The organism is Acinetobacter bohemicus ANC 3994 (assembly GCF_000367925.1).
Lineage (GTDB): Bacteria > Pseudomonadota > Gammaproteobacteria > Pseudomonadales > Moraxellaceae > Acinetobacter > Acinetobacter bohemicus.
Genome location: NZ_KB849164.1, coordinates 261850 through 319520 on the forward strand (window position 1 = coordinate 261850; position 57671 = coordinate 319520).

At 38.6% G+C, this 57671-nt stretch carries 47 protein-coding genes and 1 pseudogene (1 of these 48 running past the window's edge); 24 read left to right on the plus strand and 24 right to left on the minus strand.

The annotated features are described in order from the left end of the window. Positions 1-25: 25 nt before the first annotated feature. The 4 genes from def (at position 26) to F994_RS16935 (ending at position 3380) form a co-directional block, all read left to right on the plus strand. Entirely contained in the window at positions 26-541 is a 516-nt protein-coding gene (gene def / locus F994_RS01260) for a peptide deformylase (RefSeq protein WP_004648186.1), read from the plus strand. Between the two features lie 120 nt (positions 542-661). Then, entirely contained in the window at positions 662-1012 is a 351-nt protein-coding gene (locus F994_RS01265) for an endonuclease domain-containing protein (protein WP_004648188.1), read from the plus strand. Between the two features lie 50 nt (positions 1013-1062). Then, positions 1063-1983 (plus strand): AAA family ATPase, encoded by a 921-nt coding sequence (locus F994_RS16930; RefSeq protein WP_004648189.1) that lies wholly within the window; start codon positions 1063-1065, stop codon positions 1981-1983. 47 nt (positions 1984-2030) lie between these two features. Beyond that, positions 2031-3380, plus strand: a complete 1350-nt coding sequence (locus F994_RS16935) for an AAA family ATPase (RefSeq protein ID WP_004648190.1) — start codon at positions 2031-2033, stop codon at positions 3378-3380. A 152-nt stretch (positions 3381-3532) separates the two neighbouring features. On the opposite strand, the gene metH is transcribed toward F994_RS16935, so the two are convergent. Continuing rightward, positions 3533-7219 carry a methionine synthase gene (gene metH / locus F994_RS01275; RefSeq protein ID WP_004648191.1) on the minus strand — a complete coding sequence of 1229 codons (3687 nt, stop codon included), beginning with the start codon at positions 7217-7219 and terminating at the stop codon, positions 3533-3535. Between the two features lie 434 nt (positions 7220-7653). Here metH and F994_RS01280 point away from each other — a divergent pair, with 434 nt between their 5' ends. Then, positions 7654-9273, plus strand: a complete 1620-nt coding sequence (locus F994_RS01280; RefSeq protein ID WP_004648193.1) for an inorganic phosphate transporter — start codon at positions 7654-7656, stop codon at positions 9271-9273. Between the two features lie 172 nt (positions 9274-9445). On the opposite strand, the gene F994_RS01285 is transcribed toward F994_RS01280, so the two are convergent. Together F994_RS01285 and F994_RS01290 are read right to left on the minus strand one after the other, a co-directional pair. Then, complete coding sequence (locus F994_RS01285) at positions 9446-10996, minus strand: hypothetical protein (RefSeq protein WP_004648194.1); 1551 nt, start codon at positions 10994-10996, stop codon at positions 9446-9448. A gap of 331 nt (positions 10997-11327) precedes the next feature. Next, positions 11328-11945 (minus strand): rhomboid family intramembrane serine protease, encoded by a 618-nt coding sequence (locus tag F994_RS01290; protein ID WP_004648195.1) that lies wholly within the window; start codon positions 11943-11945, stop codon positions 11328-11330. 158 nt (positions 11946-12103) lie between these two features. Between F994_RS01290 and nfuA the strand changes: the two genes are divergently transcribed. Both nfuA and F994_RS01300 read left to right on the plus strand, forming a co-directional pair. Further along, positions 12104-12742 carry a Fe-S biogenesis protein NfuA gene (gene nfuA / locus F994_RS01295; RefSeq protein ID WP_004648196.1) on the plus strand — a complete coding sequence of 213 codons (639 nt, stop codon included), beginning with the start codon at positions 12104-12106 and terminating at the stop codon, positions 12740-12742. 596 nt (positions 12743-13338) lie between these two features. Further along, on the plus strand, positions 13339-15351 hold the full coding sequence (locus tag F994_RS01300) for a ligand-gated channel protein (protein WP_004648197.1): 2013 nt from the start codon (positions 13339-13341) through the stop codon (positions 15349-15351). A gap of 38 nt (positions 15352-15389) precedes the next feature. Here F994_RS01300 and F994_RS01305 read toward each other — a convergent pair whose 3' ends face one another. Together F994_RS01305 and F994_RS01310 are read right to left on the minus strand one after the other, a co-directional pair. Beyond that, complete coding sequence (locus tag F994_RS01305) at positions 15390-16397, minus strand: hypothetical protein (RefSeq protein WP_004648199.1); 1008 nt, start codon at positions 16395-16397, stop codon at positions 15390-15392. Between the two features lie 14 nt (positions 16398-16411). After that, positions 16412-17440 carry an alpha/beta fold hydrolase gene (locus F994_RS01310; RefSeq protein WP_004648200.1) on the minus strand — a complete coding sequence of 343 codons (1029 nt, stop codon included), beginning with the start codon at positions 17438-17440 and terminating at the stop codon, positions 16412-16414. Between the two features lie 315 nt (positions 17441-17755). Between F994_RS01310 and F994_RS01315 the strand changes: the two genes are divergently transcribed. Beyond that, positions 17756-18370 carry a carbonic anhydrase gene (locus F994_RS01315; protein ID WP_004648201.1) on the plus strand — a complete coding sequence of 205 codons (615 nt, stop codon included), beginning with the start codon at positions 17756-17758 and terminating at the stop codon, positions 18368-18370. A gap of 34 nt (positions 18371-18404) precedes the next feature. Here F994_RS01315 and F994_RS01320 read toward each other — a convergent pair whose 3' ends face one another. Then, positions 18405-18989, minus strand: coding sequence for an arylesterase (locus F994_RS01320; RefSeq protein ID WP_407636531.1), 585 nt, complete (start codon positions 18987-18989; stop codon positions 18405-18407). 56 nt (positions 18990-19045) lie between these two features. On the opposite strand from F994_RS01320, the gene F994_RS01325 reads away from it, so the two are divergent. Both F994_RS01325 and F994_RS01330 read left to right on the plus strand, forming a co-directional pair. After that, positions 19046-19774, plus strand: a complete 729-nt coding sequence (locus F994_RS01325; protein ID WP_004648203.1) for an ABC transporter ATP-binding protein — start codon at positions 19046-19048, stop codon at positions 19772-19774. Position 19775: 1 nt separating this feature from the next. Further along, the gene (locus tag F994_RS01330) at positions 19776-22235 is read left to right on the plus strand and encodes an ABC transporter permease (protein WP_004648204.1); all 2460 of its coding nucleotides are present in this window, start codon (positions 19776-19778) and stop codon (positions 22233-22235) included. 33 nt (positions 22236-22268) lie between these two features. On the opposite strand, the gene F994_RS01335 is transcribed toward F994_RS01330, so the two are convergent. Continuing rightward, a complete protein-coding gene (locus F994_RS01335) occupies positions 22269-23081 on the minus strand; it encodes a rhomboid family intramembrane serine protease (RefSeq protein WP_004648205.1) in 813 nt (270 codons plus the stop codon). A 79-nt stretch (positions 23082-23160) separates the two neighbouring features. On the opposite strand from F994_RS01335, the gene mtgA reads away from it, so the two are divergent. Together mtgA and ppk1 are read left to right on the plus strand one after the other, a co-directional pair. Next, positions 23161-23835, plus strand: coding sequence for a monofunctional biosynthetic peptidoglycan transglycosylase (mtgA, locus tag F994_RS01340; protein WP_004648206.1), 675 nt, complete (start codon positions 23161-23163; stop codon positions 23833-23835). A 420-nt stretch (positions 23836-24255) separates the two neighbouring features. After that, a complete protein-coding gene (ppk1, locus tag F994_RS01345) occupies positions 24256-26337 on the plus strand; it encodes a polyphosphate kinase 1 (RefSeq protein WP_004648208.1) in 2082 nt (693 codons plus the stop codon). Between the two features lie 91 nt (positions 26338-26428). Here ppk1 and F994_RS01350 read toward each other — a convergent pair whose 3' ends face one another. The 5 genes from F994_RS01350 to rubA form a co-directional block, all read right to left on the minus strand. Beyond that, positions 26429-27022 carry a response regulator gene (locus F994_RS01350; RefSeq protein ID WP_212749463.1) on the minus strand — a complete coding sequence of 198 codons (594 nt, stop codon included), beginning with the start codon at positions 27020-27022 and terminating at the stop codon, positions 26429-26431. A gap of 546 nt (positions 27023-27568) precedes the next feature. Next, a complete protein-coding gene (gene oxyR, locus F994_RS01355; RefSeq protein ID WP_004648210.1) occupies positions 27569-28474 on the minus strand; it encodes a LysR family transcriptional regulator OxyR in 906 nt (301 codons plus the stop codon). A 6-nt stretch (positions 28475-28480) separates the two neighbouring features. Continuing rightward, a complete protein-coding gene (estB, locus tag F994_RS01360; protein WP_004648211.1) occupies positions 28481-29425 on the minus strand; it encodes an esterase EstB in 945 nt (314 codons plus the stop codon). A gap of 55 nt (positions 29426-29480) precedes the next feature. Continuing rightward, on the minus strand, positions 29481-30659 hold the full coding sequence (gene rubB / locus F994_RS01365; RefSeq protein WP_004648212.1) for a rubredoxin reductase RubB: 1179 nt from the start codon (positions 30657-30659) through the stop codon (positions 29481-29483). Positions 30660-30728: 69 nt separating this feature from the next. Next, positions 30729-30893, minus strand: coding sequence for a rubredoxin RubA (gene rubA, locus F994_RS01370; protein ID WP_004648213.1), 165 nt, complete (start codon positions 30891-30893; stop codon positions 30729-30731). A gap of 532 nt (positions 30894-31425) precedes the next feature. Between rubA and F994_RS01375 the strand changes: the two genes are divergently transcribed. Continuing rightward, positions 31426-31968, plus strand: a complete 543-nt coding sequence (locus tag F994_RS01375) for an adenine phosphoribosyltransferase (protein WP_004648215.1) — start codon at positions 31426-31428, stop codon at positions 31966-31968. Between the two features lie 42 nt (positions 31969-32010). Here F994_RS01375 and F994_RS01380 read toward each other — a convergent pair whose 3' ends face one another. Then, the gene (locus tag F994_RS01380; protein ID WP_004648216.1) at positions 32011-32514 is read right to left on the minus strand and encodes a YqiA/YcfP family alpha/beta fold hydrolase; all 504 of its coding nucleotides are present in this window, start codon (positions 32512-32514) and stop codon (positions 32011-32013) included. A gap of 444 nt (positions 32515-32958) precedes the next feature. On the opposite strand from F994_RS01380, the gene lysS reads away from it, so the two are divergent. Continuing rightward, positions 32959-34485 carry a lysine--tRNA ligase gene (gene lysS, locus F994_RS01385; RefSeq protein WP_004648217.1) on the plus strand — a complete coding sequence of 509 codons (1527 nt, stop codon included), beginning with the start codon at positions 32959-32961 and terminating at the stop codon, positions 34483-34485. A 294-nt stretch (positions 34486-34779) separates the two neighbouring features. On the opposite strand, the gene F994_RS01390 is transcribed toward lysS, so the two are convergent. The 3 genes from F994_RS01390 to trpS form a co-directional block, all read right to left on the minus strand. Beyond that, positions 34780-35883, minus strand: a complete 1104-nt coding sequence (locus F994_RS01390; RefSeq protein WP_051061088.1) for a hypothetical protein — start codon at positions 35881-35883, stop codon at positions 34780-34782. A gap of 68 nt (positions 35884-35951) precedes the next feature. Next, positions 35952-37484, minus strand: a complete 1533-nt coding sequence (locus F994_RS01395; RefSeq protein ID WP_004648219.1) for a hypothetical protein — start codon at positions 37482-37484, stop codon at positions 35952-35954. A 437-nt stretch (positions 37485-37921) separates the two neighbouring features. Next, complete coding sequence (gene trpS / locus F994_RS01400; RefSeq protein WP_004648221.1) at positions 37922-38935, minus strand: tryptophan--tRNA ligase; 1014 nt, start codon at positions 38933-38935, stop codon at positions 37922-37924. Positions 38936-39130: 195 nt separating this feature from the next. On the opposite strand from trpS, the gene F994_RS01405 reads away from it, so the two are divergent. Both F994_RS01405 and ypfJ read left to right on the plus strand, forming a co-directional pair. Next, the gene (locus tag F994_RS01405) at positions 39131-40057 is read left to right on the plus strand and encodes a DUF808 domain-containing protein (RefSeq protein ID WP_004648222.1); all 927 of its coding nucleotides are present in this window, start codon (positions 39131-39133) and stop codon (positions 40055-40057) included. Positions 40058-40107: 50 nt separating this feature from the next. Beyond that, positions 40108-41013, plus strand: a complete 906-nt coding sequence (gene ypfJ, locus F994_RS01410) for a KPN_02809 family neutral zinc metallopeptidase (protein WP_004648223.1) — start codon at positions 40108-40110, stop codon at positions 41011-41013. Positions 41014-41056: 43 nt separating this feature from the next. Here ypfJ and F994_RS01415 read toward each other — a convergent pair whose 3' ends face one another. Beyond that, entirely contained in the window at positions 41057-41614 is a 558-nt protein-coding gene (locus F994_RS01415; RefSeq protein WP_004648224.1) for a hypothetical protein, read from the minus strand. 283 nt (positions 41615-41897) lie between these two features. Here F994_RS01415 and F994_RS01420 point away from each other — a divergent pair, with 283 nt between their 5' ends. Then, positions 41898-42236: an MGMT family protein gene (locus tag F994_RS01420; protein WP_004648225.1), complete on the plus strand. Its 339-nt coding sequence runs from the start codon at positions 41898-41900 to the stop codon at positions 42234-42236. 70 nt (positions 42237-42306) lie between these two features. Here the strand turns inward: F994_RS01420 and F994_RS01425 are convergent, their stop codons facing one another. Then, complete coding sequence (locus tag F994_RS01425; RefSeq protein WP_004648226.1) at positions 42307-42750, minus strand: universal stress protein; 444 nt, start codon at positions 42748-42750, stop codon at positions 42307-42309. Positions 42751-43063: 313 nt separating this feature from the next. Here F994_RS01425 and F994_RS17050 point away from each other — a divergent pair. Next, positions 43064-43269 (plus strand): annotated as a pseudogene (locus F994_RS17050) (P-loop ATPase); the annotation flags it as partial. A gap of 78 nt (positions 43270-43347) precedes the next feature. After that, the gene (locus F994_RS01430) at positions 43348-44235 is read left to right on the plus strand and encodes a hypothetical protein (RefSeq protein ID WP_004648227.1); all 888 of its coding nucleotides are present in this window, start codon (positions 43348-43350) and stop codon (positions 44233-44235) included. Here the strand turns inward: F994_RS01430 and F994_RS01435 are convergent. The 4 genes from F994_RS01435 to carA form a co-directional block, all read right to left on the minus strand. After that, positions 44230-44853, minus strand: coding sequence for a CatB-related O-acetyltransferase (locus tag F994_RS01435; RefSeq protein WP_004648228.1), 624 nt, complete (start codon positions 44851-44853; stop codon positions 44230-44232). The genes F994_RS01430 and F994_RS01435 overlap by 6 nt on opposite strands. A 507-nt stretch (positions 44854-45360) precedes the next feature. Continuing rightward, on the minus strand, positions 45361-45837 hold the full coding sequence (gene greA, locus F994_RS01440; RefSeq protein ID WP_004648229.1) for a transcription elongation factor GreA: 477 nt from the start codon (positions 45835-45837) through the stop codon (positions 45361-45363). Positions 45838-45932: 95 nt separating this feature from the next. Further along, positions 45933-49163 carry a carbamoyl-phosphate synthase large subunit gene (gene carB / locus F994_RS01445; RefSeq protein WP_004648230.1) on the minus strand — a complete coding sequence of 1077 codons (3231 nt, stop codon included), beginning with the start codon at positions 49161-49163 and terminating at the stop codon, positions 45933-45935. 14 nt (positions 49164-49177) lie between these two features. Further along, positions 49178-50317, minus strand: coding sequence for a glutamine-hydrolyzing carbamoyl-phosphate synthase small subunit (gene carA, locus F994_RS01450; RefSeq protein WP_004648232.1), 1140 nt, complete (start codon positions 50315-50317; stop codon positions 49178-49180). Between the two features lie 310 nt (positions 50318-50627). Here carA and F994_RS01455 point away from each other — a divergent pair, with 310 nt between their 5' ends. Then, entirely contained in the window at positions 50628-51194 is a 567-nt protein-coding gene (locus tag F994_RS01455) for a hypothetical protein (RefSeq protein ID WP_004648233.1), read from the plus strand. 211 nt (positions 51195-51405) lie between these two features. Here F994_RS01455 and F994_RS01460 read toward each other — a convergent pair whose 3' ends face one another. Both F994_RS01460 and yhbY read right to left on the minus strand, forming a co-directional pair. Next, a complete protein-coding gene (locus F994_RS01460; RefSeq protein ID WP_004648234.1) occupies positions 51406-51945 on the minus strand; it encodes a DOMON-like domain-containing protein in 540 nt (179 codons plus the stop codon). 5 nt (positions 51946-51950) lie between these two features. Continuing rightward, positions 51951-52274, minus strand: a complete 324-nt coding sequence (gene yhbY, locus F994_RS01465; RefSeq protein WP_004648235.1) for a ribosome assembly RNA-binding protein YhbY — start codon at positions 52272-52274, stop codon at positions 51951-51953. A 196-nt stretch (positions 52275-52470) separates the two neighbouring features. Between yhbY and rlmE the strand changes: the two genes are divergently transcribed. The 4 genes from rlmE to F994_RS01485 all read left to right on the plus strand — a co-directional run. After that, complete coding sequence (gene rlmE, locus F994_RS01470) at positions 52471-53121, plus strand: 23S rRNA (uridine(2552)-2'-O)-methyltransferase RlmE (RefSeq protein ID WP_034696440.1); 651 nt, start codon at positions 52471-52473, stop codon at positions 53119-53121. Positions 53122-53253: 132 nt separating this feature from the next. Next, positions 53254-55143, plus strand: coding sequence for an ATP-dependent zinc metalloprotease FtsH (gene ftsH, locus F994_RS01475; RefSeq protein WP_004648238.1), 1890 nt, complete (start codon positions 53254-53256; stop codon positions 55141-55143). A gap of 137 nt (positions 55144-55280) precedes the next feature. Then, entirely contained in the window at positions 55281-56132 is an 852-nt protein-coding gene (gene folP / locus F994_RS01480) for a dihydropteroate synthase (RefSeq protein ID WP_004648239.1), read from the plus strand. A gap of 154 nt (positions 56133-56286) precedes the next feature. Next, positions 56287-57671: the 5' portion of a vWA domain-containing protein gene (locus tag F994_RS01485; protein ID WP_004648240.1), read on the plus strand. It continues 208 nt past the right edge of the window; only the first 1385 of its 1593 coding nucleotides appear in the window; it begins with the start codon at positions 56287-56289; the stop codon falls past the right edge of the window.

Consider the following 57671-nt stretch of genomic DNA (forward strand, 5'->3'; position numbering starts at 1 on the left):
TAAATTGAAATATAGGAAAGAAAATATGAGTGTCATTTTACCTGTAGCACAGCGTGGAGACGTCATTTTAACTTTGAAGGCTGCTTCTGTTGCAGAATCGGAATTTAACAGTGCATGGTTAAATGAACTAGCCGCAGCCATGCAAGCCACCATGCTTGAACGTAATGGTGTTGGGATTGCAGCTCCGCAAATATATGTATCTAAACGGGTCATTATTGTGGCTTCACGTCCAAACCCTCGCTATCCCGATGCACCTGAAATGGATGCAGTGGTGATGGTTAATCCTGAAATTTTAGAGTTTTCTCAGGCAACGTCCTTGGGTGAAGAAGGCTGTCTAAGCGTGCCAAATGAACGTGGTCAGGTACAGCGTGCGCAAAGTATTAAGGTGCTGTATCACACTTTGACTGGTGAGGTAATGGAAAGCACTTTTGAAGGTTTTCCTGCGCGGATCGTGCAACATGAAGTTGATCATTTGAATGGGGTGTTGTTTGTGGAAAAAATGGATCTTTCATTAATAGAATCCCTCCCAACCTCCTTTTAAAAAAGGGAGGAGTTGTCATGTGAGTAAATATCTACGTGAGACTCTCTTCTTTAGCAAAGTAGGATCGGGGGGATTAATTTCTGGCTTATAATTTAAAAAAATAATAAGAGCTTATAAATTATGCAACCTTATAACAAGAAATTAAAACTTCCATCGCGTGATTTGCGTAACAATATGACCGATGCTGAACAAATGTTATGGCAAAGATTACGCCGTAAGCAAATTTTAGGATTACAGTTTTATCGGCAGAAACCAATTCTAAATTTCATTGTTGATTTTTATTGTCCTTCTGTAAATTTAGTCATTGAGTGCGATGGCAGTCAGCACTATACATACGAAGGTTTGGAGGCAGATCGAGTGCGGGATGAGGCATTGGCTCAGTTGGGGTTGAGAGTGTTAAGGTTTGATAATGGACAGGTGGTGAGGCATTTAAATAATGTAATTGATGAAATAGTAAGTCATTGTGAATAAATAAATTATGAATATAATTTGTATAAAATAAAAGCGTTCTAGGGGGATTCATGTTTACGAAAATTATTAAATTAGAGAATGTAAAACAATGGCAACATACTGGTAGTAAAGGCGGTTCAGAAAATGATTTTGGTAAGTTAAATTTAATTTACGGAAGGAATGGAGCTGGAAAATCGACACTAACAAAAATTCTAGATTTAATTAATAAAAGAGATATAGCAAAGATCAAGAAATTAGCTCCCTTGGAGACGGAAAAAGAACCATTGTTTAATTTTATGATTAAAGGTAACAGTATTACTTTGGCTACCTTAGATCAAGCCCCTGAATTTCATATTTTCAATCAAGATTTTGTAGATGAAAACTTATATTCTTCAAATGGGGTGGAAAGCTCTCAGTTAGTAAACTATTATGATTTTTGTTTAGGAAAAGTATCAGTTGATAAACAAAAACAGATTGATAAGTTAAAAAGTGAAATAACTAATTTAACAAATTCAATGCAACCATTGGAAGCAAAGCTAAAGTCACAATTCAATAAAACAATTGAGCAAATAAAAAGGATTCCTAGAAATGATAATGTGGATACAGAAATTGCTAAATTGAATGAAAAATTGATCGATCAAAAGTCAGTTAATCTGTATCGTCAAAGAAAAAAGCTTTCTCTTTTAAGTTTAGTTAATCCTACATTTGATAAAAGTATTTTTGAGACTAGTTTAGATAAGATTTCAAAAGAAGCCCAAGAAAAAGTAACTCAGCATATAAAAGTACACTTTGCAAAAGATGACGAAGATTGGATTAAAGATGGTTTAGAGCTAGTAACAGATACAAATAATTGCCCGTTTTGTGCTCAAAGTTTAAATGACTCACCAATTTTTAGTTTTTACAGTGAGTTTATAACGGATTCCTATAAACAAGCTTGTGATGATTTTGAATTAAAAAATACTCAAATTTTGAATCAAAAGCTTATGAAATAGGTATACGTCTTGATGATTTAGTTGAAATAATCGCCTCTAATATTGATTTGATTCAAATATGGTCTGATCGGATCGAAAAATTAGATCTGATCATCGAATTAAAGGATTTAAATAATGCATACAAACTTTTCTTTCATGAAGTTAGCGAGTTAATAACGAAGAAAGAAAAAGACATTTTAGCATTTGTTAATTTTAATAAGTTTGATGAACTTTTAAAATCAGTCTATGAAAAAGCTAACTTTACTAATTATAACGATAAAATTTCAGTTTTTAATCAAAGAGTTGATGCGTATTTAATTACTTTATCTAAAGATGAAAGCCAAGTTATTAATCAAAAAATAGCAGAACTTAAATTATCAAAGTTACGCTTTTCAAACGAGGTAATTTTTGACTTAGATTGCTTTAGTCAAGATAAGAAAACTAAAGAAGCTAAAACAAAATCTATGAATGAATTGCGAGATTTAATCCTAGAAGAACAACAGATTCTTATTGAAAAGCATAAAGACGGAATCAATGAATTATTAAAGAAATTTAATTCAATGATTAGGCTTAGTAAGTTCGAGAAAGATAATAAAGGACACAGAGGTGCAAGCCGTATATCTTACGGTATTACATTTTTGGATCAAGAATTATCAATTTTGAATCATAATGAGATAATCTTCGATAGAGTTTTAAGTTCTGGAGATAAATCAACCTTAGCCCTAGCTTTTTTTCTATCTAAGTTTAAGGATGAGAATTTTGAGCCATCAATAATATTCTTTGATGATCCAATGAGTTCATTAGATGAGCATAGAAGAAAGGCTACGATTCAAGAAATTCAGTACTTGGTGGAAAGAGAGTTTCAAGCCTTTGTTTTAAGTCATGATCCATTTTTTCTTTCAGATATAAGCAAATTAAGTGCTATTTCCAAATGGGCGAAGTGTTATGAAGTTGAAACTAAATTAATAGACTTTGATCCTTTAGATCCAAATAGTAATAAAGTCTGTAATAGTAAATTAATTGTGCGCCAAAATTTTGATTCTTATGTTTTACATTCTTATTATCAGGAATATTACAAGCTTTGGGATTTTGTTCATGCTGGAAAAGAGGAACAAAAAACTGAAATAGCAAGATCTTTACGGCCAATTCTTGAAGCATATTTAAGATTTCTATTTCCAAAGACTTTTACTGAGGATCTCTGGTTAGGAAATATGATTACAATGATCAGAGAAGAAAAAAATGTAAAAAGTCCTTTATTTGATAAAAATCAAAGGTTGGCTGAAATTCAGTCAATTAATGAGTTTTCGAAAATTTATCATCATGCTGATGGCTTTGATACTTGTATTCAAGGTATAGATTTTTCGACTTTACATGGTTATGCAAAAGATACCTTGAGGTTTATAACAGGAATTAATTAACAATCCCTCCCAACCTCCCTTTTAAAAAGGGAGGAGTTGTCACGTAATTCGTTGGATACGCGAAAGTCCCCCTTTAGAAAAGGGGGATTTAGGGGGATTCAAAAATTTTGCAATAAAAAAGAGGGGTTAGGGGAGATTAAAAGGCTTCTAAATTAAGAAACCGAATCATCCAAATTCGGTGCTAACCAACGTTTACCTTCATCCAATGTCCAACCTTTACGCTGAACATAATCCTCTAACTGGTCGCCAGAAATTTTGCCCACGTTAAAATATTCCGACTGTGGATTGCTGTAGTAAAAACCACTCACCGATGAAGGCGGCCACATCGCAAAACTTGTGGTTAATTGGGTGCCAATCTTATCGGTAGAACCCAACCAGTCGAACAACACCGCTTTTTCAGAGTGTTCAGGACAAGCAGGGTAACCCGGTGCAGGTCGAATCCCGACATATTTTTCTTTAATCAATTCTTCATTCGACAGTTGTTCAGAAGCCTGATAACCCCAGAACTCTTTACGAATACGCTCATGTAAATGCTCCGCAAACGCTTCGGCAAAACGATCACCTAAAGACTGGGCAAGAATTGCAGAATAGTCATCACCTTTTTCTTTGAATTCATGCGCCATTTCTTCGGCACCAAAAATAGAAACGGTGAAACCACCCAAGTAGTCCTGATTCTGATCAGAACTGCTAATAAAATCGGCCAAGGATAAGTTGGGTTTACCTGTAACTTTGTCCGACTGCTGACGAATATGTTCAAACTGATGAGTTGCCGTTTGATTTTCATCATAAATAGAAACTGTGTCTGCACCCGTGCGTTTAGCCGAAGCAATATTAAAGACAGCACGTGCATCAAAACGCTTATTCTCTACAATATCTTTCAACATCAGTTGGGCTTGTTCATACAAATCTGTTGCCGCTTCACCGACAATTTCATCGGTCAAGATAGCCGGGAACTTGCCAGCCAAACTCCAAGAAATAAAGAATGGTGTCCAGTCAAAATAGGGCACTAAGGTTTCAAGTGGATAATTCTTCAGGACTTGGCTGCCGATAAAATTCGGTTTAGGCGGAACATAGTTGTCCCAATCAATGCTTAAACCATTTTTAATCGACTCTGCATAAGACAATTTCGCAGCTTTAGGCTGTTTGTTGGCAATACGTTCACGGACTTTTTCATATTCAGCGCGATGCTCTGCAACAAAAGCAGGTTTCATTTCTTTCGATAGCAATGTTGTGGCAACACCGACTGCACGTGAAGCATCGGCAACATAAATCACCGCATCATTAGAATATTGCGGATCAATTTTTACCGCAGTATGCGCTTTAGACGTTGTTGCACCACCAATCAACAGCGGGATGTTAAAGCCTTTACGTTGCATCTCTTTGGCAACAAACACCATTTCATCCAACGATGGCGTGATCAAACCCGACAAGCCAATGATGTCACATTTTTCATCAATCGCTGTTTGTAAGATTTTTTCCGCAGGCACCATTACGCCAAGGTCAACAATGTCATAGCCATTACAACCCAGTACAACACCTACAATGTTTTTACCAATGTCATGCACGTCACCTTTTACGGTCGCCATCAGGATTTTACCTTTTGATTGGCTACCTGATTTTTCAGCTTCGATGTAGGGGTTCAACCATGCCACGGCTTGCTTCATCACACGGGCCGATTTCACCACTTGTGGTAAAAACATTTTACCCGAACCAAATAAGTCACCGACCACGTTCATGCCATCCATAAGCGGGCCTTCAATCACATCCAATGGACGTTTAGATTTCAGACGCGCTTCTTCGGTATCTTCATCAATAAATGCAGTAATACCTTTAACCAGCGCATGTTCAAGGCGTTTTTCTACCGGTTGATCACGCCATTCTAAGTTTTCAACTTGTTTTTGCGCAGCACTCTGACCACGGTATTGTTCTGCAACTTCAAGGAGTTTTTCAGTCGCATCTTGACCGCTTTCACCTTGGTTTTGGTTCAGTACAACATCTTCAACGGCATCTTTGAGTTCCTTTGGAATATCATCGTAAATGGCCATTTGGCCTGCATTTACAATGCCCATGGTCATGCCTTGTTTGATGGCATAATACAAGAACACCGAGTGAATCGCCTCACGTACTGGTTCATTGCCACGGAATGAGAACGATACATTGGAAACACCGCCTGAAATCATGGCATGAGGAAGATTTTGTTTAATCCAGCCTGTCGCTTCAATGAAATCAACCGCGTAGTTATTGTGTTCTTCAATACCCGTTGCCACAGCAAACACGTTCGGGTCAAAAATGATGTCTTCAGCAGGGAAGCCCACATCATTCACCAATACATCATACGAGCGTTTACAGATTTCACGCTTACGTGCGGCAGTATCCGCTTGTCCGGCTTCATCAAAGGCCATGACAATAATCGCAGCACCATATTGACGGCATAAACGTGCTTTATGTACAAACTCGTCATAACCTTCTTTTAAGGAAATCGAGTTAACAATCGGCTTGCCTTGTACACATTTTAAACCTGCTTCAATAATTTCCCATTTTGATGAGTCAATCATGATCGGTACTTTGGAAATTTCAGGCTCAGACGCAACTAAATTCAGGAAATGCACCATCGCACCTTGCGAATCGAGCATGCCTTCATCCATGTTAATGTCGATAACTTGTGCGCCTGCAACCACTTGCTGTAGTGCAACATCGAGTGCTTCAGCAAAATTTTCTTCACGAATTAAACGTAAGAATTTTTTTGACCCTGTGACGTTGGTTCGTTCACCGACATTTACAAAGAGTGAATCGTCATAAATATTAAAAGGCTCTAAACCACTTAAACGGCACGCTGGCTTAATTTCAGGGATTTGACGTGGTTTAATATCTTTAACTGCATTGTAAATGGCACGAATATGGTCAGGTGTCGTACCACAGCAGCCGCCGGTAATATTAATCAAACCACTTTCCGCAAATTCTTTTAAAAATGCTGCGGTTTCTTCTGGTGTTTCGTCATAACCACCAAAGGCATTGGGTAAGCCTGCATTCGGATGGGCTGAAACGAAAGTATCTGCAATATCCGCGACAGTTTTCACATGCGGGCGCATGGCATCTGCACCTAGCGCGCAGTTAAAACCAATGGAAAGTAAATCGCCATGGCGTACCGAGTTCCAGAAGGCTTCAGCAGTTTGACCGGTTAAGGTACGACCTGAAGCATCGGTAATGGTGCCTGAAATCATCAGGGGTAATTCACGACCAATTTGATTGAACACTTCTTTCACTGCAAAAATTGCAGCTTTACAGTTCAGTGTATCGAAAACAGTTTCAATCAGAATGATGTCAGAGCCGCCCTCAATTAAGGCATGTGCGGCTTGAATATAGTTATCGACCAATTCATCAAAGGTAATATTACGAAAAGCAGGGTCATTTACATTCGGTGAAATGGAACAGGTACGTGAAGTTGGGCCAAGGACACCGGCTACAAAACGAGGTTTATCAGGCGTTGAATATTTTTTACAAGCGGCTTTGGCAATCCGCGCTGCTTCAAAGTTAATCTCATGAACCAAATCCTCCATGTGGTAATCCGACATGGAAACGCGCGTACCATTGAAACTGTTGGTTTCAATAATGTCCGCACCGGCATCCAGATAGTCTTCGTGAATCCCTTGAATGATCTGCGGTTGCGTCAGCACCAAAAGGTCATTATTGCCTTTGAGGTCAGATGCCCAGTCAGCAAAACGCTCACCCCGATAATCTGCTTCTTCGAGTTTGTGGCGCTGAATCATGGTGCCCATAGCACCATCAATAATCAGGATGCGTTGGGTGAGAAGCTCTTTTAGGGTGGCAAGCGTGGACATAAATAACCCCAATCCGATGGAATACAAAATGGGCATGATTTTAGCAGAATTACACTACAGTTGAGGAATATTCAGCCGACTTAGTGAGACACAGTTTTTAAATAAGGTTATTTGTGCTGAATTTTTCATCGAATTGAAATATGGCTCGGCTATGATCTGAGTCTAGATAAGAAAAAATTGAGTGCTGAACGGAATTAGAAAGATTTTTTATGCAGTTATCCAAATATTTTGAAATATTGAGGCACAAACTATTTTGAGCTTCAACGATTGCAAAATGATGGATTTAAAAGAATTTAGCTCCCTAAAATGCAGCGGGAGTGATTTAAATTAGCTCAATTGTTAAAATTTGGCTTTATATGGCAGCTGTTTGTCATATAATTGTCACAATTAAATTGAACAATAAGGGGATTTTATTATCCCCTTGAACCGTCTGCATGAATTCTAATATTCCTCCCGTCCAAGATCAGGTGCAATCCGTGCCACAGAAATCGACGAATGTGCATGTTGCCACACCGAAGTTTTTTATGCCGGTGTTTTTAACGGTTATTATTTCTACTTTGGTGTACATCGGCTTTCAACTTGCAGCTGATTTGTCACATGTTCCAACTTTAAGCTTATATTCCGTTATTCTTTTAGCCACTGCGCTTTTAATTGCCTTAGGCTTTGAATTTGTTAATGGTTTTCATGACACTGCCAATGCGGTCGCTACAGTCATTTATACCAATGCTTTATCTGCACCTGTTGCTGTGATGTGGGCAGGCTTTTGTAATTTTCTTGGTGTAATGGTTGCAAGTGGTGCTGTTGCTTACGGCATCATTGCTTTATTGCCTGTCGAGTTGATTATGAATGTCAGCTCTGGGGCCGGTTTTGCCATGGTTTTCGCCATGCTAATCGCCGCTATTCTTTGGAACTTAGGGACTTGGTTCTTGGGTATTCCAGCGTCAAGTTCACATACTTTAATCGGTTCGATTTTAGGTGTGGGAATTATGAACTACATCTTGCATGCCGGTAGTGGTGCCAGCGGTGTAGATATGGACCAAGTGATGAAAGTCGGCAAAGCCTTGCTGTTTTCACCTTTAATTGGTTTTGCTTTTGCTGCGGTCGTATTCTTGTTAGTGAAAAAAGTTTTCAAAAAACAAGTCGAACTTTTTCAACCGCCTGAAGGTAATAAGCCACCACCACCTTTAATTCGTGCCATCTTAATTTTTACCTGTACAGGCGTTAGTTTTGCACATGGTTCAAACGATGGTCAAAAAGGTATGGGCTTAATTATGCTCATTCTGATTGGTGTTGTACCGCTCGCGTATTCGTTGAATAAGAACTTAGATACGCAACATATTCAGTCATTTGATCAATTATCAAATCAAACTGCGGCTGTTATGTACGCCAATCACAGCAATATTTCGGATACTCACGCACGTGAAGTGTTGACGTCATACATTCAAACCAAAGAAATGAATAAAGACGTTATTCCTGCTTTGGCAAGCTTAACGGATCATTTGGGTGATCGTGTAGCTAAGTATGGTGATTTAAAAGATATTCCTGAAGCAGATACGTCGATTATTCGCAATGACATGTATTTAAGTAGCACAGCATTTAAGCGTTTAGATAAAAATAAACAGTTACCTGCAATGTCGGAAGCACAAAGCAAAGTGGTTAAAGAGTACCGCTCTAACCTAGACTCATTCTTACAATACATTCCGACTTGGGTGAAAGTTGCAGTTGCACTGGCACTTGGTTTAGGCACAATGGTGGGCTGGAAGCGTATTGTAGTGACAGTGGGTGAGCGTATTGGTAAAAACCATATGACTTATGGTCAGGGCATGTCGGCTGAACTTGTGGCAATGACCACCATTGCAGCGGCAGATGGTTTTGGTATGCCAGTTTCAACCACACACGTTTTGAACAGTGCGGTTGCAGGTACAATGGTTGCCAATAAATCAGGCTTAAACTTCGCAACGGTGAAAACCATTCTTTCTGCATGGGTATTCACTTTACCAGCCACGATTTGTTTATCTGGTGGTTTGTATTGGTTGTTCTTACAGTTTGTTTAAACAAGCTATGTGAAATAAAAAACGCTGCAATTGCAGCGTTTTTTATTGGTTTTTTGATGTGCTCTGACTTTTACAGACGCTGAGAAGAGAGTAGATAAACTGCCTATGCTGAATAGTCATCTTGTATTAAAGCCAAAACAGAGTTTTAGCTTTAATTGGCTAAAGATAAAAATTACTTCTTAAACAATCCGTATATTTTCTTCATCGGTAATTTATCATTGGCAAAGCCATAGATTGCTGCAAAAGGCAGAGCGGTACGTGCTAAATAAGCCACACGCCATAAACCACCATGGTTTGCACCTTTCATCATTAATTCTAAAGGATGAGCCAATGGTGTTTCTGGATTTGCAACAGAGTCAGGATTGCGTAAGTCATGAATCCATAATGCCGCCATAAGCGCATTGGTGGTTTCTGGACTAAATGATTCCACATCAAATAGACTGGCACCATTAAATGCGGCTTTTAATAACGGATTTTTAGTCACTGAATGGGTTGTGGTTGAAGGTGCAATATTGATACTGACACGTTGCCCAGAATGACGAGCCAAAGTTGCACGCCACTGTTGAATGCGTTTTGCCAAAGCATAGTTGGGACCTTGTTCCACCACCAAACAATCTGCAATACCATATTCCTTGCCATTATCCGAAGAAATTAAGGTTTGTAGATTTTCTTTGAAAAAATGCTGACCTGAAACAGTGGAAATACTTTTGCTAATAATTTGCTGGGTTTTAGAACGTTGTTGGAATTTCTCGTGTGAAGCCTCTACCACTTCTTTAGGAACGGCATAAACATCGGTTGGAGTACACATAAACATTAAACTGGTGTCAGCTTTTCGCTCACTCACGTATTGCATAATACTGTCCATTGCCATAGAGACACGAACATGTTTTTCACCGTCTAAATAAGCAATTGCAGCGAGATCAAGCTGATGTTCACTTTGGGTTAGCCAGTGTGCAATTTCTGGCGTTTGAGTCAGTAAATCGGCTCCTAATTTTTTTTTCAGCGTGGCAGTTGGGGTATTCTCGGCTAATTTTTCTGCGCAGGGTGCATATAGCGTCGCATTACCTTGTTGAATCGTCTTTAAAATTCTGTCCCAAACACGGCTATTGGGTAAATCGACAGCCACGATATTGGCTTTCCATTTAGATAACCAGGTGAGGGGGCCTGCTTCAGAGCCTGCACCAAATAAAACCATGGTGCGGTCAGAAAGATTGAACCATTCAGGATGAGCCTGTGCTGCACGTAAAGCATCGGCATGGCTGAGTTCAATAATTCCTGTATCTTGCCATGTTTGAATTTGATCCAGTAAAGCCTGACCTTGCAATTTTTGTCCTTTATAAGGCACATACCATTCAGGTGCAGCATCACTTTCACCTCTAAGCTGAACGGTATGCAAATCTGCTGTATCGACATCATTCATGATGTCTTTGAGTAAATAGCGTTGACCATTGCGATAAAAATCAAAGCTATGATGGGCCTTGTGTAAGCCTTGTTTTGCGATAGTAATCGGATTGTTGGTGCTACGAATACCATGTTCAACCAAAGCCTTAAAATAGATAGGATAATTTTTACGCCAATTTTTTTCTGTGAGTGCATCCATTGATGATTTATTGTCAACAATAGAAAGGGCTTCAGCAATAATTTCTTTACCTGTCTGAGACGTGCTGGCTTTATTGCTGGCAGAATTGATCGGGAATTGAAGACCATCTAATGAAGTAGACATGCAAAATATCTCGTTTTTTTGATTGTTAATATACAGATGTCTACATTATCTATGCCAAATTGATTTATGGGTTAGCATTTAATGACAAAATTGTGTAAATCTTTTTTAAAAGGATTTTTTTTACAATGATTTTAGCGTATTGAGAAAGAAGGGCAGCAGCGCTTTAAGTTTCAAATCCGCCATCTTCAAAGTCGATGTATTTGGCAAGACTTTCAGCGCTTTTTTAAGCATGCTGTGATTAAATTCAATGACATAATCAAAATTTTATTCTTATCCTAAAAAGGACGCTGAATTTCAACGTCCTTGAATGTTGATAAATGAAGCATAAATTTTAGAAAGGAAGTTGCATCAACTTATTTAAAAAGTGCGGAATAACACGTGGTTCTATAATGATCGTCATGATCACACCGTAAGCTGCGCCCCATAAATGGGCACTATGGTTGATGTTCGAATTGCCACGTTTCCCAGACCAAATACTATAGCCGATATATAAAATGGCAAAAATAATTGCAGGCACTGGAATAAAGAACACAAAAATCAGTTTCCACGGCTCAAATAAAATATAAGCAAACAAGACTGCTGAAACTGCACCAGAAGCGCCTAAGCTGGCCCAGCGATGGTCATTTTTATGTTTTAAATAACTTGGAATAATCGCGACAATTAAACCGCCTAAATAGAACAAAACAAAGCCAAGATCAAAAAAATACTGTCGATAAAAACTTTCAATTACACTGCCAAAAAAGAACAGCGTAATCATATTGAAGATCAGATGCGCGCCATCAGCATGTACAAAACCATGGGTGACAAAGCGATCATATTGTCCACGTTGCATTGCAGGCGGCCAAAAAATAAGACGGCTCATGACCTTCTGATTTGAAAATGCAATTAATGAAACAACCACTGTAATGAGGATCAAGCTAACAGTATGGTTAAAAGGTAAATCTAGCATAAAGTGAAGGTTCAGCTTTTAGATATTTGCTTTAATAATGCCATTAAATGAAGGGTTAAGATGAACTTTTATAATAATTCCGACAATTTTAGTTGATTTTTTTTTATTACCCCGCATCTTCAGTTAAAATAGCCACTTCAGCTTGAGGAAATATTATTATGTCGACTGAGAACATCAGCGCTGCAGTTGCAGAAGAAATTCCAAATTTATTGATTACGCCAACAGCACAAGAGTATTTGTTTGATTTACTTGAAAAACAAAATACACCAGGTATTGCTGTACGTGTTTTTGTGGAAAATCCTGGTACGCCACGTGCTGAATGTTGTATGGCATATAGTGCGCCTGAAGAAATTATTCCTACAGACTATAAGCAAGATTATCCAAATTTTGCGGCTTATATTGATGCGCCATCTATCCCGTATTTGTTAGATGCTGTGATTGATTACAATAAAGATCGTTTTGGTGGGCAATTGACGTTCCGTGCGCCGAATTCAAAAGTGCCACGTGTAGGTGCGGATGCCTCAATTGAAGAGCGTATTAGCTATGTATTACAAGCCGAAATTAATCCCGGTCTTGCTGGACATGGCGGTAACTGTGCTTTAGTTGAAATAATTGAAGACGAAGAACATGGTTTAACGGCTGTATTGAAGTTTGGTGGTGGTTGTCAAGGCTGTTCAGCAATTGATGTCACACTAAAACAAGGTGTTGAAACGACATTGAAACAGCATATTCCTGAATTATCTCGTGTAGTTGACCAAACGGATCATACTCAGGCAGAGGGTGCTTATTTTAAATAATTTTTGAAATAAGTTTAGGAAAACCTCCAATTATGGATAATGCTGATCAGCTAAGGAGTTTTGTAATAAACTCCTTAGCTTTTTAGTTCTTCACAACGGAGTCTTATATTTTTTAGATCAAATACTTAGAGCTCATCTATTACTTTGGATAAGCCCAAAGTAATCAAAGGCATTTGTCATCCGCAAAACTCGCCAAATACTTTTTATTGATTAATAAATCGCAGAAACTGTACTTTTCTAAAGTAGTCTTGCCTCGAACAGTTGCGGATGACGTTTCCGCGTATCGAATAACATCATGAATTTAAAATAAAAAATCCAGTCAATTTCTTAACTGAATGGCATTACTAATTATGGCATTTTTTATGCAGAAAATAAGCATAATTTTTTGAGCAGAACTCAGTTTTAGATTGTGCAGAGAACATATCGGTCAAACTTAAATTGATGATGAAAATCGCTAATCTTGTTTAAAACCTAGCCATAAACACAAAACTTAATGATAATAATTATCAATATTGATTGCAATGTGATTACTTTTTGTTACACTGTGCAACGAAAATTGCAATACTTATCCACTATTTGCCACTTGGGGACCTTGAATGACCAAGCGTATTATTCGATCTGCATTATCTCTCTCAATTTTGTCTACTATCGCTTCATTTACCTATGCAAATGAAGAAAAAATATCGCCTGTTTCTGAGCCCGTTAAATTAGAAACTATTGTGGTATCCGCTAGTGGTTTTGAGCAGGATGTGAAACAGGCAGCAGCATCCATTTCAGTATTGACTCAAGAACAAATTAATAAAAAAGCATACCGTGATGTTACAGATGCTTTAAAGGATGTCCCAGGGGTTGTGGTGACAGGTGGCGGTAGTTCAAGTGATATTAGTCTACGCGGTATGGGAAGCGCCTATACCGTGATTATGGTAGACGGTAAAAAGGTCAATACTCGCTCTGTGCGTCCAAACAGTGATAACTCTGGTATTGAACAAGGTTGGTTACCCGGAATTGAATCGATTGAACGCATTGAAGTGATTCGCGGTCCAATGTCTGGACTATATGGTTCAGATGCGATGGGCGGCGTGATTAATATCATCACTAAAAAAATAGCTTCAACTTGGTCGGGTTCTATAAAACTGGACACTACCATTCAGGAAAATAGTGATTCAGGCAATATCTATCAAGCAAATGCCTATATTTCTGGTCCGTTGATTGAAAATCTATTAGGTTTAAAAGCCAATGGACTTTTTTCACAGCGTCAGGAAGATGAGATTACAGGTGGTTATAAAAAACAGAAAATGCGTGCAGGTGGAGCAACATTGAGCCTGACGCCTAATGACCAGCATACTATTGATCTAGAATATCAGCGTTCTATTCAAAACCGTGATGGAACGGTTGGAAAAACGATTGCAAATGTGCCCAATAAAAATGGTGTTTATCCAACCAACTCATTTACTGATTATTATCGAACAGAATACAGTTTAACCCACCGCGGTGAAGTGGGTGCAGTCAAAACCCATTCCTATATTCAACGAGAGGAAAATGAAAATCCTTCTCGAAACATGGAAGCAACGAATACCACTTTCAATACGATTAATCAGATTAAATTGGGTCGGCATGATTTAAGTTTTGGTGGTATGTACTTAAAAGAAGAGTTAGAGGATCAGGGCAATCAGCTCAAAGTCAATGGTAAGATTTTATCTAACTTAGACCGTTATAGCTGGGCATTGTTTGCAGAAGATAACTGGCAACTGCTAGATTCATTTATCCTCACTAGTTCTTTGCGTTTGGATAAAGATGAAAAATTTGGTGATCACTTGAGTCCAAAAGTCTATGGTGTATGGACTTTGGATGATGAGTGGATTATTAAAGGTGGTGTATCGACTGGTTATAAAACACCTGCTTTAAGAGCGACCGTTGCTGAATGGGGGCAGATCACTGGTGGTGGACAAAGTAATGGTGTTATTGTTGGGAATCCTGATTTAAAACCAGAAAAAAGTATTAACTATGAAGTGTCTTTCAACTGGGATAACAATGATAATTTAAATGCAGGCTTAACTTTATTTAACAGTGAATTCAAAGATAAAATCACTGAAATTCGTAACTGTGATAAACCTTCAGGTTCTGGTGCATGTCCATGGTTAGGCGAAAACTTTGACTTCGTTAGCTTAAGAGAAAATGTAGATAAGGCCAATATGCGCGGTGCTGAGGTGACTTTGGGTTGGCAGTTGCTTGCCAATGTAAATTTAAATACTAATTATACTTTTACGGATACTGAACAAAAAAGTGGGATCAATAAAGGTAAACCATTAAATGAAATGCCAAAACACATGTTTAATACTACAGTGGATTGGGAGTTGAATGATCAGTTTGATGTATGGAGTCGTTTAAACTATCGTAGTAAAACTTCCGACTACTTAAGTCGTACCACGATGGCTAAAGGAAAGCCAGCTTATACGATGGTGGATGTTGGTGTAAATTATAAGCCTGTACAAAATATTCAAGTTATGGCAGGAGTTTATAATCTGCTAGATAAAGAAATTGACACTGAAACATATGATTATGTCTTAGATGGACGTCGTTATAATCTTGGGCTGATCTATACATTTTAATCTACGAATTATAAAAAAAGCCGCATTAGCGGCTTTTTTTATGCCTGAATATTTAAAATTTTCTGCGCTGTTTCAGCATAATAAAATTTCTCTAAATACGCTCTGGCACGCTCACGTAAATATTCAGAGGAAACTAAATTTTGCATTACAGGTGCCAATAAATGCTGTAATTCCTGTTGAATAAGCGCTTCATCAATATTTAAATCACGCAGCAATAGGTCAAAACTACGTTCTTGATTACGGACATACCAAGCATAAACACCATCATGAACTTGTTGTTTTAAATATTCTGTTTGGCGGATATGATCCCAAATTTCATGCCCTAAACTGACAGTATTGGGAAGGTCTTGAATTTCAATATAGTTCTTCAAGACGGTTAAAGGCATATCTTTAATTTTATGCCAAAGATTGGCCTGAAAATGATACAGCTTGTCATCATCAAAATGTTGATTGAGAACATGCTCACTCATTTGGCTCAGTTTCAAAATATTTTTTTGTAAATAATGTCCGATGGTGTCATTTAAGTTGGAATCTGTGACCGTTTCTAAAACAGATTTGCCCATTTTCATAAAACTGGACATACCCGGCATGCGTTTAGCCATGACAGAATTATCTAAATAATCTTGAATAGAGTGCTGAATTAATTGGGTAATCATGGCTGAAAAGGCAGGGCTATTCACCACAGTTTTAATTAAACGCTGACGATGAGCACTTTTACTTGCCACATATTGGGCAATTTTATCGACAGTAATTACAGGGATTACATCTGCAATTAGCGTGTTTTCATTGGCAGGATGAATTAAAGCAAAACGAAGATGTTCAGCAATTTGCTCAATCAGAACAGGGCTCGCAGGTGTGGCTAAAATTTGCTTTTGTAATAGGGCATTGATGTGTTCAAATGACCAAATATCCTGCAAAGTTTGCTTTCTAAACCAATGATAAAAATTTAGAAATTCGCTTTGAATGGTGGCAGCATGCGAAAACTCTTGCGCTAAAAAGTCAAGATGAGCATCTATTAATTGCTCAATCATCGGTTGTTTCTGCATACTGTTTCTGCAAGCTAATTTAAAGGGATGAGTTTATCAGCAAGTGGGTTCTTTAGCTTTTGGGTTTTTGCTAGAAAAGGTAAATAGTGTAAAGCCACTTGTTGTTCTGCTTCTAAAATCGGCATATGCCCGACATTGTTTAAAATCACAGGCGTTTCTGCACGCTTCAATAATGACTGTAATTCACTTGCTGCTTCAACATTAATAATTTTATCTTGCTTGCCCCAAAGAATCAGTGTCGGGGCTTCAATGGTGCGTGTCAGACGGGCAAATGATTCCGGGGTGTAAATACGATTCAGTGTCACGATTTGATCAATCATTTTACGGGTTTGTGAGGATTGTGAAATCAGCATTTTTTCTTGTGCTTTTTTAAAGTAAAGCGGTAATTCGGGTGGTGTTTGCATGACTTGGCTGAGCACATCTTCTAAATCACCCGGTTTAGAAACAATCAAATTTTTTAAAAAATAGGGATCTTTGGTGTAGGCTGTATTGGCTTGTTTATAAATGCCTGCACTGTTGAGTAAAAATAAACTTTGCGTATCGAAGGGATACTGTGAGGCATAGACGGTTGCAATCGATCCGCCCAATGAATGTCCTGCAATATTTAGTTTAGTTTCGACGTTAATTGCTTCAACAAAGCGACGTAAGCGTTCTGTCACATTCGGCACAGAGAGATCAAAATTGTCTGCAACTTTGGTTTCGCCATTGCTTGGCAGGTCTGGAATAATCACATGGTAATAAGGCGTTAAAAAATGTGCCACACCATTCCAATTGTCACGATTTCCTGCCAAGCCATGAATGAGTAATACAGCAGGTTTATTGCTGGAACCGCCTTCGCTATAGCTCCAAGTAATATCATCAATTTTTATACTTTTACTGTGTAAGCCTGCTGCATTACGTTCTTTGGCGAAATAACTCTGTAAAGAAAGCGGTACATCGCTCACTGTATTGCTTGCTGCATATGAAAAATGAGGCACACTGACTGCAAGTGCTAAACACATCGCGGTTAAGATGCGAGATAAAATCGAGTGTGGCGCTATCATTGATCATTATCCTTAATGTGTTCATGACGATAATATTTATAGAGGACATGATAAAAATAATCTAAATTTAGACTGCATTTTATTTTTCTAGAAATGTCTATAGCTTATTGTAAGTATTATTAAGAAAATGTCACTGTATTGTTTGTTGAATTAGGTAGCTCGAAAGCTGAGAAATGTGAACTAGATTCATTTTTCATGTGAAATAAAAGATCTGATAAGGTCCTTATAAACTAAACAGTCATTCTTTTTGCAAGTGACTTTCATTTTTACAGAGATTAAAATGCTGTAACTTCAAAACATTCTGGTGGGAAAGAAATGCTAACAGCTCAAGAAGCTTTAGAACGTCTTAAAATTGGTAACCAACGTTTTGTATCTGGCGAAACGACCCATCATAAACAACTGAGCCATCAGGACCGTGCAGAAATGGCGGAAGACCAAAACCCGTTTGCTATCGTTTTAGGCTGCTCTGACTCGCGTGTTCCTGCTGAAATGGTCTTTGATCAGGGACTGGGCGATTTATTTGTGATTCGTGTCGCAGGCAATGTGGTTGCACCTTCTCAGGTTGGTAGTGTTGAATTTGCTGCTGAACGTTATGATTGCGCAGTGGTCGTCGTTTTAGGTCACAGTCATTGTGGAGCTATTCAAGCCACGATTGATACATTGATGAATCCTGCCAGTCCACCATCACAAAACTTAATGTCAATTGTAAATCGCGTGCGCCCATCGGTTGAAACGTTGTTGCAGACAGAATTGAAGGATGATTTGGCTAAACTATGCAAACATGCGGTACGCTCAAATGTTTTTGCATCGGTGAATCAGTTGCGTCATGGTTCTGCTGTACTGGAAAACCTGATTGCTAAAGGTAAGTTAAAAGTGGTTGGGGCAGAATATTCTTTAGAAACAGGTGAAGTTTTGTTCTTTGATTTTTAAAATCAAATAAATTTCAATGATTCATAAAAGGCGCTTATAAAGCGCCTTTTATATAGGGATAAGCATTGTTCAGTAAAATGCTTTGTGCTTTTGCATTCGGGTGAACCAGATCGGATTGCATCAGGTTTTTATTGCCTGCAACGCCTGTTAAAAAGAAGGGCATCAATTTCACTTTGTATTGTTGGCTGACAATACTGTAATTTTTTTCAAAAGCTTGACTATAAGCCGTGCCGTAATTGGGTGGGATTTTCATGCCCAAAACAACCACCGTCGCTTTGGCTTGCTGACTTTGTTGAATTAAATTGGCAAGGTTCTTTTGAATTAAAAGTGGCGATTGACCACGTAAACCATCATTCCCACCCAATTCAATCACGACAATTTGTGGTTTATAAGTTTGTAATAATTTCGGCAAACGTGCTACAGCACCACTGCTGGTTTCACCACTCACACTGGCATTGACCACTTTATGTTTTTTCGGATACTGTTGGTCTAAACGCTTTTGTAATAAATAGACCCAACCTTGTTCTGCTTGCATGCCATATGCTGCGCTAATACTGTCCCCCACAATCATAATGGTTTTAGCAGAAACCACGGCTGGAATAAGACACAGGCTGAACATCGCCAAGTAAGAAATTCCACGAATTTTTAAATTGCGATTTTGCATATAGAGATATTATGACCCAAGTTACTCACGATCATTGCATCATGCCACAAGTGATTATTTCTGCACAGCAACTGACACAAAAGATCAAAATTGCACAAAAAGAACTACGCATTTTTGAAAATTTAAATTTTGAAATTTATGCGGGTGAGCAAGTGGCAATTACGGGGCGTTCGGGTTCGGGAAAATCGACCTTGCTTGGAATTGTAGCCACGCTAGATCAAGCCAGTGCAGGAAAATTAACAGTTTGTGGAGAATCGATTGCTGAATTAAACGAAGAACAACGTGCTTTGGTGCGTTTAAAACATATTGGATTTGTTTTTCAATCTTTTCAACTGCTACCGCATTTAACGGCAGTTGAAAATGTGATGTTGCCACTGCGCTTACAACAGAATTTTAATTTTGCAGCAGCTGAAAAAAAAGCCTTAGCGTTGCTGAAAAAAGTAGGTTTAGAACGACAAGCGACACAAACGCCCAAAGTCCTTTCCGGTGGTGAGCAGCAACGAGTTGCGATTGCGCGAGCTTTAATTAGTGATCCGCAAATTATTTTTGCCGATGAACCGACAGGTAATTTAGACACACAAACAGCCGAAGAGATTGAGCAATTATTATTTCAGCTGAATCGTGAATTGGGGACAACCTTGGTTTTGGTGACACATGATCCAAAACTGGCTGAACAATGCCAGCGTCATTTTGAATTGTTAGATGGCCATTTAATTGAACATCGTAACGGTGAGGACTGAAATGAACCCTCTATTTCAACCGTTACTCAAACAAAGTTTTAAAAGTAGCGGTGTTTACTTACTGATTATTGCTCTGGTTTTGGCAATTAGTGCGACCACAGCACTAAAATTTAGCAATGAACAAATTCAAAATGCCGTGGCACTACAAGCCGCAGAAATGTTAGCAGCGGATTTGGTTCTGAGCGACAATCAGCCACTAGAAAAAAAATGGCAAGACCAAGCAAACCAATTCGCGTTACAACAATCTAAAGTCACCACATTTAGTTCAATGGCACATACCCATGAGCAATTTGTGATGGTGAATGTCAAAGCTATTGATGATGCCTTTCCTTTACGTGGAGACATTCGGGTTGTGCCAACAGCAGACAAAATTCAAGCAGGGCAAGTTTGGCTCAGCGCTCGTGCTCTGGATTTATTGCATGTCAAAGTTGGTGATACGGTCAATATTGCCGATGCAACCTTTAAAGTCACGGCTCAAATTGAACATGATTCCAATCAAGAATTGGGCTTTTCAGGTTTTTCTCCTACGGTAATTATTTCCCAAGCTGATGTTGCTCGAACCCATGCCATTCAAGTTGGCAGTCGGGTTGAATATCGTTTATTGATGGCGGGTACGGCAGGGCAAACCAAGCAATTTGAACAAAATTTCAAATTGCAGCAAGCTGCTCAAACGCCAAGCGAAAATGAACAACCCAGCCTTAGGTTACGCAATGCCAGCGAGGGCAATACTCGTTTAATGAAGCCGATAGCCAATTTAGATACCTTCTTACAACTGACCAATATTTTGACTATTTTGTTGTGTGGTATTGCGATTGCTTTAACCAGTCAGCGCTATGTACAACAAAATCAGGACTATATTGCGCTCATGCGTTGTATTGGCGCAACGAAGGCTCAGATTCTTAACGCATATTTAGCTTTATTGAGCGTGGTTTTAATGGTTGCAATGGCGATTGGCAGTTTAGCGGGAGTTTCACTCGGCTATGGCTTGTTACAACTGATGCTACAGTTGATTCCGCATCTGCAAATTCAATTTTCTGTGTTGGATTTGTTGCTTGGACCACTACCTATCGCAATGCTGACCAGCGCCGTAGTGTTGCTTGGATTTATTGTGCCAAGTTTATGGCAACTGCTGAATACACCGCCTATTCGGGTCATTCGTCAGCAAGAAAAATCTGTGCAGTCGATGCTGTGGATGCTACTGATGGGCACGGCAAGTTTGGTGTCGTTTAGTATTGTACTGACTGAAAATATTGTACTCACTGCTTGGGTGATTGGTGCGATTATTTTACTGTGTACGGTACTGTATATGCTGATTTGGGGTGGGCTGAAATTAATCAAAAGCTTAAAAATATCCATTTCAGCTTATGTGCGTGCGCCTTATCAAACTGCTTTTCAAATTACTGCTTTGGCACTGGGTTTAAGTTTAATTACCGTCTTGGCGGTGTTACGAACCGATTTGTTGGAGCGTTGGCAGCAACAATTACCTGAAGGCACACCCAATCAATTTGTTTACGGTTTACCGCCGTTTGATATGCCTGTATTCAAAGCGAAGCTTGAACAACAGGGGTGGCAGAGTACACCATTATATCCCAATATCCGTGGGCGATTGGTGGCGAAAAATGATCAGCCCTTTGCAGAGCAATTGCTGAAAAACAATAATTCTTTACGCCGTGAATTAAATTTAACTCAAACCACAGAATATCCGACTGACAATAAAATAGTGCAGGGCAGCGCAGCACTGAAACAAGTCGGTGATGTATCTGTAGAAGTCAAAACTGCGGAAGAACTGGGGATTCAAATCGGTGATCGGCTGACCTTTAGCTTGCCAGAAGGGTTAGTTCACGCCAAAGTCATTAACTTGCGTAGTGTGGAATGGGAAAGCTTTAGTCCTAATTTTTTCTTTATTTTTGCACCCAAAACCATGGATGAAAATGCAGGCAGTTATTTAGGCAGTTTTTATGTGCCAGAACAGGATAAAAAGCAATTGGTTCCTGTGATTCAGCAATTTTCCAATACGGTTTTTATTGATGTCAGCTTGATCTTGGATGAAGTTAAACGCTTAGTAAATGTCTTGGTGCAAATTATTACCATTTTGGCGTTGTTGGTGAGTGTGTCAGGTATTTTAGTGCTTATTGCCTGCTTGAATTTATTGATGGATGAACGCAAACGTGAAGTGGCTTTGCTACGTTCATTTGGTAGTTCTAAACAAAAGTTAAAACAAATGATGAGTTTGGAGATTGGTTTTATTGGATTTGTGGCCGGTGTAGTTTCTTGTCTGTTTGCAGAAGTGATTAGTGCCATTGCGAGTTATAAAATGAATTTGGCAATTCAGGCACATGGGGAAATTTGGCTAATTTTACCGATTCTGATGACCTTACTGTGTGCCTTGATTGGACGTTATCGCTTAAGTTATCTCTGTGATATTCCACCTTTACAAAGTTTGCGAGAGATCAATCAATGATCTCTCTCATCTGAAGTAGGTGATTTATTTATGTTAAAAATGAAGTTGTGCGCGCATAGCGCTAAGAATTTGGCGCCAAATCGGTTCAAGGATTTGAACTTGTTGCATGCAGTAATCATAAAATAAATAACAGGTCACTGCGCCCACAACTAAGCCCAGATAAATGCCTAAATTCGGTTTATGTATCCGTTGTCCCATGTACCAAATAATCGCCAATATAGCGCCCATCAGCATGCCGCCAATATGGGCCGCATTATTAATCCCCGGCATGGTAAAGCCAATCAACAAGTTAATGCCCATCACCATGACCAAAGTTTTTTTATCTAAAATAAAGCGTTGCTTGGGTAAAATCGGAAATAAGGATAAAACAGTCAATGCGCCACCAATCCCCATTACCGCACCAGAAGCACCCGCACTGACGGTTGGAAAAAGTTCAGGGTTTTGGCTTTGAAGCAGCTCAAAAGTGTTTTGAGTGTCGATCAAGCCACTGAGCAAGCTGCCCATAAGACCTGCAAAAATATACATACCTAAATAATAAAACCGACCAAAAAGCTGCTCAGCGACACTGCCAAAAATATAGAGTGCCCACATGTTTAGCATGAGATGAATGAAGCCAAAATGAAAAAACATGCTGGTAAACAGGCGAGTGGGTTCCTCTAAAAAGGTTAAAGGTGCATAATCAGCGCCCCAATGAATAGCATCGACAAGACTGGGACTGCTAATATTTACCCCTGTGAGCACTTGCCAGAGAAATAAACTGACATTAATGGCAATAAAAAGTGCAGTCAGCCACCAAAGGTGAACCTCGGGTTTACTTCGAATTGAGGGAGGTGAAAGTTCAGCCATGCTATTCTTTTATAATCTTTGCTATATTCAGCTTCAAGCTTAGCATGAAAAAATAGATATTTTGGAGTAACTCACTGACATGAAAGCTTTTATTGTTCGTAGTTTGTTAATACTTGTCAGTTTGGTACTTTTAGTACAACTTTGGATTTTTACAAGTCTGGTCTGGTGGCGAACTCATCCGGTTGAAACCACCATGATGATGCGGATAGATTATTGGTCTGAACCTTCTAAGCCAATCAAACATGAATGGCGTGATTATGATCAAATCAGTGACTATTTGAAACATGCGGTAGTTGCAGCAGAAGATGGTAAGTTTTTACAACACAACGGTTTTGATTGGGCCGGTATGCAATTCGCCTTAGAGCGTAATAAAGATAAAGGTAAAGTCGTTGCCGGTGGTTCAACGATTTCACAGCAATTGGCAAAAAATCTATTTTTATATAATAAGCGTTCATTTTTGCGTAAAGGTCAGGAAGCGGTTGCCACATGGATGATGGAGCGGGTTTGGTCAAAAGAACGAATTTTAGAAGTATATTTAAACTCAGTTGAGTTTGGCGAAAATATTTATGGTGTGGAAGCCGCAACACAGCATTATTTTGGTAAAAGTTCGAAAAATTTATCGCGTGAACAGGCGGCTTTCTTAGCTGCGATTTTACCGAATCCAAAATATTATCAAGACCATCGTGACGATCGAAAATTAAAGTATCGTAAACGGATGATTCAAAAATATATGCGTTATAGCCATATTCCTTAATTCTTTACTGTAAAAAAGCCCAAAGTATTGTAATGCCAGTTAGTTAAGAGATTGATTGGCATTTTTTAAAATTCATGATGTTATTCGATACACGTAAACGTCATCCGCAACTGTTCGAGGCAAGACTACTTTGAAAAGTAAGGTTTCTGCGATGAATTGATCAATAAAAGGTATTTGACGAGTTTTGCGGATGACAAATGCTTTTGGTTCTTTTGGCAAAAAAAAGAACAAACGAGCTCCAAAAATTTGATTTAAAGCGATAAGACTCCGTCGTGAATAACTAAAAAGTTAAGGCGTTCATTGTAAAATCCCTTAACTGATCAGCATTATAAATTATTGGGCTTTTTTTTATGAAATTGTCACAATTTTGAAGCATACTTAGATAGATATGAATTACTTTAGAACAAGCATAGGTTAGGTATGAATACTGCAGCAGACCCATCTCCTACACAAATAGAATATACATATAATGATCGCTATATTAACCGTGAACTTTCTATTCTAGATTTTCATCTTCGTGTATTAGAACAGGCGGTTGATCCTCTGCATCCTTTGCTTGATCGCATGAATTTCTTGCTTATTTTTTCCCGTAATCTGGATGAATTTTTTGAAATCCGTTTTGCCGGTTTGATGGAGCAACTTGATTTAGGCAATGAAAGTCGTAGCCCTGATGGTTTAACCCCAAAACAAGTGCTGGATAGTATTTCTAAAACAGCACACGCAGCAATTGAACGCCAATACCGTATTTTAAATGAAACAATTTTGCCGAAACTGCGTGAAGAAGACATCTGTTTTTTACGTCGTGGTGAGCTTACACCTGCTCAGTCTGCTTGGATTAAGAAGTATTTCCAAGAACAAGTTGCTCCTGTTCTGACTCCAATTAGCCTTGATCCAGCCCATCCATTTCCACGTTTGGTGAATAAAAGTTTAAACTTTATTGTGACTTTGGAAGGGAAAGATGCCTTTGGTCGTCAAATTGATTTAGCCGTTGTTCCAGCACCGCGTTCATTACCTCGCGTGGTACGTTTACCCGATGAATTGACCGATGGCAAAGAGCATCATGTTATGTTGTCTGCCATCATTCATGAACATGTGTCTGATTTGTTCCCCGGTATGACGGCGACTGGTTGCTATCAATTTCGTGTAACGCGTAATGCAGATTTGGCATTAAATGAAGATGTTGAAGACTTAGCTAAAGCATTGAAAGGTGAATTGAACTCACGCCGTTTTGGTCGTGCGGTACGTTTAGAAGTGACCCACAATTGCCCTGAACATATTTATGAGTATTTACTCGATGAATTTGATCTTGAAAAAGAGCAACTTTATAAAGTAGATGGTCCAGTTAATCTTGCACGATTACTCTCGAATTTTAAACGTCCACATTTACGTTATGATTCACATACGCCAATTATTCCAAAAGTTCTAAAAAAATCTGAAAATATTTTTTCTGCTATGCAGAAACAAGACATTCTGTTACATCATCCCTTTGAATCATTTGCACCCGTGATTAATTTATTGCGTGAAGCTGCACGTGATCCGCAAGTGCTTGCGATTAAGCAAACTTTGTATCGTAGTGGTCCAGATTCTGAAATTGTGCAAGTGCTGGCGGAAGCTGCGCGCAATGGTAAAGAAGTCACCGCAGTCATTGAGTTGCGTGCCCGTTTCGATGAAGAGTCGAATATTGAAGTGGCAAATGTACTGCAAGAAGCGGGTGCTGTGGTGGTCTATGGCATTGTGGGTTATAAAACCCATGCCAAAATGATTTTGGTGGTACGCCGTGAAAATAACAAGCTTGTGCGTTATGTGCATCTAGGTACAGGTAACTATCATGCAGGCAATGCGCGTATTTATACCGACTATGGGTTGCTCACCACAGATAAAGAGCTGTGTGAAGATGTACACCGTATTTTTCAAGAATTGACAGGTATGGGGAAAATGGCGAAGTTGAAAAAACTTCTACATGCGCCATTTACCTTACATGCGCAACTTGTGAATTATATTGATGAAGAAATTGCCAATGCCAAAGCGGGTAAGCCTGCACAAATCATTGTCAAAGTGAATGCTTTAACTGAAATGCAGCTGATTAACAAGTTGTATGAAGCATCTCAAGCAGGGGTACAGATTGATTTAATTATTCGTTCTATTTGCTGCTTGCGTCCGGGTTTGCCAGGGCTTTCAGAAAATATTCGAGTGCGTTCAATTGTCGGACGTTTTTTAGAGCATACTCGTGTTTATTACTTTGGTAATAATGGCAATGCTCGAATTTACTGCTCAAGTGCCGATTGGATGGATCGTAATTTATTTAATCGTGTTGAGGCGTGTTTCCCCATTGAAGATCCAGCGCTGAAAAAACGTATTTATCAGCAAGGTTTATTCACTTATTTACAAGATAATCAACAAGCATGGTTATTGCAAGGTGATGGAACGTGGGTGCGTGCCCAAGTTGCGGCAGGTCAAGCGCCACATAATGCGCAAAGAATTTTATTAGGCTTGATTAAATAATTTCCTCAAAAATCCATAAAACAAAGGAGTCTTCGGACTCTTTTGTTTTATCTCGATGTTGGTTGTGAGCTGAAAAAGGATGAGGATTATTTTATAAATAGGTAATTTTTTGATAAATATTTCTAATATGACCTTCGATTTTATATAAGGGCACAGTAATCTGTTGTGCAATTTGCTGTGGACTAAGCCCATCTGAGATTAAATTTAAAATGTCATGTTCAATCGCTGTTAGCTGTATGGGTTGGTTTATTTTAGTTGTTGATAGGGTTTTATGAAAGCGAAGTTGATGCGACAAAATATACTGTGCTAAAGCGTCATGGATGGGTGCTCCACCACGCAGAATAGTTTTAATGTGATTGAAAATTTCTGCTTCAGTGTGCTCATAAAAAATATAGCCTTGTATACCGGCTTGAATTGCTGCAAACAGTAAAGGCGTCTCTTGCTGGGCTAAGACCACAATAATATGTGCATCTGGATGAACTTTTTTTATTTTTCTTATAAATGAAATTTTTTCTGACTGATCAAGACGTAAATCAATCAAGATTAAATTGGGTAAATGTTGTTGTAATAATTGTTCAGCTTCAATGAGGTCATGGCTATGAATCATTAATTCTGTAGGATAACCTAACCGAATGAGTATACTCTCTGATAGATGATTAAAAGTTGGTTGGTCCTTTATCATCATAATAGGAACAGGTAACGTTAGTTCACCCACTAGGCATTTCTCACAATGGTTTTCTATTTTATTGAGTCACTTTGCTATAAAGCGAATTAAAGTGCTATCCCAAGAAATTGGTAATTTATAAGATTTTAGGTAAACTTAAGTGTTTGTTGAATAATACATATTTAAAAAATGTATATTTATTGTGTTCTTATTTTAAGCTATTTTTGTTTGCAGTAGAGTAGTTTTGGGCAATTAGGAAATCCCTATTTATAGGGATATAAAAAACAGATTGAACCTTCTACTATGACAGCACTTCTTATTAGTCTGGCTAATAGTAGTACTTCAACTCATCGGGAATCTAATAAATTATTGCTCTATGGAGTCATAATTTATTTTTACCTTGAATGGCTTATCTGTATAGATAAGCTATTTTTTTATCTAAAAAAAAACACGAATAACGTTTTGAGTTTACATCCCGTGGATTTATTACTGTTAGGTGAACATGGAGGATAAAAAATTGAACATAAAAAAAGGAGCCATCGCTCCTTTTAATATATAGATGGTTTTTTAGTGAAGATTTTTGGTGATTTTTTGAAAGATTTGCAACAGTACATCAAATTCACTTTGCAATGGAGTGCTTTTACGCGTGACCAATGCAAGGGTACGACTTGGTGCTGCCTCAATCGCTTTGACCACTAATTCTGGATTTGCTTTAATCATATTGGTATGAATGGCAATTTCAGGCAGTAGGGTAAAGCCTAAGTCTGAAGAAACCATTTCTACTAATGTTGGCAATGAACTTGCTTTTAAGCGATGATCATTTTTACGTTCGCCAATTGGACAAGCACTCAAAGTATGATTTCGTAGACAATGACCTTCTTCAAGTAAGACTAAACGCGATAGGTCTAAGTCATCTAAAGAGTTTGCATTATTCGCATTTTGGTCTGATTTATTACAGACCAAATAAAGGTTTTCTTTTGCGATTTCAGCAACTTTTAAGCCACGTGTATCAAAAGGTAGAGCCAAAACAATCATATCAAGATTGCCATGTTCTAGTTTTTCGACAATTTTTTCACTTTGTGCTTCGTGCAAATGCAATTGAATTTTAGGAAGTTGTTTATGTACTTCATCTAAAAGTTTCGACAAAATAAAAGGTGCAATGGTTGGGATGATCCCCAAATGTAGATCACCAGTTAAAGGCTCGCTCATCTCACGACTTAAACGCATCAAGTCTTGTGCATCTGCCAATAGAACACGGGCTCGGGCAACAACCTGCTCGCCTAGCGGAGTTAAACGTACATTTTGGCGGTCGCGTTCAACGAGTACTCCACCTAACAAGCGCTCTAACTCCATGATCCCGCCTGACAAAGTCGATTGGGTCACAAATGAACGACGCGCAGCTTCAGTAAAATGCAGCGTTTCAGACAGTGTAACGAGATATGACAGCTGTCTTAAAGATGGTAATGCAGCCATAGTGTCCTAATGTTTTGATTTAAAGTGATCAGCAAATAATCCGCTAAGATATGGAATAAAATGCGGAGGCATATCATGCCCCATTCCATCAATTAATTCAAACTTAGCATCTGTAATTGCCTTTGCAACTGCTTTGCCATGACTCGGTGGAAGTAAACGATCCCGAGAGCCATGTACCACGAGGGTAGGTTGCTGAATTTGCTTACCCAATTGTAGCAAAGAACCCGTACATAATATTGCTAAAAATTGTTGAAGTACACCCGCTGGATAATAACTTCGCTGATATAACTTGCGTGCGGTCTGAATAATTTCAATTTGGTTGATATATCCGGGTGAACCAATAATATTAAATACTTTTACACTATGATTCACAATACCATCTTCGTCGGTAGATTCAGGTTTGCCAATCAGGCTTAAAAGTTGTTTTGGAAAGGGTGGTGGCAGTAACGGTTGATTGTTACTGGTAAACATCAGCCCTAGGTTGCTGACTTTTTGAGGGTGTTTTGCTGCCAGAATTTGCGCAATCATCCCGCCCATCGAAGCTCCGAGCACCGAGACGTTATCAAGTTCTAAATGATCAATTAATAATGCCGCATCTTCTGCCATATCATATAAATTATACGGTGCGCCTTGGTTTTCTAAACCTAAAGCAAAGCGGCCCATAAGTTTGAATGTATTTAGTCGTGGCCCTGAATGACGAATTTTTGAAGACAATCCAATATCTCGATTGTCAAAACGAATGACTCGATAACCTTGGTCGATGAGTGATTTACAGAAAAAATCAGGCCAGAATAACAGTTGCGCACCTAAACCCATAATCAGCATGATTGCAGGATGTTCGGGTTGTCCACCTATTTCGACATGCAGCTCAATACCATTGCTTAAAGTGACTTTGGTTTCATGCATAAAAGAAGTATAGGGAGAGCCCGTGAATGTAAGTGCACTATTCATTGTTATTTTCCTAAAAAGGACATTTTTTTGAAAAAATATCCTTTGTATTAAAACCTTAAACTGCTACAGGAATCAAGTCAGGTACTAATTTAGTTAGGCTTAAACGTTGTTTGGCTGCGGTTGCACCCAAGAGCACAAAACCACGTAAGGTATTTTGACTATCTAGCGCTTTTGCAATCATGCCATCTTCGAGTTCTTCTGTTTCCCACGTGACATCGACGTCAATCGGTGCTGGAAGTACAGTCAGTGGCGCGGTAGGTGTTTTAACGGCAACAGGCATTGCAGGATAGTGAACATGCGTGTTGTCACCATTTAAGGTTTTCGCTAAAGCACGGGCTTGTTGCATGATTGGCATCACATAAGGGAGCAGTAAACCATTGACTTCTGCACAGTCACCAATCGCATAAATATCGGCTTGATTGGTTTCTAAAAGGCCATTGGTCAAGATTCCACGGCTACAAGCAATATTGGTTGCTTTGGCTAACTCTACGTTGGGTTGCAAACCAATCGCAGAAAGTACAATGTCTGCAATGACAGACTGACCATTAGCTAGGGTAATTTGATAGTCGCCATTTTCAACTTTAATGACTTTTTCAACCGTTGTACCCAATACAAAGTGAATACCAATTTCTTCTAATTTTTCTTGGAACGAAGCCGCCACATATTCAGGAATAAGACGTCCTAAAGGTCTTGACGCTAAATCAATCACTGTCACTTGATGCTCGGTGTTTTGTAAGTCATTGGCAAATTCACAGCCAATTAGACCTGCACCTAAAATCACGACACGTTTGTCTTGACGTATAGCCAAATTTTTACGGAAAGTTTTGTAGTCATTCAAATTGTTAACCACATGAATGTCATCACTACCATCGCCAGCAATGGCTAAGCGAACTGGATTTGCGCCAACAGCGAGAACCAGTTTCGAATAGGGCTGAGTACTTTGTTGTCCGTCTTTTTCTAAAATCAGTTGATGTTGTTCGGACTGAATTTCTTTGACCCAAGTATGCGCTTCAATACGCATCTTCAGTTGAGCACTCATTTTAATGGCATCACCCAAAGCAATTTGTTCTGGCGCTTTGTTACCCACCAAAGCATTTGACAGCGTGGGTTTGGCATAGTTTACCGCATCATCTGCACAAATCATGACCAGCTCATGCTCGGGATTTAGCTTACGAAACTCACGTGCTGCGGTATAACCGGCCATACCTGAACCAATGATGACGATAGGGTGCATAGTTTTCTCCAAACGGTTTTCTAAAAGATGTAAAAAAAGACCATGCGTTATGGTCTTTTGTATCAATGATTAGATTTCAATCATTTCAAAATCAACTTTTGATACACCACAGTCTGGGCATGTCCAATCATCTGGGATATCTTCCCATTTCGTGCCTGCGACAATACCATCTTGTGGCCAACCTTCAGCTTCGTTATAAATCCATCCACAAACGATGCATTGATACTTTTTCATTTGACTCTCCAAAGCACTGACTTTTTAAAAAGTTAAGTCAGTAAAAATCCATATACAGCTTGACTCTAGTGATATGACTTTCAATGTACATATTCAAGCAAATTTTTACGCAGTTCTAGCGTTAATGTAAAGCAAATATCTGAGTTTAGTGAGTGAATTTGAAAGCAGAATTGCAGATGAGGACAAAACTTGTCATAAAAATGCTGAAATATCATTTTTGTTTAACAATATGAACTAAATATAAGTCTTTAAATAGCGGTGAATAAAAGGTGTATGCAAAGATTTAGATAACTTTTTTAAGTTTAAAAGTCAGTCTCTAGACTAAGGTCGAGGAGAAAAAGAATACCGGATTTGTTATTTTATAATTGGGTAAATTTATACCTATTATTTATTTAAAAAATGAACATAATAAAATCATATGCTTATGTGCTAGTTTTATGTTTGGCTGTATTTTTCGGGTGGTTGTTTACTGGTCATTCAGTGCATAAAGCGCTAAAATTGACATATTCTCTTTTAAATTACTTTTCTCCCCATGAGCAATCTGTCTACTACTTTGTGGTCTAAAATTCGTACTGTCCAAAATTTCCCTAAACCGGGGATTTGTTTCTTTGATTTGACACCATTATTTATGAGTAATATTGAGCTATTAACAGATGCGTTAATTGCCAGTATTCCTGCTGAAAAGTTGCAAGAAGTCGATAGTTTTGTTGCTGTTGAAGCCCGTGGTTTTGTTCTTGCGAGCTTGTTGGCACAGCGTTTAGGCAAAGGTCTATTACTGGTTCGTAAAGCGGGTAAGTTACCGCCACCAGTAGTTGGAGTAGGCTACAGCTTAGAATATGGTATGGATCGTTTAGAAATGTCTGCTGAAATTGAGCCGCAAAAAATTATTATTGTGGATGATGTTTTGGCAACAGGCGGTACTTTAAAAGCAGTGAAACAATTGGTGGATAAATGTAACCATGAACTTTTGGGTGCCAGTATTTTCCTAGATTTACCTGACCTACATGCTGATTTGGGGCTGACTGTTTGGTCTGTGTTAGATGATAAAACTCAGCCACAACAAGCTGTTGCATAATCGATCATAAATGATACAAAGCCTTGGTTAATCCAAGGCTTTTTACTTCAAAAAATGTATGTGTAGATGTTGAATTAAATCATTTAAGTTTTCAGGGCTGGCTAAACGGTGATGTCCACCTTCAACAGCTTGAACAAGCATATAAGGTTCGAGTTGCTCTTTCACTGCATACATATCCAGCACTTCATCACCTAGCTCTAAATAAGCAATTTGAGCAATCTCATGTTCAAGATCATCTTCGGCAATCGGTGGATAGTCTTCACGAAAATTTGGGTTGAGACTTGGGTTGGCAATAATTGCTGGAATTTTGTGTAAGGCTGACATTTTGAGTGCCCAATAAGCACCTAAGCTGTGCCCCACTAATATTTCAGGCTTAATTTTGGTAATAATGTCGTGATAAAAATTGGCGACAGTTTGAAAAGTAAGATTGCGATAATCGATATCAATGCAATACTTATGGTTGGCATCAATGGCATGGAATTTGGTTGATTCACGAGAAGAATCTAGTCCATGCAAAAATAAGATTTTTGAAGTACATGTACTCATTATTTTATCGTTCACTCTGTCTTTATTTACAAAGATAGAAAGAGTTGAATAGTTTCCTTTTCAACTATTTTGCCTCAATCATTGTAAGGGACTCTGGTAAACAAAGAAGTTAGCTTTTGGTCTAAGAAAAAATTTGAAAAAACGAGTATCAAGAAATTTACAAAATAAATTATCCATTAAAAATATGAAATTAATCCCCTTGTTCTTTGTATATGTTTTTTGCATAAATAAAATATGATGAGTATTCAAAAACAAATAATGATGGATACTGCATGTAAAAAGGGTTTTGAACGGGTCAAACAATTGGCCGGAGGTTAAAAAGATGAATGAAAGGAAGTTGTTTTGAGTAAATCAATAGTTTTGTTTGGCAATAAGTCATACGAAATTTTTACTGAATCTGCTATGCTATGCAACTTCCGTTTTTTACACATATACGAGGCAGAGATGACGCAACCTAACGCTCAATCGACTTCTGAACAACAAATTTCCGAAAACGATTTAATTGCACAGCGTCATGCCAAGTTAAAGCATATTGAAAAACATGCTAAGGAAAAGGGCACTAGTCCTTGGCCGAATACCTTTAAGCGTGAACATTACGCTCAAGATTTACAAGATCAATTCGCTGATCAGTCTAAAGAAGAAATTGAAGCTGGTGAAAAAGTTTATGTAAAAGTTGCAGGTCGTGTGATGTTGAACCGTGGTTCATTCATCGTGATCCAAGACATGACTGGTCGTATTCAACTTTATGTTGCACGTAAAGAGTTAGATCCACAAGTACTTGAAACTATTAAAGGTTTAGACCTTGGCGATATTATCGCAGTTGAAGGTTATATTGGCCGTTCTGGTAAAGGCGATCTTTATGTTCATATTGAACACTTCGAACTTTTAACCAAATCACTGCGTCCACTTCCAGATAAATTCCATGGTTTAAACGATACCGAAATGAAGTATCGTAAACGCTATCTTGATTTGATGGTGAACGACGAGACACGTAAAACGTTTGAAATTCGTGCTAAAGTCGTTGCGGGTATGCGTGCATTTTTAACTGAACAACGTTTCATGGAAGTTGAAACGCCAATGATGCATGTGATTCCGGGTGGTGCATCTGCGCGTCCGTTTGAAACACACCATAATGCACTTGATATGCCATTGTATTTACGTATTGCCCCTGAGCTTTACTTAAAACGTCTAGTGGTTGGTGGTTTTGAACGCGTATTTGAAATTAACCGAAACTTCCGTAACGAAGGTGTTTCGACGCGCCATAACCCTGAATTCACCATGATCGAATTCTATCAAGCGTATGCAGATTACAAAGACTTGATGGCTTTGACTGAAAATATGCTGGAAAAATTAGCGCTCGATATTTTGGGTTCGACCGATGTGCCTTATCAAGGTGAAGTGTTTAGCTTTAAAGGGCCATTCAAGAAAATTTCGATGTTTGATGCCATTCTTGAACATAATCCAAACCTCACGCCAGAGAATGTGGCTGACCGTGAATTTTTGGCTAAATTTATTCAAGAAGAATTGAAAGAAAAAGTAAAACCGAGTTTTGGTTTAGGTCGACTTCAAACCATCGTATTTGAAGAAACTGTGGAAACTAAACTTCGCCAACCAACATTCATTACCGAATATCCAGCGGAAACTTCACCATTGGCGCGCCGTAATGATCATAATGCACACATTACCGATCGTTTTGAGTTCTTTATTGGTGGTCGTGAATTGGCAAATGGTTTCTCAGAATTAAATGATCCAATTGACCAAGCAGAACGTTTCCAAGCGCAAGTTGAAGAGAAAGATGCAGGTGATGATGAAGCGATGCATTACGATGCTGACTTCATTGAAGCACTTGAATATGGTCTTCCTCCAACAGCGGGTCAGGGGATTGGTATTGACCGTTTGGTGATGTTATTTGCTGATGCAGCAAGTATCCGTGATGTGATTTTATTCCCTCACATGCGTCATAAAAACTAAGTCTTAAAATGAGAGTGAATACCAGTCAGTTGAGACTTGACTGGTATTTTCCTCGACTATTTAAAGTAGCCTAAGAGTTACAAATACTGTTCAATGTTTATATAAGAAAAATATCTTGGGATATCAGCAATCATATTCTGTTTGAGTATTTCTCAATATTTTTGTTGGATTAAGCTCCAAAGAGTAGAGTAGTCAGTAGATTAAAAATATAACGATTTGCTTTTGCTATATTTTACCTTGATGCAATAATGCATGACTCCATCTTATCTTAAATAATTCTTATCTTTGCTACTGTTAAAAACCTTGAAAGGTTAGCCCCAACGTAGCAAGCCCATATCGACGATCCAGACGCGATGCAGTCACTCCATTATACAAAAATGGTATATTTCCGACAAAATTGTGTTGGTAAAATTCCCCTTTCATAAAGGTCGATATTTTGGGGGTAACATCGTAGCTGAGTTTAAGACCAAGACTATGATTGTTGTTAACTGGTGTATTACCAAAATTACGAACGCGGTCATCAATGTTGTCTCGCCATAAATGCTGATACTGGTAGGCAATCTGACTTTCAAATTGACGATATCTCCAGTTCCATGAACCACCTAAGCTGGTAAAATAAGCGTTATAGTTCAGGTCATTTTGAATCTCAATGCCATAATCACTGGCATTACCTGAAATATTCAGTTGGTTGATCAATAGATTATCGATAGAACAGGGTTTGTTTAATTTTCCTGAATATTGATTACTGGAATTAATATTGATATCCATCAAACAACCTTTATATTTTGCTTGAATATCTAAGCTATCTACTTTGACTTGGCTGTAACCGACTCCAGCAAATAAATTAATTTGATTCATGGGATCAAGTTTTCGAGAAAAAACACCATTCAGTTGAAATTGTAAGTCTTGTGGTTGATTGACCTGAAGCTGTTCAATCCTTTGTTGATTAACGATGGTTGCTGTAGATTTATTTAGCTCATTGGCCTGATTTCCCCATAGCGTTGCAGCAATGAAAAAACGATCTTTTTTGTTTAAGTTTAACTCAGGGAAATAGCGAATCCCCAGTGAGCTAGAGTGAATGGTATTGGTGTCTTGAGCATAATCAATTTCTCTGTACCAATATGATCCATCAACAATCCACTGTGGATGAAACTGGTATTCCATAGCAAAATGTGCACCCATGTAGTCACCAGCGTTGCTATTCTGTACGCCTTCACTTTGTCTTATATCCAGAAAGTCGATGCGGTCATTCACTGCATTTAGTTCTGTTGTAAATTTTAAAGATGATTTGGTTTCTTTTGCTAAGCTCTGTGCCTGTAAAAAAAGATCTTCAGGTGCAGCATATAAACCAGTTGGGCATATACATGCCATATATATAATTAAATTATGATATTTCATATAATCCAAAGACAAATATTTAAATGCTGAAGATAAAAATGCCAGCTTGAAGGCTGGCATTTAATGGATTAATTCAGTTTAAAGTGAGCTGTTAAGGTTGAGCCTTGGAATTGAGCACTATCAATACTTATGGTGCCATTTTGTAGTTCAAGAGCTGGATCCACTGTATAGGTGATTGGTAATACATAAGCAGATGCCTCTACTAAATCATTCACTGCAAGTTTCTTCATGTATTCAGTATAATACGTCTTTAAGGCATCATTGCTACTGATGATACTAGAGAGGGGAATAATTCCATTGCTGACATTAATCGGAATATCTTTCTGGGTAGTAATATTTAATTTGCTTACGCCTTGAAGAGATGTGGAAATATTAATAACTGTATTCACTGGAACTTTAGCACTGAGTATTGTGCCATCTGTTTTAAAGGTCACTTGAATATTACTAATAATGACATCTAGGTTTTCTCTTGCTGCGCCACGGCTACCATTAATTTTAAAACCTAATTTAATCGTATCGGTTAATTCAGACTTGGTATTGTTCAGTTTAAAGTTGACTGCCAAGGCAGTATCTAGGTTTGCATAACTTAACGCTAATGGTGCAGTAGGGCTGGAAGTCTTAAGCGTTGCCAATGAATAACCTGCTAAAGTAAAATCAGCATAAATTGGCGTTTTTAAGCTCTCTTTAATTGCCTGTGCTGGACTGTTAGGGTCTTGTAACGCTACGTTTAAAGCTCCTTGTAAAGTCGCGCCATCTCCACCTGATTGTGCAATCTTATTGATCTCTGTTGATACGGTGGTAATATTACCTTTGATATTATCTTTAATATTAGAATCTATTGGTGTGCTAGGATCATTGATGGTCGTCCCAGCCGTGGTTACAGCAGCAGTAAGAATTTCAGTTAAAGCAGTTGTTTGAAGATCACCATTACTATTAAATAGGTTTTTCCCTTGTGTCTTTAACGCATTTCCGATAGTAGAAAAAGCAATTTGTGTCGCCTGTTCTTGCGTCAATGCAACAGAGCCATCACTTTTGTTGATTGCTTGGAAGTTATCTTCAATTTGAGTTGCAAGTTGTTGTAGCGTGAAAATTACCGCCATTTCTTTTGCGCTGCCATGCTTGACAGGGTTGTATGAATTAATATTTGCTGCTGTTACAGTGGTCAGACCGAGATTATTTAAAACAACCTGAAGGTCGCCAGAGCCAAGATAATATTCAAGTGATGTAAGTGGGCTCGCAACTAAATCATTATTTGAAATATTTTGTAAATCTGTTTTTTTGATTTTGAGTGTGCCAGTAAATGGAAGTCCTGTTCCTATATCTGTACCCCCAGTGATGGTAATTGCGGAGTTATTACAGTCGGCAGTGGTCTTAAAAGAGAATTGACCTTGTGCATCTGTTGTAGTTGTCAGGCCATTACAGTCATCAAATTTTACAGTAGCATTGGCTAAATAGAAATCGACAGCAGTCCCCGAAATTGATTTTGGTGCAAAGGGTGCTGCTGAACTATTATTGCTACCATCGCTACCAGCACATGCAGTAAGTAAGGTTGTTATCGTTGTTGCAAGAAAAGTATATTTTATATATTTGTTAAGTAACATATTTTAAACCCCGGATGAATTATAATCAGTTCTCGTTATTTATAACAAATTAAGGATTTAAAAAGAAGAACAAAATAAAGTTTATTTTATATACAAGTATTTTGTAAACATTAAAATAAAAATGTTTAGTTTTAAAATGGCTTATACATGGTAATTATTATAATTGTACAAACAAAAAAATACGCAACGATTGGGGTGATCATTGCGTATAACAACGAAGCTGTTTTCACAGTTTCGGTTAAGGAGAATGTTAAAACTCTATAGAGCTTTAAACACTAAAAACATAATAAAATGAATGAGCAGTCATTTCATGATGTTTTCAGTTACGTTGTGTTAATTAAAGTTAATAACTATTGGTGAGTGTGATTTGTTTATCGTTTTCTGGGCATAAAAAAGCCTTTCTACATAAAGAAAGGCTTTTTTATGATTAAACGTGTTTAGAAGTGAAACATGCCTAAACCTGATTTAATTTCATCGAGTGTCTGTTGGGTAATATCGCGACATTTATCTGTGCCAGTTTTTAAAATATCCATGATGTAATCAGGATCTTTAGCCAGCTCGAGACGACGTTCACGAATCGGGGTAATGAGTTCTTTTAGTACGCCTTCAAGACGTTTCTTCACAGTGCCGTCACCTAAACCACCACGACGATAATGTGCTTTTAGCTCTTCAACTTCTTCTTTATTTGTGTCAAAAGCATCTAGATAAGTAAATACAATATTGCCTTCAACTTGACCCGGATCTTCAATTCTTAAATGATTTGGATCGGTATACATGGCATTGACTGCTTTTTTAATGTCTTTGTCAGATGCATCTAGCACAATGGTATTGCCTAATGATTTAGACATTTTTGCTTTGCCATCAAAACCGGGTAAACGACTCATGTTTGAAAGCAGAGCTTTACATTCTGGTAGCACATCATGAGCAATTTGACGATTTAAACGACGTATAATTTCATTGGTCTGTTCAATCATTGGAATTTGGTCATCACCAACCGGAACGACTGATGCTTTAAATGCAGTAATATCAGCTGCTTGTGCAACTGGATAGCATAAGAAGCCAGCCGGAATATCGCGTTCAAAACCACGGAGTTGAATCTCTGCTTTAATGGTTGGGTTACGTTCTAAACGCGACACCGTCACAAAGTTGAGGTACAACATGGTCAATTCATTTAATGCAGGCAAGCATGATTGAACGCAAATGGTTGTTTTGGTTGGATCAATACCGACGGCAAGATAATCTGTTGCCACTTCAATAATATTGCGGCGTACTTTTTCAAAGTTATCTGCGTTATCTGTTAAGGCTTGAGCATCAGCAAGGAGGAGATGTTGATGGTGAGAATCTTGTAACCCTACACGCGAACGTAAAGAACCTACAAAATGACCTAAATGAAGTTGTCCCGTTGGGCGGTCGCCAGTCAAAATAACAGGACGATTGTCTTGATTACTCATTATCTCTTTATTCCAAAGTTGTTAACACAACATGTATCTGCTGATGAATTGCCATATTGTACGGCATAATGTTTTTTAATGTCAGACACTATAAAAACAGAAGCTTGAAAAAATAAAAAGAATTTAATGAAGTTGATACAGTTTTCTTATATTTATATTTAAAATACCCTCTAGACCCCCTTAAGGATAAAAAGAATGGCGAGTAGCTTATTAATATTATTAGACGATATTGCCACCGTATTAGATGACGTTGCTGTAATGAGTAAAATGGCGGCAAAAAAAACGGCTGGGGTATTGGGGGATGATTTAGCGCTGAATGCACAACAAGTCAGTGGTGTCCGTTCTGAACGTGAATTACCTGTAGTTTGGAGTGTTGCAAAAGGTTCATTCATTAATAAGTTAATTCTTGTACCTTTAGCCTTGCTGATTAGTGTCGTTGCACCGTGGCTCATTAATCCTTTATTGATGATTGGTGGTTTATTTTTGTGTTATGAAGGCGTAGAAAAAGTTCTGCATAGCTTGCATCATAAAAAAGCCCAAACTCAAGAAGCTGCACAAGCAGAACTGATCGAAATAGAAACAGATTTAGTCACTTTTGAAAAAGATAAAGTTAAAGGGGCTGTTCGTACCGACTTTATTTTATCTGCTGAAATTGTGGTGATTTCATTGGGTACGGTTGCCACAGCTGCATTTGGTACTAAAGTTCTCGTACTTTCAGTGATTGCGATTTTAATGACTGTGGGTGTTTATGGTTTTGTTGCCATGATTGTGAAAATTGATGATTTAGGCTTATATTTAACCGAACAGGCATCTAGCCTTAAGCAAAGTATTGGCCGCGGATTGTTAGCATTTGCACCAAAATTAATGAAAACCCTGACCTTTGTGGGAACCATTGCGATGTTCTTGGTCGGTGGCGGGATTATTAATCATGCTGTGCCTTTGATTCATCATTGGAGCGAAGATTCAGTCGATTATATGGAGCATATTCCTACGGTTGGCAATATTATTGGTGCAGTTACACCCACCTTAATTAGTTTTGTTATTGGTTTTGTTGCGGGATTATTGGTTCTCGTAATGGTGAATTTCATTAAAAAGTTTTGGCCTAAATCTAAACAAACATGAGCATAAATGCGCGGTAAAATCAGATAAATACAAGCTAAAGGAATATCACTATGCGCTGGAAAGGACGTCGTGTAAGTAGCAATGTTGAAGACCGCCGTGGTGGTGGCGGTGTTAAGGCGGGTGGTATTAGTATTTTAGGTCTTGTGGTTGCCTTTGTGGCATGGAAGTTTTTTGGTGTTGACCCGCAACAAGCCTATCAAGCCACGAAGCAAGTTACATCACAAGCACAACCCGCTGAAACCAAAGGTTTGGATCATCCAACTCCAGAACAGCAAGAAGCCATGGATTTTATCGGGACAGTTTTAGCGGATACCGAAGATACGTGGACGCAAGTCTTTCAACAGCAATTAAATAGTCAGTATGTTGCCCCTAAATTGGTGATGTTTAGTGGTGTGGTGAATTCAGGCTGTGGTACAGCGCAATCTGCAATGGGGCCATTTTATTGTCCTGCCGATCGTAAAGTTTATATTGATACGACTTTCTTTAAAGACATGCGTCAGCAAATGGGTATTTCAGGTGAGCAAAATTCGACCGAGTTATCTCGCCAAGATCAAGCGGGAGATTTTGCCCAAGCTTATGTGGTTGCGCATGAAGTCGGACACCATTTACAAACGCTGTTAGGTATTTCTGATCAAGTACAAAAAGCACGTGCCCAATCCAGTGAAGTACAGGGCAATCAACTTTCTGTGCGTCAGGAATTGCAAGCAGACTGCTTTGCAGGAATTTGGGCACATCATAATCAACAACGCACCCAATTTTTAGAGCAAGGGGATATTGAAGAGGCGATGGATGCAGCGCATAAAATTGGTGATGATTACTTGCAAAAACGCGCTACAGGGCAGGTTGTGCCTGATAGTTTTACTCATGGTAGTAGTGAGCAACGCATGAAATGGTTTCAAACAGGTTTGAAATCAGGAAAGATCAACGATTGTGATACTTTTAATCAAACGATTTAAGAAAATAAAAGAGGGTTTAAAACCCTCTTTTTATTTTAAATTTTCAGCGACTTAAAAACTGTTTAAAGTTGCGAATAATCCTAATCGAGACATAAAGTGCAGCCAAGGCAAAGAGGCTGATACTAAAAACAATATATTTTAAACTTGAAATATCGGCTTGATAAAATTGCTGAATTTGTTGTTTAGAATAGGACCATTGTTGCTGCTTTTGCGTCAGACTATCTTGGTAATTAACGTGTTCAATATAATGCTGCTGACCAATTTTGATTAAGTTAATCTGCTTGATTTGGCGAGTATGTGACTGGTTATAGGCATCTGTACAAATATCTTTTAAATAATGTTCGCAGTTTACTTTCGCAACATAGCCATTATGCGCAAGCAAAATATAAATTGCTTGATCGGGCCGTTTATTATTCGAAACTAAAACCAGCTGTTCTTGAGGGGTCGATTTGAGTGAAATGTGTTGTGCTTGCTGGAAAGTTTGATCTGCATTTAAAATTTCTTTGCTTTTTGAGTAGATACTGAAAAATAAAGCGATTGTAATGAGAAAAATCACAACTGCAAAAAAAAGTCGAAATAGCGTTTTAACTGTTTGATGCATGAATAAATTCAACTTAATGTAGAGCTGGAAGAAAGCGTTGATACATTTAACACTTCGATATTGAGCTATGTTAATTCATTACTGAAAAGATGTAAAAAACTTAACGATAGCTAAAAATAATTTAGCAGCTTAAAACTGATTGTTGGCTATAATTTTTTTTAAAAAGCCTTTTGCATGAATTGTACTCTGATTGTTTTTATATTGAATGTTGTTCTAGACTAGAAGCATTGGTAAGTAAAATCAGTTGCTCTCAAGGTCGAATGAGATGATTTAAGGACAAGATATGCCGCAATATTGCAGTACTTCCAGTGATGAATTAGCACGTCAAATATTACAAGTAGTTGCCTTAATTCCTTATGGAAAAGTGGCGTCCTACGGGCAAATTGCAAAGCTCGCGGGCTTGCCTAAACATGCACGTTTAGTTGGTTATGTTTTAAAACATTTGGATCAAGCGACCGAAATTCCTTGGCATAGAGTGATTAATTCACAAGGAAAAATTAGCCTAAGTAAATTGGATCATTGTGGGGATAATATTCAACGCTTAAAATTATTAGAAGAGGGCGTAATGGTCATTGCAGATAAGATTAATTTAAAACAATATCAATGGATGAATGAGTTATAAAATAACGATTGAATTGGATAAAGTTAGAGATTTTCCCATCTTTAGAAAAAAGATGGGAAAGGGAAAAGCATTATGGTTGACGAACAATCAGGACAGGAATATGAGATTCGCCTAGTAAGCTCTGTGCGACGCTGCCAAGGAATAGCTTTTTAAAACCTGTACGACCATGTGAACCAATGATAATCAGGTCAGCATGCAGTTCTTCCGCCGCTCGAATGATTTCACGATGAATCACTTGTCCTTCAAGCAGTTTGGTTTCTACTTCAATGCCTTGTTCATTAAATTTTGCTTTAGCGGCAGCAAGTGATTCTTCAATTGATGTACGAGCGCGTTCTATTAAATCATTTGTTTGACTCGCAGAAATATATTCTGCTGCAATATATGGGTCGAGTACTAAAGCCTGAACCACTGTAATTTTACTGCCAAATGCTTTAGCAAATTCAACTGCTTTTTCAACGGCTGCATGTGATGTTTCTGAACCGTCAACTGGCACTAAAATATTATGATAAGCCATGTGAATTTCTCCTTATAATCGTTACTAAAACAGATGCGTTATAGAACTGTAAATTGTTGTTTGTTAAAGCAGCTTACATTTTGATACTAACTACATTTTTTCTAAAATAAAACCTAGTAATTTCATGGGGATAATTAACCGCCCTAAAGTGTTATTTCTAATTTAATCTAACATGTATTGCTTTGAAATATTAAGGCTTTAAAACTAAAGTCTGATGAAATTGTAAGCAGATTTTTTATTTGAAAGTATATGAAATATGCCTTTGGAAAATGTCATATCATAAGTGTAGTAACTTACTAATAATGAAATAGAAATGACTGAACAAAATCAATTAAATTGGCAACGGGATAATTTTGAAAGTATTGAAGAAGCTTAGCAGGGTGATCTTTGGGATCGTATAAGCGCTTAGGTATTCAACTTACAAACTATGTGGATCGTTTGCAGTGCGGTGCTGTATTGGCTTTGGATGCACGTTGGGGTGAAGGGAAAACGTGGTTTGTTCGGCATTGGCAAAAGTATCATTAAAACTTCTATTTAGAGTTGAATGAATTAGTTAGTTTTAAGGGGCTAGAAAATAAATTAGATTGAGATGGTTTTATGTTGGAAACACGTGAAAGATTAATAAATGATTGGAAAAATTTTGGCATTAATGTGTTTGAAGAATCAATATGGAGTTCTTCAGTCCAGTCAGATTGTTTGCCTAAAGTCAGAGAATTTTTGTCATCAAATGGTTTTAAATATGTAGATATTAGTATTGTAAGGCCTCCTGATAATAGTTCTGAAAGAATGAAATTTAGAACTCATTATGATGAAAATAATCAATGTTTTAGCACAAATTATGGCATTTCTATTCCTGCTCTAAGTAATAACCTCAAATTGACTGTTGGTTTAGAGCAAGCAATTGAAAATCAAGAATGCCAAGATAAAACACTTCGGATTATTAATACTCTTAGATTAATATTTGGTGTGCCAGTTGCACGTGAATTAATGTTGGTTACACATTTTAATAGTGAAAATTTTGAAAATGCTGGAGTAAGTTCTGAATTAGGATATGCATCGCCTTTTGATATTCAAAGTTTAAACTTTTATGATGAAATTGAATTTTCAAAATTAAGAAATGTGCCAATTGATGCCTTAATATTATTGGATAAAGCTTTCCAACAAAAATTTCCGAAGGAACGTTTTGTATTGATGTGGGTCTCATTTGAAGCAATTATTAATTCTATTTATGTGTCGGACAGCAATGGTGGTAAAAGGGTTAAATATTTTAAGGAAGAATTAAAATCTAACATAGTAAATGATGAGGTTTATCGTTTGTTTAAACTAAGATGCACTGTTTTTAAAGAAAGTAAATTTGAACATAAGCAATTTGATGAAGAAAATTGGTCATTATATGCAGCGCTACAATTAGCGATTATGGAAGATTGCCCTCAAAGAGCTGCATTTTTAAGGGGTTATGAGAAAACAATTATTGAAAGATCATAGATTTTCAAAATATTGAATTAATTTTCCCACATCCTCCGTCTGTAACTGTTCCCGCATTTTTAAAAACTGCTTTTCATCTAAGTCATACAGCTTAAGTGAAAGCAGTTTTTCTATATCTTCCTCAGGAAAGCGGTATTTAATGATTTTTGCGGGTACGTCACCCACTACGGCATAAGGGGGCACATCTTTAGTCACCACAGCACCTGTCGCAACCACAGCACCTTCGCCCAGTGTTACCCCTTGCATAATCATCGCTCGGCTACCAATCCAGCAACCATCAGCAATAATCGTATCGCCAGCAGGGACAAAACTACGTGTATCGAATGGAAAGGCTGAAATCCAGTCGGTACGATGCAATTGGTTACCGCCCATCATAATCACGCATTCAGCGCCAAAACAGACAAAGTTGCCGATATGTAGCTGATCTATTGGTTTTTCAACGGTAGTAGGTTTGTCATGCAGATAACGCACTACACAGCGTTCAAAACCTTGATCCCAGTAAGCACTGTAATAGCTGTAATTCCCTTTAATATGAATATTGGGATTCTTTACGGTTTTTGAAATAAATTCGAATTCACACCAATGTTTTACAGGGGAATTAATCAGTTGCTCAGACATGGGAATACAGCATTGGGAGGTGAGAGAATTATAACAAATAAAAGTCTTTCTTTGAAAAAGCGGGGGATATTCCATCGCTCTTCTACAGTTTAATTTAAGTAAGCTTTGGATACACGAGTGTGGCAGGGATGCCACACGTTACCCATCATAAGAAGGACGTTATGTATGGGTAATAAAGGCTTTTGCTTACTTTTGGCCTGTCAAAAGTAAGATGTTGCCTACGCGAATATCTTGAGGCTTTATTGAAAAATTGAGGCTGTGGAAGCTTCTATCTTTAAATAAAATTTTTTAAAAACAATAAATTGTCATCTAATGGGATATGAACACGTGTAAGACTGTATTACAAAAATTACATCTATCTGATTTTTATATTAAAAGTAAGGAGGCGGTGATGTTTTTTTATTTTTGGAGTCAGCAGTACTGCTCCATAAGTAAAGGTTTTTTAAAGTCCAAAAACAAAAACCCCCTCAAAAGAGGGGATCTGGAAAGCGATGAATCTTTAAAAAATTAAAGATATTCAACTTTCACAATTTCGTATTCCACTTCACCTTGAGGTGTCGTAATTTTTGCTTCATCGCCTTCGCTTTTACCTAAAAGACCACGAGCAATCGGTGAGTTCACAGAGATCTTATTGATCTTAAAGTCTGCTTCGTCATCACCTACAATTTTATAGGTTTTCTTTTCTTCAGTGTCCAGATTTTCAATCGTTACGGTCACACCAAAAACAACACGGCCATTTTGTTCAAGTGATTTAACATCAATTTCTTGAACTGCACCAAGTTTGCCTTCAATATCTTGAATACGACCTTCACAGAAGCCTTGTTGCTCGCGAGCAGCATGGTATTCTGCATTTTCTTTCAAATCCCCATGTTCACGCGCTTCAGCAATTGCAGCAATAATGCGTGGACGATCAACCGATTTAAGTTGAAGTAATTCTTTCTCTAAGGCAATTTTGCCTTCAGGTGTCATAGGATAACGTTTCATTGTTGTCCCTCACAGTTGTTATGTATTAAAAAATACAGATTAAAAATAAAAAAATCCCGCCACCGATAAGGTGACGGGACCTATCGGATAATGAATTAACCTGCTGTTAAATCTTGCAAGCGATATACATCCATCGGTAATTTAATTGCTAAAGCTTGGCATACTGCTTCTGCACCATTCAAAGTAGTCGTGTTATACACTTTACCTTGAAGTGCTGAACGGCGGATCGAGAATGAATCTTCTTGAGCCTGTTTACCTTCAGTCGTGTTAATAACAAGGTGAATTTCGCCATTTTTAATGCGATCCACAATATGAGGACGACCTTCAGTAACTTTGTTCACGCGTTCACACTCAAGACCAGCTTCGCTGATTACGTTAAATGTACCATCAGTCGCAAGAATCTTGAAGCCTAAATCGATTAGTTGTTTTGCAATTGCAACTGCACGTGGTTTATCTGATTCACGTACAGAGATAAATGCATGCTTGATTTCACCTTCAGTTGGTAGACCTGGTAAACGTTCATTGGCACCAAGTACCGCTTTATAGAACGCTTCGCCAAAAGTTTTACCAACACCCATTACTTCACCTGTAGATTTCATTTCAGGGCCAAGAATAGGGTCAACACCAGGGAATTTCGCGAATGGGAACACGGCTTCTTTTACTGCAAAGTGTGTTGGGATAATTTCTTTAGTAAATCCTTGAGATACTAAAGATTGACCCGCCATACAACGTGCAGCAACTTTTGCCAATGATTCGCCAATGCATTTAGAAACAAACGGTACAGTACGTGATGCACGTGGGTTCACTTCAAGAATATAAACGTCATTGCCTTTAACTGCAAACTGAACGTTCATTAAACCAATTACGCCAAGCTCTTTTGCCATCGCCACAGTTTGGCGGCGCATTTCATCCTGTACTTCATTTGATAATGAATAAGGAGGAATAGAACATGCAGAGTCACCAGAGTGAATACCCGCTTGTTCAATGTGCTGCATAATACCGCCAATCACAACGTCTTTACCGTCAGATACGCAGTCTACGTCAACTTCAATTGCGTCATCTAAGAAACGGTCAAGCAGTACAGGAGCTTCGTTAGATGCCTGAACTGCATCACGTAAGTAACGTTTAAGCTCGTCATCGTTGTATACGATTTCCATCGCACGACCACCAAGTACATACGAAGGACGTACAACAAGTGGATAACCCACTTTAGATGCTTCAGCCATACCTTCTTCAGCAGATTTTACAATGCTGTTGTTTGGTTGACGAAGTTGTAAACGTTGAATCATTTGTTGGAAACGTTCACGGTCTTCTGCACGGTCAATCGCGTCAGGTGATGTACCGATAATTGGCGCACCTGCTTCTTCTAAAGCGCGAGCCAGTTTTAACGGAGTCTGACCACCGTACTGTACGATAATGCCTTTAGGCTTCTCAATACGCACGATTTCAAGTACATCTTCTAAAGTAATCGGTTCGAAGTACAAACGATCTGATGTGTCATAGTCAGTAGAAACCGTTTCAGGGTTACAGTTGACCATAATCGTTTCATAACCGTCTTCACGCATTGCAAGGGCAGCGTGTACACAGCAGTAATCGAACTCGATCCCTTGACCAATACGGTTAGGACCACCACCAATGACCATGATCTTGTCTTTGGTCGATGGATTTGCTTCACATTCTTCATCGTAAGTTGAATACATGTACGCTGTGTCAGATTCGAACTCAGCAGCACAAGTATCGACACGTTTGTAAACTGGGTAAACGCCCAAGTTCCAACGTTGTTTACGGAATTGTTTTTGTGAAATGCCCATCAAGTGTGCAATACGAAGGTCAGATAAACCTTTGCGTTTGAACGAACGGATGTTGTCGGCATTTAAATCACCAAAGCCAAGTGTTTTTACTTGTTCTTCAGTTTTAATGATGTCTTCAATTTGAATGAGGAACCATTTGTCGATATTGGTTGCAGCAAAAACTTCGTCTAAGCTAAAGCCATGACGGAAGGCATCAGCCACATACCAAATACGCTCAGGACCCGGAACTTTAAGTTCGTGTAGGATCTTTTCGCGCGCGCCTTCAGCACCAACAGCAATTTGTTCGTCAAAACCACACACGCCAACTTCAAGACCACGAAGTGCTTTTTGCATAGATTCTTGGAAGTTACGACCAATGGCCATGACTTCACCTACAGATTTCATCTGTGTGGTTAGAATTGCTTCAGCTTGTGGGAATTTTTCGAAGTTAAAACGAGGAATTTTAGTGACAACGTAGTCAATTGACGGTTCGAATGACGCAGGTGTTGCACCACCAGTGATGTCATTTTTCAATTCATCAAGAGTGTAACCCACAGCCAATTTCGCAGCGATACGTGCAATTGGGAAACCTGTTGCTTTTGATGCAAGCGCAGATGAACGTGATACACGTGGATTCATCTCGATCACAACCATACGACCGTCTTTCGGGTTAATACCGAATTGAACGTTCGAACCACCTGTTTCAACACCAATTTCACGCAGAACAGCAATCGATGCATTACGCATGATTTGGTATTCTTTGTCGGTTAGTGTTTGTGCAGGTGCAACAGTGATTGAGTCACCTGTATGCACACCCATTGGGTCGAAGTTTTCAATCGCACATACGATAATACAGTTGTCGTTTTTGTCACGAACAACTTCCATTTCGTATTCTTTCCAACCAATCAATGATTCATCGATTAACAGTTGGTGAGTTGGCGATAGGTCGAAACCACGTTCACAGATTTCAATGAATTCGTCGCGGTTGTAAGCAATACCACCGCCTGAACCACCCATGGTGAATGATGGACGAATAATCGAAGGGAAGCCCAATTTTGCTTGGATTTCGAATGCTTCTTCCATAGTGCTTGCAACAGCAGCACGTGGACATTCAAGACCAATACGACGCATCGCGTCATCAAACAATTTACGGTCTTCTGCCATTTCAATGGCATCTTTACTCGCACCAATCAATTCAACATTGTATTTCGCTAAAATACCGTGCTCATCCAGTGCAAGCGCACAGTTCAATGCTGTTTGACCACCCATTGTCGGTAGGACTGCATCTGGACGTTCTTTTTCAATAATTTGTGCAACAGTTTGCCAAGTAATCGGTTCGATATACGTGGCATCTGCCATGCTTGGGTCGGTCATAATAGTGGCTGGGTTAGAGTTCACTAAAATAACGCGATAACCTTCTTCACGAAGTGCTTTACATGCTTGTGCACCTGAGTAATCGAACTCACATGCTTGACCGATCACAATCGGACCTGCACCAATAATTAAGATGCTTTTAATGTCTGTACGTTTAGCCATGATCGCTTCCTTAATTACTTCTTAGATGCTTCGATAAGTTCGATGAAATGATCGAATAATGGTGCACAGTCATGTGGACCAGGGCTTGCTTCAGGGTGACCTTGGAAGCTAAACGCTGGTTTGTCAGTGCGATGCATACCTTGAAGGGTTTGATCGAACAATGATTTGTGCGTCGCTTTTAGGTTTGCAGGTAAGGTATCAATATCAACTGCAAAGCCATGGTTCTGAGAAGTAATCATCACTGTACCATCTTCAAGATTTTGTACAGGATGGTTGGCACCGTGGTGGCCGTGAGGCATTTTCACCGTTTTAGCACCAGAAGCAAGGGCTAGAATTTGGTGACCAAGGCAAATACCAAATACAGGTAAATCTGTGGTTTCAACAATGGTTTTTACAGCTTCAATTGCATAATCACATGCAGCTGGATCGCCAGGGCCATTCGATAAGAACACACCGTCTGGATTTAATGCGAGAACTTTTTCTGCAGGCGTTTGAGCTGGAACTACAGTCAGTTTGCATCCACGATCCGTCAGCATACGTAAGATGTTGGTTTTGACACCGTAATCATATGCCACAACATGGAATTTAAGTTCAGGTTGAGAGAAGCCTTGACCGAGTGTCCAAGAACCTTCCGTCCATTCAAAACCTTCTGGATCGCAGCATTCTTTAGCAAGATCTAAACCATCCAAGCCACCGAAAGCACGTGCTTTTTCTAAAGCTTCTTCTTCTGTGATATTTTCACCGGCAAGGATACAACCGTTTTGCGCACCTTTCGCACGTAAAATTCGTGTCAATTTACGTGTGTCAATATCAGCAATCGCAACAACATTATGTTGTTCTAGGTATTCACCTAAAGATTGATTAGCACGGAAATTGCTATGCAATAAAGGGAGGTCGCGGATAATTAAACCGTTTGCCCATACTTTATGAATTCGACCTGACTCAGCGTCTTCTTCGTTGCAACCTGTATTACCAATATGCGGGTAAGTCAGAGTTACAAGTTGTTGTGCATAACTTGGGTCAGTCAAAATTTCTTGATAGCCAGTCATGGCAGTATTAAAAACGACTTCACCAGTCGTACTACCCGATGCACCGATAGACGTACCTTTAAAGATCGTTCCATCTGCGAGGGCTAAAATGGCGGGAGTGCTCAAACCAAAGCTCCTGAAATTTAGGCTGTAAAAAAGCGAGAAGACGAAAAAAAAGGAAGGCTATTTTTTTAACCAACCCTCCTATGTCTGCTCGCTTGAACTTAACAGCGCATTATACGGACGAAGTGTCTTGAAGTCCATTTAAATTACACTGAATATGCAATATAAATGCCTTGTATTTTGCGTGGGAGTCTGTTTTTAGATCGTGTATATAAAATGTAAGCAAATAAGAATTGTCTGACAAATCAAAACTTAAATTTTATCAAATAGCGCTAGGCTATAGTCCTTGTCTAATAACTACAGGAACAAAATCATGACTATAGAGCAAAAACAGGTTAAAGCTAAAACAGTATTAAAAGAGGTAGTTGCTGAAAGCGCTGAAAAGCTGGAACAAGTCTCTAAAGAAGCACAACAGAAAGTAACAGAAGTGGTTGCAGTAGTTACTGAAAGTGCTGAGAAATTGGAACAGGCCTCTAAAGAAGCTCAGCACAAAGTAACAGAAGTGGTTGCTGAATCGGCTGAAAATATTAAGGTCGAAGCTCAGGAGTTACAGAGCAATGTACAAGACCAAATCCAAAGTTTGAAACAAGATCTTATTCAGCGTATTGAACTCATTAAAAAGCAATTAAATTTTTCACCAAAAGATTTAGGCGAATTAAAAGAGTTTGTGAAATCTGAATTAAATGCTGTTATTAACGATTTATCAAAATTGGGTAAAGAGTTAAAAGAAGATGTCAGCCAAATTTCAGTTAAGCATAAAGGTCAGTTAACTGAAACATTGAAACGTTCGAAAGAAAATACGTTAGAAGCATGGAAAAAAGTGGCTCCGCAGAAAGTTGAAGCGACTAAACCAGAGAGCGATACAGCGCTTAAAAGTTAATTACGGTATGTAAATGTAAAAAATAAAAAAGTGAACCATGCATTTCGCATTGTTCACTTTTTTATGATCTGGTGTTTTTCTTTCAAAAGAGATGAATTTTTTCCCCAAGGGAAGAGGGAAGATGTTTGATTCAAGGCGAGTAAATCACAGGCAATAAAAAAGTGAGGTGCTATGCCTCACTTTTTTATTTATCGAATATTAATGCGCTAGCTTAGAACTGATGTAGCCAATCACGTTTATTATGAAAGTCTGCATTTGGGCTGCTATGCTGCATCGCATAGTATTGATTACCTTGCGAAGTTTTAAGCACAGCACTTAAGCTTAAGAATAAATTCGCCCATTGTAATTTGTGCTTTAACATAAACTCGGTGAGATCCAGACTCACACTTAAACCGTAATGTGTGCGTTTGAGCTGATTGAGTTCAATATCATTTGCTGTTTGAGGAGGCATATCTTCAGGGTAACGATATTCCTCAAACTGATAAACCTGCCAAGCTTGTGAAGGCGAGAGGTTAATCTCACGATAGAAATCTTCACCGTGAACGCCAATAAAAATTTCATAACAGGTTTGTTCCCATAAGAAATCTTGGCGCGGGTTTCCATTCACCAATTCAGGCCATTGCATGAGTTGATTGGGATCACGTAACCAATAGCCCACATTTAAAGTATATGGACCTTGTTGTTCAATCGCTCCCACAAGGGAAATAGATTGAAAGCGACGATCAAAAGCGCTAAGTTCGTAACTGGCCATAAAGCTTAGTTAGACAAATTTGCGTGGCGTACAAGGTTTGAAAGTTTTGGATTTTGTTTGGCTGCTTTTTTATAAAGCAATGCAATTTTACCAATGGTTTGTACAACTTCAGCACCAGTTACTTGAGCAATTTCGCTAATCGCAGCAGTACGAGCTTCACGATCTTCACCCGCAATTTTAACTTTGATGAGTTCGTGATCATTTAAAGCGCGGTTTGTTTCTTCAATGACACTTTCAGTCAAACCTTGACCACCAAGCATAACCACAGGGTTAAGCGCATGTCCGATTTGACGCAAACGTTTGCGTTCATGAATTGATAAAGCCGCCATAAAGATAACCTAATTTTAAAAACGGCTTAGTATAACAAATGCCAAGTTTAAACGCTTTATATTCTGTTGAAATAATCGATTTCAATTATTGAAAAAAACATCACCAAAGATCGGTTTTAGATACAGATGTATACTGCAAGGCATGTATTTTTCACGTACAATCATGAATTAGCAGTTTTTTATTATTTAGAGAGTTATGGCGACACGCATTACCAACCCAAAGTTATCGAAAAGTAGTCGAGATTGGATGAGAGAGCATTTAGACGATCCTTTTGTGAAAAAAGCACAAAAGGAAGGTTATCGTGCGCGTGCTGCTTATAAGCTGCTTGAAATGCAAGAAAAATACAAAATTATTAAACCAGGCATGACGGTTGTTGACCTTGGTGCTGCACCGGGAAGTTGGTCGCAAATTGCCGGAAAGCTGGTGGGTGATAAGGGTTTACTTATTGCTTCTGATATCTTGGAAATGGATGCATTACCTGATGTAACTTTTTTGCAAGGTGACTTCCGCGAGGAAGAAGTGTTCGAAAAATTGTTAAATATTTTAAATGGACGGACTGTAGACGTTGTAATTTCAGATATGGCCCCCAATACATCAGGTAATAAGGCTGTAGATCAACCTCGTCAAATTTACTTGTGTGAGCTTGCTTTAGATTTTGCCAACAAGGTTTTAGGACCTAAAGGTCAATTTGTAGTGAAGGTTTTCCAAGGAATTGGATTTGATGAATTCCGTAAACAAGTTGTAGATAGCTTTGATGTACTAAAAACAGCAAAACCTGCTGCTTCGCGTGCCCGTTCGAAAGAAGTATTTTTGATCGGACAGGGGCGTAAGAAGGCTTCTAAATAAAGTTTACTTGCCAAGACGTTAAAAATTGTGCATTTTGTACTTTTTTAAAATATTGCAAAAGCTGGTCTTTAGCTTAAATTAAGGTCACCCATTTTGGGCATGATCAAATTAGATTGATATGGGAATAAAGCTTTGAGCGATCTCTTCAAGAATGCCGTATTGTGGCTGGTTATACTCGGTGTACTGATCCTTATTTTCAGTAACATCAGTGACCGCAATCAACCGACTGCACTGAATTATTCAGAGTTTGTTTCAGCTGTGAATGCTGGTCAAATTAAGCAAGTCACAATTGATGGTGAAAGAATTCGTGGTGAAAAAACAAACGGTTCAGAGTTTGAAAGTATTCGCCCTGCGATTCAAGATCCAGACCTTATGCCAAGCCTCATTAAAAACAATGTTGTCGTAGAAGGTACTGCACCTGCACGTCAAGGTTTGTTGATGCAGCTTCTTATCGCTAGCTTCCCTGTACTTTTAATCATTTTGTTATTCATGTTCTTTATGCGCAACATGGGTGGCGGTGCAGGTGGTAAAAGCGGCCCAATGAGTTTTGGTAAATCAAAAGCAAAAATGCTGTCTGAAGACCAAATTAAAGTAACATTTACTGATGTTGCTGGCTGTGATGAAGCTAAACAAGAAGTTGTTGAAATTGTAGACTTCTTGAAAGATCCAACCAAATTTAAACGCCTAGGTGCAAGTATTCCACGTGGTGTTTTAATGGTTGGTCCTCCGGGTACAGGTAAAACTTTAATTGCCAAAGCCATTGCTGGTGAAGCAAAAGTTCCATTTTTTAGTATTTCTGGTTCTGACTTTGTTGAAATGTTTGTGGGTGTGGGTGCGTCCCGTGTCCGTGATATGTTTGAACAAGCAAAACGTCATGCACCATGTATCATCTTTATTGATGAGATCGATGCTGTCGGTCGCCATCGTGGTTCGGGTACAGGTGGTGGTCATGATGAACGTGAGCAAACACTGAACCAAATGCTGGTGGAAATGGACGGTTTTGAAGGTAATGAAGGTATTATCGTCATTGCTGCAACAAACCGTGCAGATGTACTGGATAAAGCTTTACTTCGTCCGGGTCGTTTTGACCGTCAAGTGATGGTTGGTCTTCCTGATATTAAAGGTCGTGAACAAATTTTAAATGTTCACATGAAGAAATTACCTTCAGTAACAGGTGTGGATGTAAAAGTTCTTGCACGTGGTACACCTGGTTTTTCTGGTGCGCAATTGGCAAATCTTGTAAACGAAGCGGCATTATTTGCAGCACGTCGTAACAAGAATACGGTTGATATGCACGATTTTGAAGATGCAAAAGATAAGTTGTACATGGGTCCTGAACGTAAATCGATGGTGATTCGTGATGAAGAACGTCGTGCTACGGCTTACCATGAAGCAGGTCATGCGATTGTGGCTGAAAGTTTACCGGGTACAGATCCTGTGCATAAAGTCACCATTATGCCGCGTGGTTGGGCATTGGGTGTGACTTGGCAGTTACCTGAATTTGACCAAACTAGCCATTATAAAGACAAAATGTTGAATGAACTTTCAATTTTGTTTGGTGGTCGTATCGCTGAAGAAGTATTCATTAATCAAATGTCTACAGGCGCATCGAACGATTTTGAACGTGCAACAAAAATGGCGCGTGCAATGGTGACCAAGTACGGTATGTCTGACAAAATGGGTGTGATGGTGTATGAAGAAGATGCACAGCAATCATTCATGGGCAGCATCGGTAGCCGCAGTATTTCTGAAACTACACAGTTAGAAGTGGATCGTGAAATTCGCCGTATTTTGGATGAACAGTACAAAGTGGCACGTGATATCTTGGAAAGTAAGAAAGATATTGCTCATGCGATGGTGAAAGCGTTAATGGAATGGGAAACCATTGATCGTGACCAAATCCGTGACATCATGGAAGGTCGTGAACCACAACCACCTAAGGTGTATATTGCTGAAAACCCAGTGATTGATGTAACACCAAAGGATGGTCCAGCAACACCGCCACCATTACCTGTAAATTAATCAAAAGCTTTATATAAAAAAGAGTCTCACTAGAGGCTCTTTTTTTATGCTTAAAAATTGAATCTTTGAAAACATTTTCAGCAAGAATAAAAGTAACTCTTGCTACACTGTCGCTTAGAAATTTTAGGAGAGTTGTTATGCGGTTGATGCCATTACCCGAACGAGTATTGCAATGTGGAACATTGAGTTTAGATTTATCTCAACCGCATGTGATGGGGATTCTGAATGTTACTCCCGACTCTTTTAGTGATGGTGGGACGCATAATACTCAAGAACAAGCTATAGCATATGCGCTGCAAATGATGGCTGATGGTGCGACAGTGATTGATGTAGGGGGGGAATCGACACGACCGGGTGCATCTGTGGTTGAGGTTGAAGAAGAAATTCGTCGTGTCGTACCTGTAGTAGAAGCGCTATCCAAGCATAATGTTGTTATCTCAATTGATACTTCACAACCTGAAGTCATCAAGGCTGCGGTAAAAGCAGGCGCGCATATTTGGAATGATGTTCGTGCTTTAACACGTCCACACGCTTTAGTCACCGCAGCTGAGCTGAATATACCCATTATTATTATGCATATGCGTGGTGAACCAACTACGATGAACAACTTGAATCAATATCATGATGTAACGACAGATGTGATGGCGGAATTACAACAACGTGTTAATGATGCTCTTAAAGTCGGGGTGAAGCCTGAAAATATGGTGATTGATCCCGGTTTTGGTTTTGCAAAAAATGCACAGCAAAACTTAAAACTGCTACAAGAGTTTTATAAATTAAACCAAATGGGCTATCCGATTCTATCGGCATTATCTCGTAAGCGTTTTATTGGGGAAGCATTGGGTGGAGCAGATGCTCAAAGCCGTGCTGTAGGTTCGGTAGCAGCTCATTTGATGAGTATTCAACAAGGTGCTTGTATGGTGCGTGCACATGATGTCAAGGCAATGACAGATGCAATTAAAGTCTGGAAAGCGATGCAGTCAGCTTAAGTTTAGGCAAGCCAGTTTGATTGGTTCAACTGGCTTGTCTTATTGATTGCTTAGCGCAAAATTACATAAAGGCAGTATGATAAAAATAAAAGTTGTTTATAGTGCAGAAATCTATTGATTTGTTTTTGATAATAACAACTTAGGATAAGTAATAATGTTTAAACTTAAATTTTTGACCGTCACGGTAAGTACATTCATATTGGCTGCTTGTGGACAAATGCCATCTCAGCAAATGAGAATGGGTGAAGTTACGGCATTGTCGATGCCAGCGCCAGCGTTGAAGACGGCTGCATATGAACACGCTCAGCTGTTGGTGGAAAATACCGAAAATTACCAAAAAATAGAGACAAACCCTGTACATAGTGTTGCCCAGCAGCCCATTTCTACATTTAGTGTTGATGTTGATACGGGAAGTTATAGCAATGTGCGCCGTTTTCTACTGCAAAATGGTCAGCTTCCTCCGGTGGATGCTGTGCGCATTGAAGAAATGGTGAATTATTTTAACTATGATTATCCGAATCCGACTGCTCAAACTAAGCACCCATTTTCGGTCAATACTGAAACGGTGGATTCACCTTGGCAACCGAATGCCAAAATTATCAGAATTGGGATTAAGGCCAAAGATTTGCAGGCACAGCAATTACCACCCGCAAATTTAGTTTTTCTGATCGATGTTTCTGGAAGTATGGATGCAGAGAATAAATTACCTTTGGTGAAGAAGACACTGCGACTACTCACGGAGCAGCTACGCCCACAAGATCAAGTCACCATTATTACCTATGCCAGTGGTGAGGATCTGGTCTTGGCTCCAACTTCTGGAGCGGAAAAGGATAAAATTATCAAAGTGATTAATCGCTTAAATGCTGGAGGTGCCACTTCGGGCGAACGGGCGATTCAATTGGCTTATGAGCAGGCGCAGAAGTCTTATATTAAAGCAGGGATTAACCGTATTTTAATTGCGACTGATGGTGACTTTAATGTTGGTGTTACCGATTTTAATGCATTAAAAGGGATGATTGCTGAAAAGCGTAAATCAGGCATTTCATTTACCACTTTGGGTTTTGGTAGTGGTAATTATGATGAGCAGCTGATGGAGCAGCTTGCAGATGCAGGTGATGGTAATTATAGCTATATTGATAATGAGCGTGAGGCTAAAAAAGTGTTGCAACGTCAGTTGTCCTCTACTTTAGCAACGGTTGCGCAAGATGTGAAAATACAAGTTGAATTTAACCCAGCGACGGTTAAAGAATATCGTCTGATTGGTTATGAAAATCGTTTATTAAAAAATGAAGATTTTAATAATGATCAAGTCGATGCAGGGGATATTGGTGCAGGGCATACAGTTACTGCACTCTATGAAATTATTCCTGTCGGGCAAAAAGGTTGGTTAAACTCATCGCGCTATCAAGCCACATCTACAGCTTCAGCCGCACTTAAACATGAGTATGCTGATGTAAATTTACGTTATAAATTGCCTAACCAAGCGCAAAGTATCTTGCTAAATTCCCCTGTACAGGTTGCCAGTAAGCCGCTGGCACA

Excerpts from the sequence above, each read along its gene's own strand:
- oxyR (WP_004648210.1), bottom strand. The coding sequence starts at position 28,474 with ATGGCTGCATTACCATCTTTAAGACAGCTGTCATATCTCGTTACACTG.
- F994_RS01300 (WP_004648197.1), top strand. The coding sequence starts at position 13,339 with ATGACCAAGCGTATTATTCGATCTGCATTATCTCTCTCAATTTTGTCT.
- rubB (WP_004648212.1), bottom strand. The coding sequence starts at position 30,659 with ATGCACCCTATCGTCATCATTGGTTCAGGTATGGCCGGTTATACCGCA.
- F994_RS01305 (WP_004648199.1), bottom strand. The coding sequence starts at position 16,397 with ATGCAGAAACAACCGATGATTGAGCAATTAATAGATGCTCATCTTGAC.
- F994_RS01375 (WP_004648215.1), top strand. The coding sequence starts at position 31,426 with ATGAGCAATCTGTCTACTACTTTGTGGTCTAAAATTCGTACTGTCCAA.
- ypfJ (WP_004648223.1), top strand. The coding sequence starts at position 40,108 with ATGCGCTGGAAAGGACGTCGTGTAAGTAGCAATGTTGAAGACCGCCGT.
- F994_RS01425 (WP_004648226.1), bottom strand. The coding sequence starts at position 42,750 with ATGGCTTATCATAATATTTTAGTGCCAGTTGACGGTTCAGAAACATCA.
- F994_RS01330 (WP_004648204.1), top strand. The coding sequence starts at position 19,776 with ATGAACCCTCTATTTCAACCGTTACTCAAACAAAGTTTTAAAAGTAGC.
- F994_RS01455 (WP_004648233.1), top strand. The coding sequence starts at position 50,628 with ATGACTATAGAGCAAAAACAGGTTAAAGCTAAAACAGTATTAAAAGAG.
- F994_RS01405 (WP_004648222.1), top strand. The coding sequence starts at position 39,131 with ATGGCGAGTAGCTTATTAATATTATTAGACGATATTGCCACCGTATTA.
- F994_RS01320 (WP_407636531.1), bottom strand. The coding sequence starts at position 18,989 with ATGTTCAGCCTGTGTCTTATTCCAGCCGTGGTTTCTGCTAAAACCATT.
- F994_RS01395 (WP_004648219.1), bottom strand. The coding sequence starts at position 37,484 with ATGTTACTTAACAAATATATAAAATATACTTTTCTTGCAACAACGATA.
- mtgA (WP_004648206.1), top strand. The coding sequence starts at position 23,161 with ATGAAAGCTTTTATTGTTCGTAGTTTGTTAATACTTGTCAGTTTGGTA.
- F994_RS01380 (WP_004648216.1), bottom strand. The coding sequence starts at position 32,514 with ATGAGTACATGTACTTCAAAAATCTTATTTTTGCATGGACTAGATTCT.
- F994_RS01310 (WP_004648200.1), bottom strand. The coding sequence starts at position 17,440 with ATGATAGCGCCACACTCGATTTTATCTCGCATCTTAACCGCGATGTGT.
- F994_RS01325 (WP_004648203.1), top strand. The coding sequence starts at position 19,046 with ATGACCCAAGTTACTCACGATCATTGCATCATGCCACAAGTGATTATT.
- estB (WP_004648211.1), bottom strand. The coding sequence starts at position 29,425 with ATGAATAGTGCACTTACATTCACGGGCTCTCCCTATACTTCTTTTATG.
- F994_RS01420 (WP_004648225.1), top strand. The coding sequence starts at position 41,898 with ATGCCGCAATATTGCAGTACTTCCAGTGATGAATTAGCACGTCAAATA.
- F994_RS01430 (WP_004648227.1), top strand. The coding sequence starts at position 43,348 with ATGTTGGAAACACGTGAAAGATTAATAAATGATTGGAAAAATTTTGGC.
- F994_RS01415 (WP_004648224.1), bottom strand. The coding sequence starts at position 41,614 with ATGCATCAAACAGTTAAAACGCTATTTCGACTTTTTTTTGCAGTTGTG.
- rlmE (WP_034696440.1), top strand. The coding sequence starts at position 52,471 with ATGGCGACACGCATTACCAACCCAAAGTTATCGAAAAGTAGTCGAGAT.
- carB (WP_004648230.1), bottom strand. The coding sequence starts at position 49,163 with ATGGCTAAACGTACAGACATTAAAAGCATCTTAATTATTGGTGCAGGT.
- F994_RS01290 (WP_004648195.1), bottom strand. The coding sequence starts at position 11,945 with ATGCTAGATTTACCTTTTAACCATACTGTTAGCTTGATCCTCATTACA.
- F994_RS01390 (WP_051061088.1), bottom strand. The coding sequence starts at position 35,883 with ATGAAATATCATAATTTAATTATATATATGGCATGTATATGCCCAACT.
- F994_RS01265 (WP_004648188.1), top strand. The coding sequence starts at position 662 with ATGCAACCTTATAACAAGAAATTAAAACTTCCATCGCGTGATTTGCGT.
- F994_RS01435 (WP_004648228.1), bottom strand. The coding sequence starts at position 44,853 with ATGTCTGAGCAACTGATTAATTCCCCTGTAAAACATTGGTGTGAATTC.
- greA (WP_004648229.1), bottom strand. The coding sequence starts at position 45,837 with ATGAAACGTTATCCTATGACACCTGAAGGCAAAATTGCCTTAGAGAAA.
- ppk1 (WP_004648208.1), top strand. The coding sequence starts at position 24,256 with ATGAATACTGCAGCAGACCCATCTCCTACACAAATAGAATATACATAT.
- metH (WP_004648191.1), bottom strand. The coding sequence starts at position 7,219 with ATGTCCACGCTTGCCACCCTAAAAGAGCTTCTCACCCAACGCATCCTG.
- rubA (WP_004648213.1), bottom strand. The coding sequence starts at position 30,893 with ATGAAAAAGTATCAATGCATCGTTTGTGGATGGATTTATAACGAAGCT.
- F994_RS16930 (WP_004648189.1), top strand. The coding sequence starts at position 1,063 with ATGTTTACGAAAATTATTAAATTAGAGAATGTAAAACAATGGCAACAT.
- F994_RS01350 (WP_212749463.1), bottom strand. The coding sequence starts at position 27,022 with ATGATGATAAAGGACCAACCAACTTTTAATCATCTATCAGAGAGTATA.
- folP (WP_004648239.1), top strand. The coding sequence starts at position 55,281 with ATGCGGTTGATGCCATTACCCGAACGAGTATTGCAATGTGGAACATTG.
- F994_RS01335 (WP_004648205.1), bottom strand. The coding sequence starts at position 23,081 with ATGGCTGAACTTTCACCTCCCTCAATTCGAAGTAAACCCGAGGTTCAC.
- nfuA (WP_004648196.1), top strand. The coding sequence starts at position 12,104 with ATGTCGACTGAGAACATCAGCGCTGCAGTTGCAGAAGAAATTCCAAAT.
- F994_RS01460 (WP_004648234.1), bottom strand. The coding sequence starts at position 51,945 with ATGGCCAGTTACGAACTTAGCGCTTTTGATCGTCGCTTTCAATCTATT.
- lysS (WP_004648217.1), top strand. The coding sequence starts at position 32,959 with ATGACGCAACCTAACGCTCAATCGACTTCTGAACAACAAATTTCCGAA.
- F994_RS01285 (WP_004648194.1), bottom strand. The coding sequence starts at position 10,996 with ATGTCTACTTCATTAGATGGTCTTCAATTCCCGATCAATTCTGCCAGC.
- F994_RS01280 (WP_004648193.1), top strand. The coding sequence starts at position 7,654 with ATGAATTCTAATATTCCTCCCGTCCAAGATCAGGTGCAATCCGTGCCA.
- def (WP_004648186.1), top strand. The coding sequence starts at position 26 with ATGAGTGTCATTTTACCTGTAGCACAGCGTGGAGACGTCATTTTAACT.
- trpS (WP_004648221.1), bottom strand. The coding sequence starts at position 38,935 with ATGAGTAATCAAGACAATCGTCCTGTTATTTTGACTGGCGACCGCCCA.
- yhbY (WP_004648235.1), bottom strand. The coding sequence starts at position 52,274 with ATGGCGGCTTTATCAATTCATGAACGCAAACGTTTGCGTCAAATCGGA.
- F994_RS01315 (WP_004648201.1), top strand. The coding sequence starts at position 17,756 with ATGCTAACAGCTCAAGAAGCTTTAGAACGTCTTAAAATTGGTAACCAA.